This window comes from Afipia sp. GW822-FHT03D08 (genome assembly GCF_058801645.1).
Genome location: NZ_JBXANK010000001.1, coordinates 2,693,383 through 2,748,106, shown reverse-complemented (window position 1 = coordinate 2,748,106; position 54,724 = coordinate 2,693,383). Strand labels below are relative to the sequence as shown.

Annotated in this window: 57 protein-coding genes (2 of these 57 running past the window's edge); 30 read left to right on the top strand and 27 right to left on the bottom strand. The window is 62.4% G+C overall.

Annotated elements, in window-relative coordinates; translation table 11 throughout:
• From AC1RM7_RS13565 to sdhC, 6 genes are all read right to left on the bottom strand, one after another.
• Positions 1-108, bottom strand: partial view of a type II toxin-antitoxin system HipA family toxin gene (locus tag AC1RM7_RS13565; protein ID WP_024921142.1) — the beginning only. Its footprint begins 1,224 nt before the window's first position; only the first 108 of its 1,332 coding nucleotides appear in the window; it begins with the start codon at positions 106-108; its stop codon lies beyond the left edge, outside the window.
• Positions 108-359 carry a helix-turn-helix transcriptional regulator gene (locus AC1RM7_RS13560; RefSeq protein ID WP_024921143.1) on the bottom strand — a complete coding sequence of 84 codons (252 nt, stop codon included), beginning with the start codon at positions 357-359 and terminating at the stop codon, positions 108-110. Before AC1RM7_RS13560 ends, AC1RM7_RS13565 begins: the two co-directional genes overlap by 1 nt.
• A 245-nt stretch (positions 360-604) precedes the next feature.
• Complete coding sequence (locus AC1RM7_RS13555) at positions 605-1,387, bottom strand: succinate dehydrogenase iron-sulfur subunit (RefSeq protein WP_006023450.1); 783 nt, start codon at positions 1,385-1,387, stop codon at positions 605-607.
• 41 nt (positions 1,388-1,428) lie between these two features.
• Entirely contained in the window at positions 1,429-3,252 is a 1,824-nt protein-coding gene (gene sdhA / locus AC1RM7_RS13550) for a succinate dehydrogenase flavoprotein subunit (RefSeq protein ID WP_006023451.1), read from the bottom strand.
• Positions 3,253-3,255: 3 nt separating this feature from the next.
• Positions 3,256-3,660, bottom strand: coding sequence for a succinate dehydrogenase, hydrophobic membrane anchor protein (sdhD, locus tag AC1RM7_RS13545; protein WP_492837609.1), 405 nt, complete (start codon positions 3,658-3,660; stop codon positions 3,256-3,258).
• The gene (gene sdhC / locus AC1RM7_RS13540) at positions 3,657-4,052 is read right to left on the bottom strand and encodes a succinate dehydrogenase, cytochrome b556 subunit (RefSeq protein ID WP_024921145.1); all 396 of its coding nucleotides are present in this window, start codon (positions 4,050-4,052) and stop codon (positions 3,657-3,659) included. Before sdhC ends, sdhD begins: the two co-directional genes overlap by 4 nt.
• Positions 4,053-4,329: 277 nt before the next feature.
• On the opposite strand from sdhC, the gene AC1RM7_RS13535 reads away from it, so the two are divergent.
• Positions 4,330-5,190 (top strand): sulfite exporter TauE/SafE family protein, encoded by an 861-nt coding sequence (locus AC1RM7_RS13535; protein ID WP_492837611.1) that lies wholly within the window; start codon positions 4,330-4,332, stop codon positions 5,188-5,190.
• A 107-nt stretch (positions 5,191-5,297) separates the two neighbouring features.
• On the opposite strand, the gene AC1RM7_RS13530 is transcribed toward AC1RM7_RS13535, so the two are convergent.
• The gene (locus AC1RM7_RS13530) at positions 5,298-5,810 is read right to left on the bottom strand and encodes a GNAT family N-acetyltransferase (RefSeq protein ID WP_492837613.1); all 513 of its coding nucleotides are present in this window, start codon (positions 5,808-5,810) and stop codon (positions 5,298-5,300) included.
• A complete protein-coding gene (locus AC1RM7_RS13525; protein WP_492837615.1) occupies positions 5,807-7,333 on the bottom strand; it encodes a malonate--CoA ligase in 1,527 nt (508 codons plus the stop codon). The genes AC1RM7_RS13530 and AC1RM7_RS13525 overlap by 4 nt, the downstream gene beginning before the upstream one ends.
• 80 nt (positions 7,334-7,413) lie before the next feature.
• Between AC1RM7_RS13525 and AC1RM7_RS13520 the strand changes: the two genes are divergently transcribed.
• From AC1RM7_RS13520 to AC1RM7_RS13485, 8 genes are all read left to right on the top strand, one after another.
• Positions 7,414-8,169, top strand: coding sequence for an SDR family oxidoreductase (locus AC1RM7_RS13520; RefSeq protein WP_492837617.1), 756 nt, complete (start codon positions 7,414-7,416; stop codon positions 8,167-8,169).
• Between the two features lie 336 nt (positions 8,170-8,505).
• Positions 8,506-9,090, top strand: a complete 585-nt coding sequence (locus AC1RM7_RS13515) for a fasciclin domain-containing protein (protein WP_024921149.1) — start codon at positions 8,506-8,508, stop codon at positions 9,088-9,090.
• Positions 9,091-9,419: 329 nt separating this feature from the next.
• A complete protein-coding gene (locus AC1RM7_RS13510; RefSeq protein WP_024921150.1) occupies positions 9,420-9,983 on the top strand; it encodes a fasciclin domain-containing protein in 564 nt (187 codons plus the stop codon).
• 153 nt (positions 9,984-10,136) lie between these two features.
• Positions 10,137-10,391, top strand: a complete 255-nt coding sequence (locus AC1RM7_RS13505) for a hypothetical protein (RefSeq protein ID WP_006023460.1) — start codon at positions 10,137-10,139, stop codon at positions 10,389-10,391.
• Positions 10,392-10,529: 138 nt separating this feature from the next.
• A complete protein-coding gene (locus AC1RM7_RS13500; protein WP_006023461.1) occupies positions 10,530-11,165 on the top strand; it encodes a cytochrome b/b6 domain-containing protein in 636 nt (211 codons plus the stop codon).
• A 218-nt stretch (positions 11,166-11,383) separates the two neighbouring features.
• A complete protein-coding gene (locus AC1RM7_RS13495; protein WP_024921151.1) occupies positions 11,384-12,169 on the top strand; it encodes a molybdopterin-dependent oxidoreductase in 786 nt (261 codons plus the stop codon).
• Positions 12,170-12,519: 350 nt separating this feature from the next.
• On the top strand, positions 12,520-13,722 hold the full coding sequence (locus tag AC1RM7_RS13490) for an efflux RND transporter periplasmic adaptor subunit (protein ID WP_024921152.1): 1,203 nt from the start codon (positions 12,520-12,522) through the stop codon (positions 13,720-13,722).
• Between the two features lie 180 nt (positions 13,723-13,902).
• Complete coding sequence (locus tag AC1RM7_RS13485) at positions 13,903-17,091, top strand: multidrug efflux RND transporter permease subunit (RefSeq protein ID WP_024921153.1); 3,189 nt, start codon at positions 13,903-13,905, stop codon at positions 17,089-17,091.
• A 117-nt stretch (positions 17,092-17,208) separates the two neighbouring features.
• Here the strand turns inward: AC1RM7_RS13485 and AC1RM7_RS13480 are convergent, their stop codons facing one another.
• A complete protein-coding gene (locus tag AC1RM7_RS13480; RefSeq protein WP_024921154.1) occupies positions 17,209-18,390 on the bottom strand; it encodes a YbfB/YjiJ family MFS transporter in 1,182 nt (393 codons plus the stop codon).
• A gap of 150 nt (positions 18,391-18,540) precedes the next feature.
• Between AC1RM7_RS13480 and leuB the strand changes: the two genes are divergently transcribed.
• The gene (gene leuB, locus AC1RM7_RS13475) at positions 18,541-19,653 is read left to right on the top strand and encodes a 3-isopropylmalate dehydrogenase (RefSeq protein WP_024921155.1); all 1,113 of its coding nucleotides are present in this window, start codon (positions 18,541-18,543) and stop codon (positions 19,651-19,653) included.
• Between the two features lie 2 nt (positions 19,654-19,655).
• On the opposite strand, the gene AC1RM7_RS13470 is transcribed toward leuB, so the two are convergent.
• The 4 genes from AC1RM7_RS13470 to AC1RM7_RS13455 all read right to left on the bottom strand — a co-directional run bounded on the left by AC1RM7_RS13470 (position 19,656) and on the right by AC1RM7_RS13455 (position 23,973).
• A complete protein-coding gene (locus tag AC1RM7_RS13470; RefSeq protein WP_244434470.1) occupies positions 19,656-21,623 on the bottom strand; it encodes a caspase family protein in 1,968 nt (655 codons plus the stop codon).
• A 246-nt stretch (positions 21,624-21,869) separates the two neighbouring features.
• Positions 21,870-22,247 carry a hypothetical protein gene (locus tag AC1RM7_RS13465; protein WP_006023468.1) on the bottom strand — a complete coding sequence of 126 codons (378 nt, stop codon included), beginning with the start codon at positions 22,245-22,247 and terminating at the stop codon, positions 21,870-21,872.
• A 136-nt stretch (positions 22,248-22,383) separates the two neighbouring features.
• Positions 22,384-23,118, bottom strand: a complete 735-nt coding sequence (locus AC1RM7_RS13460; RefSeq protein WP_006023469.1) for a hypothetical protein — start codon at positions 23,116-23,118, stop codon at positions 22,384-22,386.
• A 39-nt stretch (positions 23,119-23,157) separates the two neighbouring features.
• A complete protein-coding gene (locus AC1RM7_RS13455) occupies positions 23,158-23,973 on the bottom strand; it encodes a hypothetical protein (protein WP_024921157.1) in 816 nt (271 codons plus the stop codon).
• 207 nt (positions 23,974-24,180) lie between these two features.
• On the opposite strand from AC1RM7_RS13455, the gene AC1RM7_RS13450 reads away from it, so the two are divergent.
• Both AC1RM7_RS13450 and AC1RM7_RS13445 read left to right on the top strand, forming a co-directional pair.
• Complete coding sequence (locus AC1RM7_RS13450) at positions 24,181-25,215, top strand: aspartate-semialdehyde dehydrogenase (RefSeq protein WP_006023471.1); 1,035 nt, start codon at positions 24,181-24,183, stop codon at positions 25,213-25,215.
• A 39-nt stretch (positions 25,216-25,254) separates the two neighbouring features.
• Positions 25,255-25,839 (top strand): TIGR00645 family protein, encoded by a 585-nt coding sequence (locus tag AC1RM7_RS13445; protein ID WP_006023472.1) that lies wholly within the window; start codon positions 25,255-25,257, stop codon positions 25,837-25,839.
• Between the two features lie 17 nt (positions 25,840-25,856).
• Here the strand turns inward: AC1RM7_RS13445 and AC1RM7_RS13440 are convergent, their stop codons facing one another.
• Positions 25,857-26,510, bottom strand: coding sequence for a carbonic anhydrase (locus AC1RM7_RS13440; protein ID WP_006023473.1), 654 nt, complete (start codon positions 26,508-26,510; stop codon positions 25,857-25,859).
• Between the two features lie 263 nt (positions 26,511-26,773).
• On the opposite strand from AC1RM7_RS13440, the gene AC1RM7_RS13435 reads away from it, so the two are divergent.
• A complete protein-coding gene (locus AC1RM7_RS13435) occupies positions 26,774-27,655 on the top strand; it encodes an HpcH/HpaI aldolase/citrate lyase family protein (protein WP_024921158.1) in 882 nt (293 codons plus the stop codon).
• Positions 27,656-27,784: 129 nt separating this feature from the next.
• On the opposite strand, the gene leuD is transcribed toward AC1RM7_RS13435, so the two are convergent.
• Positions 27,785-28,390, bottom strand: a complete 606-nt coding sequence (gene leuD / locus AC1RM7_RS13430; protein WP_006023475.1) for a 3-isopropylmalate dehydratase small subunit — start codon at positions 28,388-28,390, stop codon at positions 27,785-27,787.
• A gap of 86 nt (positions 28,391-28,476) precedes the next feature.
• Here leuD and AC1RM7_RS13425 point away from each other — a divergent pair, with 86 nt between their 5' ends.
• Positions 28,477-28,716, top strand: coding sequence for a hypothetical protein (locus AC1RM7_RS13425; protein WP_024921159.1), 240 nt, complete (start codon positions 28,477-28,479; stop codon positions 28,714-28,716).
• On the opposite strand, the gene AC1RM7_RS13420 is transcribed toward AC1RM7_RS13425, so the two are convergent.
• Positions 28,709-29,107 carry a metallopeptidase family protein gene (locus tag AC1RM7_RS13420; RefSeq protein WP_024921160.1) on the bottom strand — a complete coding sequence of 133 codons (399 nt, stop codon included), beginning with the start codon at positions 29,105-29,107 and terminating at the stop codon, positions 28,709-28,711. The genes AC1RM7_RS13425 and AC1RM7_RS13420 overlap by 8 nt on opposite strands.
• Before the next feature lie 176 nt (positions 29,108-29,283).
• Here AC1RM7_RS13420 and AC1RM7_RS13415 point away from each other — a divergent pair, with 176 nt between their 5' ends.
• The 3 genes from AC1RM7_RS13415 to AC1RM7_RS13405 all read left to right on the top strand — a co-directional run bounded on the left by AC1RM7_RS13415 (position 29,284) and on the right by AC1RM7_RS13405 (position 30,724).
• The gene (locus tag AC1RM7_RS13415) at positions 29,284-29,589 is read left to right on the top strand and encodes a hypothetical protein (protein WP_024921161.1); all 306 of its coding nucleotides are present in this window, start codon (positions 29,284-29,286) and stop codon (positions 29,587-29,589) included.
• Between the two features lie 243 nt (positions 29,590-29,832).
• Entirely contained in the window at positions 29,833-30,102 is a 270-nt protein-coding gene (locus tag AC1RM7_RS13410; RefSeq protein WP_051507380.1) for a hypothetical protein, read from the top strand.
• A 217-nt stretch (positions 30,103-30,319) separates the two neighbouring features.
• Complete coding sequence (locus tag AC1RM7_RS13405) at positions 30,320-30,724, top strand: hypothetical protein (RefSeq protein WP_024921163.1); 405 nt, start codon at positions 30,320-30,322, stop codon at positions 30,722-30,724.
• Between the two features lie 79 nt (positions 30,725-30,803).
• On the opposite strand, the gene leuC is transcribed toward AC1RM7_RS13405, so the two are convergent.
• Positions 30,804-32,216: a 3-isopropylmalate dehydratase large subunit gene (leuC, locus tag AC1RM7_RS13400; RefSeq protein WP_006023481.1), complete on the bottom strand. Its 1,413-nt coding sequence runs from the start codon at positions 32,214-32,216 to the stop codon at positions 30,804-30,806.
• 128 nt (positions 32,217-32,344) lie between these two features.
• Here leuC and AC1RM7_RS13395 point away from each other — a divergent pair, with 128 nt between their 5' ends.
• Positions 32,345-32,758, top strand: a complete 414-nt coding sequence (locus AC1RM7_RS13395) for a VOC family protein (RefSeq protein ID WP_006023482.1) — start codon at positions 32,345-32,347, stop codon at positions 32,756-32,758.
• A gap of 79 nt (positions 32,759-32,837) precedes the next feature.
• On the opposite strand, the gene rplS is transcribed toward AC1RM7_RS13395, so the two are convergent.
• The 5 genes from rplS to ffh all read right to left on the bottom strand — a co-directional run bounded on the left by rplS (position 32,838) and on the right by ffh (position 36,529).
• Positions 32,838-33,221, bottom strand: coding sequence for a 50S ribosomal protein L19 (gene rplS / locus AC1RM7_RS13390; RefSeq protein WP_006023483.1), 384 nt, complete (start codon positions 33,219-33,221; stop codon positions 32,838-32,840).
• 102 nt (positions 33,222-33,323) lie between these two features.
• Positions 33,324-34,064 carry a tRNA (guanosine(37)-N1)-methyltransferase TrmD gene (gene trmD / locus AC1RM7_RS13385; protein ID WP_024921164.1) on the bottom strand — a complete coding sequence of 247 codons (741 nt, stop codon included), beginning with the start codon at positions 34,062-34,064 and terminating at the stop codon, positions 33,324-33,326.
• Between the two features lie 16 nt (positions 34,065-34,080).
• The gene (gene rimM, locus AC1RM7_RS13380) at positions 34,081-34,614 is read right to left on the bottom strand and encodes a ribosome maturation factor RimM (protein ID WP_492837627.1); all 534 of its coding nucleotides are present in this window, start codon (positions 34,612-34,614) and stop codon (positions 34,081-34,083) included.
• A gap of 8 nt (positions 34,615-34,622) precedes the next feature.
• Positions 34,623-34,955, bottom strand: coding sequence for a 30S ribosomal protein S16 (rpsP, locus tag AC1RM7_RS13375; RefSeq protein WP_006023486.1), 333 nt, complete (start codon positions 34,953-34,955; stop codon positions 34,623-34,625).
• Positions 34,956-34,999: 44 nt separating this feature from the next.
• Positions 35,000-36,529: a signal recognition particle protein gene (ffh, locus tag AC1RM7_RS13370; protein ID WP_024921165.1), complete on the bottom strand. Its 1,530-nt coding sequence runs from the start codon at positions 36,527-36,529 to the stop codon at positions 35,000-35,002.
• A gap of 269 nt (positions 36,530-36,798) precedes the next feature.
• On the opposite strand from ffh, the gene AC1RM7_RS13365 reads away from it, so the two are divergent.
• Positions 36,799-37,857, top strand: coding sequence for an MBL fold metallo-hydrolase (locus AC1RM7_RS13365; protein ID WP_024921166.1), 1,059 nt, complete (start codon positions 36,799-36,801; stop codon positions 37,855-37,857).
• 6 nt (positions 37,858-37,863) lie between these two features.
• Here the strand turns inward: AC1RM7_RS13365 and AC1RM7_RS13360 are convergent, their stop codons facing one another.
• Positions 37,864-38,565 (bottom strand): SIMPL domain-containing protein, encoded by a 702-nt coding sequence (locus tag AC1RM7_RS13360; RefSeq protein WP_006023489.1) that lies wholly within the window; start codon positions 38,563-38,565, stop codon positions 37,864-37,866.
• 36 nt (positions 38,566-38,601) lie between these two features.
• Positions 38,602-39,423, bottom strand: a complete 822-nt coding sequence (locus AC1RM7_RS13355; protein ID WP_024921167.1) for a GyrI-like domain-containing protein — start codon at positions 39,421-39,423, stop codon at positions 38,602-38,604.
• A gap of 163 nt (positions 39,424-39,586) precedes the next feature.
• On the opposite strand from AC1RM7_RS13355, the gene dapF reads away from it, so the two are divergent.
• From dapF to AC1RM7_RS13300, 11 genes are all read left to right on the top strand, one after another.
• A complete protein-coding gene (dapF, locus tag AC1RM7_RS13350; RefSeq protein ID WP_024921168.1) occupies positions 39,587-40,459 on the top strand; it encodes a diaminopimelate epimerase in 873 nt (290 codons plus the stop codon).
• Between the two features lie 2 nt (positions 40,460-40,461).
• Entirely contained in the window at positions 40,462-41,712 is a 1,251-nt protein-coding gene (mtaB, locus tag AC1RM7_RS13345; protein ID WP_024921169.1) for a tRNA (N(6)-L-threonylcarbamoyladenosine(37)-C(2))-methylthiotransferase MtaB, read from the top strand.
• A gap of 161 nt (positions 41,713-41,873) precedes the next feature.
• The gene (gene sppA, locus AC1RM7_RS13340; RefSeq protein WP_006023493.1) at positions 41,874-42,851 is read left to right on the top strand and encodes a signal peptide peptidase SppA; all 978 of its coding nucleotides are present in this window, start codon (positions 41,874-41,876) and stop codon (positions 42,849-42,851) included.
• Positions 42,852-43,023: 172 nt separating this feature from the next.
• On the top strand, positions 43,024-43,332 hold the full coding sequence (locus AC1RM7_RS13335; RefSeq protein ID WP_006023494.1) for an integration host factor subunit beta: 309 nt from the start codon (positions 43,024-43,026) through the stop codon (positions 43,330-43,332).
• Positions 43,333-43,485: 153 nt separating this feature from the next.
• Positions 43,486-43,893 carry a LapA family protein gene (locus AC1RM7_RS13330; RefSeq protein ID WP_006023495.1) on the top strand — a complete coding sequence of 136 codons (408 nt, stop codon included), beginning with the start codon at positions 43,486-43,488 and terminating at the stop codon, positions 43,891-43,893.
• Between the two features lie 68 nt (positions 43,894-43,961).
• Positions 43,962-44,642 (top strand): phosphoribosylanthranilate isomerase, encoded by a 681-nt coding sequence (locus AC1RM7_RS13325; RefSeq protein WP_024921170.1) that lies wholly within the window; start codon positions 43,962-43,964, stop codon positions 44,640-44,642.
• Positions 44,639-45,856 (top strand): tryptophan synthase subunit beta, encoded by a 1,218-nt coding sequence (gene trpB / locus AC1RM7_RS13320; RefSeq protein ID WP_024921171.1) that lies wholly within the window; start codon positions 44,639-44,641, stop codon positions 45,854-45,856. Before AC1RM7_RS13325 ends, trpB begins: the two co-directional genes overlap by 4 nt.
• Positions 45,853-46,689, top strand: a complete 837-nt coding sequence (gene trpA / locus AC1RM7_RS13315; protein ID WP_006023498.1) for a tryptophan synthase subunit alpha — start codon at positions 45,853-45,855, stop codon at positions 46,687-46,689. The genes trpB and trpA overlap by 4 nt, the downstream gene beginning before the upstream one ends.
• A 91-nt stretch (positions 46,690-46,780) precedes the next feature.
• Positions 46,781-47,698 carry an acetyl-CoA carboxylase, carboxyltransferase subunit beta gene (gene accD / locus AC1RM7_RS13310; protein ID WP_024921172.1) on the top strand — a complete coding sequence of 306 codons (918 nt, stop codon included), beginning with the start codon at positions 46,781-46,783 and terminating at the stop codon, positions 47,696-47,698.
• Between the two features lie 98 nt (positions 47,699-47,796).
• Positions 47,797-49,041 (top strand): bifunctional folylpolyglutamate synthase/dihydrofolate synthase, encoded by a 1,245-nt coding sequence (locus AC1RM7_RS13305; protein ID WP_244434474.1) that lies wholly within the window; start codon positions 47,797-47,799, stop codon positions 49,039-49,041.
• Positions 49,042-49,056: 15 nt separating this feature from the next.
• Complete coding sequence (locus AC1RM7_RS13300; protein WP_024921174.1) at positions 49,057-49,797, top strand: metallophosphoesterase family protein; 741 nt, start codon at positions 49,057-49,059, stop codon at positions 49,795-49,797.
• A 62-nt stretch (positions 49,798-49,859) separates the two neighbouring features.
• Here AC1RM7_RS13300 and trxA read toward each other — a convergent pair whose 3' ends face one another.
• The 3 genes from trxA to addB all read right to left on the bottom strand — a co-directional run.
• A complete protein-coding gene (trxA, locus tag AC1RM7_RS13295) occupies positions 49,860-50,180 on the bottom strand; it encodes a thioredoxin (RefSeq protein ID WP_006023502.1) in 321 nt (106 codons plus the stop codon).
• Between the two features lie 203 nt (positions 50,181-50,383).
• Positions 50,384-53,899: a double-strand break repair helicase AddA gene (gene addA / locus AC1RM7_RS13290; protein WP_024921175.1), complete on the bottom strand. Its 3,516-nt coding sequence runs from the start codon at positions 53,897-53,899 to the stop codon at positions 50,384-50,386.
• Positions 53,896-54,724: the final stretch of a double-strand break repair protein AddB gene (addB, locus tag AC1RM7_RS13285; protein WP_024921176.1), read on the bottom strand. It continues 2,312 nt past the right edge of the window; only the last 829 of its 3,141 coding nucleotides appear in the window; its start codon lies off the right edge, out of view; its stop codon occupies positions 53,896-53,898. Before addB ends, addA begins: the two co-directional genes overlap by 4 nt.

The window sequence follows — 54,724 nt, the reverse complement described above, 5'->3', positions numbered from 1 at the left end:
TTGGCTGTACTGGAACCTGATTGCACCGCTCGCGTCCTTGCGAAGATCACCGACGAGGCGATTGTTGAGCAGGACGCGCAACGGCTGATGACCGGGACGCCGAGGCATCAGAAAATATCCTCAATGTCCAACTCGCTGTCCTTGCCGCGCGGGGAAACCCGGAATTCGAGATCAAGCGCGGCCAGAATGGACAGCAGGGTTTCCAGCTTGGCCGCGGGATGGCCCATCTCGATCAGCGAAATGGTCTCCTGACGGAGGTCGGCGAGGTCGCCGAGCTGCGACTGGTTCAACCCGCGCTTTCTGCGGGCGCGGCGAATCAGATTGCCAAGCTGACTAGGGGTGCGCGCGACATCGGTCATGATCATCCTCCGCCCAGCATTATGCGCCAAATCCGATAATTCATTAATATGCGAATTAGCACATAAGTATGATTTATGCGTTAATTAGCATAAAATGGAATTATGTGATGTGGCGCATAAACAAGAGAGAAATCCGCGCGGCGCATCCTGACTGGTACTGAATTCCGTGGATTGGTTTCCCAAAAAGCAAGACGCCCGCTTCGGAAAGCGGGCGTTTGTACTTCAGCGCAGAAAGGCTCCAGGCTTCAAACCTGCCGCTCGACCATCTTCGCCTTGAGATCGGCGATGGCTTCCGACGGATTGAGGCCCTTCGGGCACGCCTTGGCGCAGTTCATGATGGTGTGGCAGCGATAGAGCCGGAACGGATCTTCCAGATTGTCGAGGCGTTCGCCGGTGGCCTCGTCGCGCGAATCCTTCACCCAGCGATCGGCGGCGAGCAGCGCGGCCGGGCCGAGGAAGCGGTCGGAATTCCACCAGTAGCTCGGGCACGAGGTCGAGCAGCAGGCGCACAGAATGCACTCGTAGAGACCGTCGAGCTTGGCGCGGTCTTCCGGCGACTGCCGCCATTCCTTCTGCGGGGTCGCGGTCGTGGTGTGCAGCCACGGCTCGATCGAGGCGTACTGCGCATAGAAGTTGGTCAGATCCGGCACGAGATCCTTCACCACCGGCTGATGCGGCAGCGGATTGACCTTGATCGGACCGGCCTCGACCTCGTCCATGGCGCGGGTGCAGGCCAGCGTGTTCTGGCCGTCGATATTCATGGCGCAGGAGCCGCAGACGCCTTCGCGGCAGGAGCGGCGGAAGGTCAGCGTCGGGTCGACGTTGTTCTTGATCCAGATCAGCGCGTCGAGAATCATCGGCCCGCAGTCGTGGGTGTTCACGTAGTAGGTGTCGATGCCCGGGTTTTTGCCGTCATCCGGATTCCAGCGATACACCTTGAACTCGCGCAGCTCGGTTGCGCCGGCCGGCTTCGGCCATTCCTTGCCGCCCGAGATCGTCGAATTCTTCGGCAGTGTGAACTGAACCATGGTCTCGAACCTTCGTTTGTTCGCTTGATTCTATACGGCGGTCAGTAAACGCGCGCTTTCGGCGGAATGTACTGAACGTCGTTGGTCATCGTGTAATCGTGCACCGGGCGGTAATCGAGGGTCGTCTTGCCCTTGTCGCTGCTCCACGACAGCGTGTGCTTCATCCATTCCTTGTCGTCGCGGTTCGGGAAGTCCTCGCGCGCATGGGCGCCGCGGCTCTCGGTGCGGTTCGCAGCCGAGTCCATCGTCACCAGGGCCTGGGAGATCAGGTTGTCGTATTCGAGGGTCTCGATCAGGTCCGAATTCCACACCAGCGAACGGTCGGTGACGGCGATGTCGTCGGTGCCACCGTAAACCTTGTGGATCAGCTCCTGGCCTTCCTTCAGCACGTCGCCGGTGCGGAACACCGCGCAGTTGTTCTGCATCACGCGCTGCATGCTGTCGCGCAGCTTCGCGGTCGGCGTGCCGCCCGAAGCGTTGCGGAAATGATCGAGGCGGCTGAGCGCGAGATCGGCGGAATTCGCCGGCAGTTCAGGCTGCCGTGCGTTCGGCGTCAGCTTCTCGGCGCAGCGCAGAGCAGCAGCGCGGCCGAACACCACGAGGTCGATCAGCGAGTTGGAGCCGAGACGGTTGGCGCCATGCACCGACACGCAGGCCGCTTCCCCCACTGCCATCAGGCCCGGCACGATCGCATTGTCGTCGCCGCCCTTCTTGGTCACGACTTCGGCGTGGAAGTTGGTCGGGATGCCGCCCATGTTGTAGTGCACGGTCGGCAGCACCGGAATCGGTTCGCGCGTCACGTCGACGCCGGCGAAAATCTTCGCCGATTCCGAGATGCCCGGCAGCCGTTCGTGCAGGATCGCCGGATCGAGATGATCCAGATGCAGGAACAGGTGGTCCTTGCCCTTGCCGACGCCGCGGCCTTCGCGGATCTCGATGGTCATCGCGCGCGAGACGACGTCGCGCGAGGCGAGATCCTTTGCCGACGGTGCATAGCGCTCCATGAAGCGCTCGCCTTCCGAGTTCGACAGGTAGCCGCCTTCGCCGCGCGCGCCTTCGGTGATCAGGCAGCCCGCCGGGAAGATGCCGGTCGGATGGAATTGCACGAACTCCATGTCCTGCAAGGGCAGGCCGGCGCGCAGCACCATGCCGCCGCCGTCGCCGGTGCAGGTGTGCGCGGAAGTGCAGGAGAGATAGGCGCGGCCATAGCCGCCGGTGGCGAGAATGGTGGTCTGGCCGCGGAAGCGATGCAGCGTGCCGTCGTCCATCTTCAGCGCGATGACGCCGCGGCAGACGCCCTGATCGTCCATGATCAGGTCGATGGCGAAGTATTCGATGAAGAACTCGGCCTGATGGCGAACCGCCTGACCGTACATGGTGTGCAGCATCGCGTGACCGGTGCGGTCGGATGCGGCGCAGGTGCGTTGCGCCTGGCCCTTGCCGTAATCCAGCGTCATGCCGCCGAACGGGCGCTGATAGATCTTGCCGTCTTCGGTGCGCGAGAACGGCACGCCCCAGTGTTCGAGTTCGTAGACGGCGTCGGGCGCGTTGCGCACCATGTATTCGATGGAGTCCTGGTCGCCCAGCCAGTCCGACCCCTTCACGGTGTCGTACATGTGCCAGCGCCAGTCGTCGGGATGCATGTTGCCGAGCGAAGCGGAGATGCCGCCCTGCGCCGCGACCGTGTGCGAGCGCGTCGGGAAAACCTTGGTGATGCAGGCGGTGCGCAGGCCCGCTTCCGAGCAGCCGACCACCGCGCGCAGACCCGCGCCGCCGGCGCCGACGACGATCACGTCATAGGTATGATCTTCGATCGGATAGGCTTGACCGTTCGCGCCGGGCGCGCTCTTGCCGTTCGCGGCCATGCGTCAGACTCCAGAGGACAGTTTGAAAATAGCGTAGATCGAGGCGAGGCCGACAGCGATGCAGAAGAAGGTGTTGGCGATGATCGCGACCAGCTTGATCTTTTCGTCGGTGACATAGTCTTCCAGCACCACCTGCATGCCGATCTTCATGTGCCAGACGCTGGCGATGATGAAGAGGATCATGATGATCGCGATCAGCGGCGAGCCGAGAATCTGCGCGGCGCCGGCCTGGTTGCGGCCGAGCAGCGACATGATGACCACGATCACAGGGATGATCAGCAGCACCAGTCCGATCGCGCTGACGCGCTGACGGAAGAAGTCGGAGGTTCCGCCCTTGGCGGAGCCGAGACCGCGGACGCGCTTGAGCGCGGTGCGGATCGATGAATTCGAGGGACCGTGTGCGCTCATCGTCCGCCTCCCACGACGTAGGCGATGATCCAGATCAGCACCGTCGCGGCGATGCCGGCGATCAGGGCCGCCCAGGTCAGGGATTCACGCTCGGTCGGCGAGAAGCCGTAGCCGAGATCCCAGACAAGATGACGAATGCCGCTGAACAGGTGGTGCATCAGCGCCCATGTGTATCCGAACACGATGACGCGCCCGATCCAGCTCGAGGTGAAGCCCTGGATATTGGCGTAGGCGCCGGGGCCGGAAGCGGTGGCGATCAGCCACCACGCCATCAGCAGCGTTCCGACATAAAGGCCGATGCCGGTGATGCGGTGAACGATGGACATCGCCATCGTCAGCGTCCAGCGGTAAGTCAGGAAGGGTGAAAGCGGACGGTCGATCCTGGGTGCCATGCGCGACTTTAACGGTTTGCGGCACAAGGAAGTGCCGTCTTTTTATGCGGGGACCGGGTTCTTAGAGGGCTTCTATTTACGGAGAAGGTGGAACGAGCGCAACGCAGAATCGATCAAGCTATGAATCGCAAAACATTGTTTGATATGAGCTTTAGCCCTTCTGGTATACCTGTTTTTCGTATACCAGAGAGATCGGCCGTCATATCTGAAGCATGATTCACCTTCTGTCATGCAGCGGATAGAAGAGCCCTCACATCCCGTCATGAGAGATCGCTGCATGATCGCCGGCCTCAATACCTCCCAACTGCTTGAACTTGTTCTGTTGCTGGTGGTGACCGGTGCGCTTGCCGGGTTCCTCGCCGGAATTTTCGGCATCGGCGGCGGCGCGGTGCTGGTTCCGGTTCTGTACGAATGCTTCCGGATCGCGGGCGTGCCGCTGGATGCACGGATGCCGCTTTGCATCGGCACGTCACTCGCCATCATCATCCCGACGTCGATCCGCTCATGGCAGGCCCACCACAAGCGGGGCAGCGTCGACATGGACATCCTTGTGAAATGGGCGGTGCCGGTCCTGCTCGGCGTCATGCTGGGCAGCGTCATCGCGCGTTATGCGCCGGAGAAGCTGTTCAAGTATGTGTTCGTCGGCGTCGCCTGGTCCGCGGCGGCGCGGCTGCTGCTCGGCAAGGAGAACTGGCGGCTGGGTGAGGAAATGCCGAAGGGCATTTTCATGCGCGCCTACGGATTCTTCATCGGCCTGCTCTCGACGCTGATGGGAATCGGCGGCGGATTGTTTTCGAACCTGCTGATGACGTTCTACGGCCGCCCGATCCATCAGGCGATCGGCACGTCGGCGGGCCTTGCGGTGCTGATCTCGATTCCCGGCGCGATCGGCTACATCTATGCGGGATGGCCCGCCGCAGCGCGCTTTCCCGAAGTGGCGGCGCTGCAACTGCCGTTTGCGATCGGATACATCTCGCTGATCGGCGCATTGCTGGTGATGCCGACAAGCCTTCTGGTCGCGCCGCTCGGCGTGCGCGTGGCGCATTTCATGACCAAGCGAAAACTCGAAGTCGCGTTCGGGATCTATCTGCTGGTGGTCAGTTCGCGCTTCGTGGTCAGCCTCGCGACGGGCTACTGACGGATCGCCGCCAGATCGATTCCATTTTCCGTTCGTCCCCGCGCAGGCGGGGACCCAGGGCAAGGAACTGGATTCCCGCTTTCGCGGGAATGAGCGGAGAGGGAACGTTAAACGCGGCGCGCGTCGTTGAGCTCGCGCTTCATGTAGAACTTCCGGTCATCCTCATCGATGACGCGGAAGCCCAGACGTTCATAGAGTTTCAAGGCGCGATTGCTGCGCACCACGGCGAGCGTCATCGGCTGACGCGCGCGCGTCGCCTGATCGATCAGATCGGTAATCAGCCGGGTGCCGACGCCGCGTCCCCGGAACGGAGCGTCGACGAAAATCTGCTCCAGATGGAGCGTGGAGTCCTGCACCGCGACCTGAATCCAGCCGACGTCACACCCATCGAGCGTGACGACCTGCACCTGATCCGCCTCCCAGAGATGACGCAGGTTTTCCTCCTGCCGCGTCACATCGAGCTTCAAATCCCGGATGATGTTGGCCATCGCGGAGAGATAAAGCTTGACGCAAAAGGCGAAGTCCTCGCTGCGGGCCGGACGAAGCACGATCGGCATGATGGCATCAGCCCTTATGATGTGGCGTGCGGCGGCCCGGACCATGTTCTGTAAACGTGTCATTTTTTGTAGATTTCGGAATAGGTGTCGCGCAGCACGTTCTTCTGCACCTTGCCCATGGTGTTGCGCGGCAGGTCGTCGACGAAGATCACGCGCTTGGGCATCTTGAACTTCGCCAGCCGTCCGTCGAGCGCGTGCAGCACCGTGGCCTCATCAAGTGGCGTTTTCTTGTCGCCGACCACGACCGCGGTGACGCCTTCACCGAAATCGGTATGCGGCACGCCGATCACAGCCGACTCGGTGACGCCGGGAATGGCGTCGATCTCGTTCTCGACTTCCTTCGGATAGACATTGAAGCCGCCGGAGATCACCAGATCCTTGCCGCGTCCGATGATGTGGACGTAGCCGCGATCGTCGATCTTGCCGAGATCGCCGGTGATGAAGAAGCCGTCGGCGCGGAATTCCGCCTTGGTCTTGTCCGGCATCCGCCAGTAGCCCTTGAACACGTTCGGACCCTTGACCTCGATCATGCCGATTTCTTCGCGCGCAAGTTCTTGTCCGGTTTCCGGATTGGTCACGCGCACCGAGACGCCCGGCAGCGGAAAGCCGACTGCACCCGGCACGCGCTCGCCGTCGTAGGGGTTCGATGTGTTCATGTTGGTTTCGGTCATGCCGTAGCGCTCGAGCACCGCATGGCCGGTGCGCGCCGACCATTCGCGATGGGTCTCCGCCAGCAGCGGCGCCGAGCCCGAAATGAACAGCCGCATGTGCGATGTGGAGTCTTTCGTCAGGTTCGGCGATTGCAGCAGCCGTGTGTAGAAGGTCGGCACGCCCATCAGCACGGTGGCGCGCCGCATGAGCTTGATAATCAGTTCGGGATCGAGCTTCGGCAGGAAGATCATCGATGCGCGCGCGAACAGCGTGACATTGCTCGCCACGAACAGGCCATGCGTATGATAGATCGGCAGCGCGTGGATCAGCACGTCGTCCTGCGTGAAGCGCCAGTAGTCGACGAGGCTCTGCGAGTTCGACGCCAGATTGTCGTGGGTCAGCATCGCGCCCTTGGAGCGGCCGGTGGTGCCCGAGGTGTAGAGAATGGCGGCGAGGTCATCGCCGGCGCGCACGACAGTGGCGAAATCGGATGCGGCCTTCGCCGCGCCATCGCTCAACGAGCCCTTGCCGTCGGCATCGAGCGTTTCGACCTTCGCGCCTGATCTGGCGGCAAGCTTGCCGATGCCGTCGGCCTTCGACGGATCGCACACGATCAGCGACGGCTCGGCGTCGCCGATAAAATATTCAAGCTCGTTGAGCGTGTAGGCGGTGTTCAGCGGCAGGAACACCGCACCGGCGCGCACGGTGGCCAGATACAGCACCAGCGCCTCGACCGACTTTTCCGTTTGCGCTGCAACACGGTCGCCGGGCTTCACGCCGCGCGAGACGATGACGTTCGCGACGCGTCCCGCCTGCGCGATCAGATCGGCATAGCTGATACGCGTCCCGTCAGATGTTTCGATGGCAAGCCTGCTGGTGTCTGCTGGCCCGTCGAACAGGCGAGAAAACAGGTTGGCGTTCGCGGCGGCGTTCATGCAACATTTCCATCGAGAGATCGGATTTTCCGGTTTTGAGTACACCAAAACCACAACGCGCAGCAACGGAGACAACCGGCATGAGCAATAACAAGAAACGTGTGGCCTGGATCACGGGAGGCGGAAGCGGCATCGGTCTTGCCGGTGCACAGGAACTCGCCAAGGAGGGATGGACCGTCGTGATCTCGGGACGCCGCAAGGATGTGCTCGATGAGGCTGTCGCAAGCATCGCCAAATCCGGCGGCAAGACCGAGGCGATCGTGCTGGATGTCTCAAGCGCCGCGGACGCCGAGAAGGTGGCGAAAGAGATCGTCGCCAAACATGGCCGGATCGATCTTCTGGTCAACAGCGCCGGCGTCAACGTGCCGAAGCGGAGCTGGGACGACATCACCACCGAAGGCTGGGACAAGCTGGTCGATATCAACCTCAGCGGCGTGATGTACTGCATGCGTGCGGTGCTGCCGGCGATGCGCGCGCAGAAGGACGGCGTCATCATCAACGTCGCCTCATGGGCGGGCCGTCATGTGTCGAAGATGACCGGACCGGCCTACACCACCACCAAGCACGCGGTGCTGGCGCTGACCCATTCGTTCAACATGGACGAATTCAAGAACGGCCTGCGCGCGTGCTGCCTCTCACCCGGCGAAGTCGCGACGCCGATCCTGAAGCTGCGCCCGGTGCCGCCGTCGGCCGAGGACATGGCGAAGATGCTTCAGCCGGAAGATCTCGGCCGCACCATCGCGTTCGTCGCCAGCATGCCCGCGCACGTCTGCATCAACGAGATCCTGATCTCGCCGACGCACAACCGCAGCTTTGTGACGCCAACGATGTTGTGATCGTCGTCGTCATTGCATCCTTCACCTCTCCCCGTTTACGGGGAGAGGCGAAGGATGCGAAGCAATCCGGGTGAGGGGACTGGCAGCAATCGAAATCTGCCCCTCACCCCAACCCTCTCCCCGCAAGCGGGGAGAGGGAGCGCATCGCTTCTGCCACCCCGCCCCACGTATCCCATCCGGAAAAGTTTCAAACTCCCGAAAATTTATTTCCTGAAACGCCTCGTCCCGGCTTCCGTAGCTCGGATAACGGCGGCGCGGTCGATCCTCCATAAGCCTGCGCTGCCGCCATGCCCGGCGGATGTCTGCCGGGATTTCCAATTCACCGGGAGTCCAAACATGTCCAAGCGTATTGCTCTGTTGTCCGCCGCCGCGATCGGCGCGCTGACTTTGACCGCCGTTGTGACCGCGCCAGTCCAGGCGCAGGACAAGATGATGAAGAGCGAAATGTCCGGCGAGAAGACCGTGATGGTCGGCGGCGCGCCGATGTATCCATCGAAGAACATCGTCGAGAACGCCGTGAATTCGAAGGATCACACCACGCTCGTCGCCGCCGTGAAGGCCGCGGGTCTTGTCGATACGCTGTCGAGCAAGGGCCCGTTCACCGTGTTCGCTCCGACCAACGCCGCTTTCGGCAAGCTGCCGGCCGGCACCGTCGACACGCTGGTGAAGCCTGAGAACAAGGCGACCCTGACCAAGATCCTCACCTATCACGTCGTGCCGGGCAAGCTGAACGCCGCCGATCTCAAGGACGGCCAGAAGCTGAAGACCGTGGAAGGTGAAGAACTGACCGTGAAGGCTTCCGGCGGCAAGGTCTCGCTGACCGATGCCAAGGGCGGCACCTCGACCGTGACCATCGCCGACGTCAACCAGTCGAACGGCGTGATTCACGTTATCGACACCGTGCTGATGCCGAAGTCTTAATCGCAGTCGTCATCGAACTCATAACAGACGTTCTCACCGACGTCGCAGTCGATCGCATTTGTCTGTCCCAAGAAACGCGATCGGAAGCGCGACGGGCGAGCCGGAGAAATTCGGCTCGCTTTTTTTTGCGCGCGATGCTCTGCGGTGGTTTGCCGCGCGTCACATCGCAACTTCGTGAAGTCTGAGACGTGCACTGCTGAAACCAAACAACCCACGGCCCGTAAATCGCACACGACGGCGATACGATCTTTTCCTCTGAAGAGATGACGGTCCGTCGGAAATTTCACGCCCGGCCCAGTTGCCGGTTTCACCATCAACGGAGATGATTCATGTCCAACACCTTATCGCGTTCTGCACTGATGTCGGCGGCCGTGTTCGGCGCGCTGATGATGACGGCGACTTTTGTCGCGCCGGTTCAGGCCAAGGAAAAGACCGTCATGGTCGGCGGCGCTGCGATGTATCCGTCCAAGAACATCGTCCAGAATGCGGTGAACTCGAAGGATCACACCACGCTGGTTGCTGCGGTGAAGGCCGCGGGCCTCGTGGATACACTCTCCGGCCCCGGACCGTTCACGGTGTTCGCGCCGACCAACGCGGCGTTCGCCAAGCTGCCCAAGGGCACTGTTGAGACGCTGGTGAAGCCTGAGAACAAGGCGACGCTCACGAAGATCCTCACCTATCACGTGGTGCCGGGCAAGCTTGCGGCTGCCGATCTCACCGACGGAAAGAAGCTGACCACGGTGGAGGGCGAGCAACTGACGGTGCGCAATGTCGGTGGCAAGGTGTCCATCGTCGATGCCAAGGGCGGAACTTCGCGTGTGACGATCTCCAACGTCAATCAGTCGAACGGCGTGATCCACGTCGTGAATTCGGTCCTGATGCCGGCGTCGTAAGGCCAAAGGCCCGCTTCTGCGCCTCTCCCCCGTGCGGGGAGAGGCGGCGGCCCTGATTTGGCAGCCGAACCCGCGGCATAGCCCTTTCGGGCTATGGAACGGGTCCGATCGGCATCGCGTTGATCCTATGGTCACTTCGACGCGAAGCCGCAGATGGGCGAACAGCTGGAGGTTCTCGGTGAGATCCTCGCGCGATTGAACCGGGACAAGGAAAGATTCGAGAAGCTTCTTGAGAATCCGGTTGATGCTCACTCGGACGAGTGTGTCCGCCAGGCGCTGGCCGGCACCGAACTGCTGATCGCAGACGTGCAAGTGCAAATTTACAAGCTATCGGCCGGTGACCGCGAAGCTGTGCCCGGCAGCGAAACGGACAGCGAGCCGGACACCTGGTTCCGTATCATCGAATAGCCGGGCCGCGCGGGCCTGCCTCGCGGTTTTGTGAACGGCCATCGTGGTGTTCGTCGCTGCGAATTTTGCGATGCGGGGCGTAACACGGTCTAGAATGCCCCGTATGGTGTTTGTGACATCGTGAAACCGGAAACGCTCATGTCCAGCATCGCCACCACAGATCGTCCGGCCGAACAGGCCGTGAGGTCGAAAACCATCCAGCCCGCCTGGGTACGGATCGTCCACTGGATCAACGCGGTGGCGATGGTCCTGATGATCATGTCCGGCTGGCAGATCTACAATGCGTCGCCGCTGTTCGGCTTTCTGCGCTTCTCGCATTCGATCACGCTGGGCGGCTGGCTCGGCGGCGCGCTGCAATGGCATTTCGCCGCGATGTGGCTGTTGATGGTCAACGGCCTTGTCTATCTCACCCTCGGCCTTGTCACCGGACGCTTCCGCAGGAAGCTGCTGCCGATCACCGTCGATGGCGTTGTCGGCGATACCAGGGCTGCGCTGACCGGCAAGCTCTCCCACGCCGATCTCACCACCTACAATTACGTGCAGAAGCTGCTCTATGCCGGCATCATCGTGGTCGGCATTGTGATCGTGCTGTCGGGATTGGCGATCTGGAAGCCGGTGCAACTGCAATGGCTGACCGCGTTGTTCGGCGGCTACGACGTGGCGCGTTATGTCCACTTCTTCTGCATGGCGGCGATCGTCGGATTCCTTGTGGTCCACGTCGCGCTGGCGCTGTTGGTGCCTAAGAGCCTGCGCGCCATGATTATCGGCAAGTAGGAACTCAAATCATGACGGGCCTGAACGTGCAGCAAGCACCCCATCACCTCTCCCGTGGGGAGAGGTCGATGCACCATCAGCGCGGTTACGCGCGTCTTCGGCGCGCTATGGTGCATCGGGTGAGGGTGTACGCTTTCTCGATAGATTCTACGCCCTCACCCCAGCCCTCTCCCCACGGGAGAGGGGGTTTGATCGTGCCGGATTGGGAGGAATAGACGATGGGCCGTATGCGCAAACTTCTGATCCCCGGCGTCGACAAGCAATTGCTGGTCAGGGACGCGGCAAAGCTGATGCCCGATCTCACCCGCCGGCGCTTCATTTCGGGCGGCGCCAGCCTCGGCGCGCTGACACTGCTGACCGGCTGCGACGTCACCGACAGCTTCTCGGCTGAATCGATGCTGACGCAGATCTCGAAATTCAACGACGCGGTTCAGGCGAAGCTGTTCAATCCGAACACGCTGGCGCCGACATTTCCCGAGAGCGCGATCACGCGGCCGTTCCCGTTCAATGCCTATTACGCCCTCGCCGATGCGCCTGACGTTGACGGCAGCACCTGGAAGCTCGAGGTGCGCGGCCTTGTCGAGAACAAGAAGCCGTGGACGCTCGATGAGCTTTACCAACTGCCGCAGGAAAAGCAGATCACGCGGCACATCTGCGTGGAAGGCTGGAGCGCGATCGGAAGCTGGACCGGCACGCCGCTGCGTCACTTCCTGCAACTGGTCGGCGCGGACATGCGCGCGAAATATGTCTGGTTCAATTGCGCCGACATGGACGGCTACAATTCACCCCTCGACATGGCGACCGCGCTGCATCCGCAGACCCAGATGACGTTCAAGTTCGACAACGACATTTTGCCGCGCGCCTACGGCTATCCGATGAAAATCCGGGTGCCGACCAAGCTCGGGTTCAAGAACCCGAAGTATGTGATCTCCCTGGAAGTCACCAACGACTACAAGGGCGGTTATTGGGAAGACCAGGGCTACAACTCGTTCAGCGGCAGCTAGGGCGGGGCCAGTTTCCCGCCATGTATCAACCACCTATGCGAAAAACGCGGGCTTGAGTCGCCCTTGCCACGAAAGCGGGCATTTGCCGCCCCTGCATCCTTTTGCCTCAAAGGCAGTCAGGCGCTCACACGCCGCTGACGTAATCGTGAGCAGTCTTAACGGCTGTTAACATCTTTAAAAACAGTGGCTTATGAAGGCCGCGACATCGGGTCACCCCGTCGGGATGTTGCGATGCACACCGGCACAATTCATGCTGAGGACAATCAGCAAGGATCGTGCATCGGGTCGCTTTTCAGCGGTTGGTCCCGGTCGTTCTGGTTTCCGGTTATGCGAAATAAGAAGGATACGATATGCCCCCGCGTCCCAACGCGATGACTTCAATGGCCCTGCTTTTTGGGGCTGCGGTTCTCCTCTCCGGCTGCAACGATCAGAGCGTCGCCTCCGCGCAGCCTCCCGAGCCCCCCGAAGTTAGCGTTGTCACCGTCAAGGCATCGTCGCAGGCGATCATCCGCGAGCTTCCGGGCCGCATCGCGCCGCTGCGGGTCGCGGACGTCCGCCCCCGCGTGTCCGGCATCATCCTGTCCCGCACCTTCGAGCAGGGCCGCGAGGTCAAGGCCGGCGAGCCGCTCTACCAGATCGATCCGAAGCCGTTTGAAGTCGAATTGCAGGCGGCGGAAGCCGCGCTGGCCAAGGCCGAGGCGGCGCTGTTGCAGGCCAGCCAGCATGCCATCCGCATCGAAACCCTGACCAAGAGCAACGCCGCCTCGCAGGCCGCCAATGAAGTCGCGGTCGCCAATCTGGCGCAGGCCAAGGCGGATCTCGCCGCGCGCAACGCCGACCTGTCGCGTGCGCGTCTCAATCTCGACTACGCCACCATCAAGGCACCGATCAACGGCATCATCGGCGCGGCGCTGCTGAGCGAAGGCGTCCTCGTGGTGCAGAACGAGGCTCATGCGCTGGCGACGATTCAGCAGATCGATTCCGTCTACGCCGACTTCACCCAGTCGGTGAACGAGCTCAACAAGCTGCGCCGAGATTTCGACCGCGGCGATCTCGATGCGGTGTCGCCGGATGCCGCCAAGGTGCGCCTCGTGCTCGACGACGGCTCGATCTATCCGCTCGACGGCAAGCTGCTGTTCTCCGACGCCAAGGTCGATGCCGGCACCGGACAGGTGACCCTGCGCGGCGAATTCAAGAATCCGAAGCGCGAACTCCTGCCCGGCATGTTCGTCCGCGTTCAGATCGAGCAGGGCCGCGACCCCGATGCCATCGTGGTGCCGCCGCAAGCGGTCCAGCGCAATTCATCCGGCGCCAGCGAAGTGTTTCTGGTCAAGGATGACAGCCGCATTGTCGCCCAGCCGGTCCGCACCGGTGGCATTGTTGACGGCCAGTGGCTGATTACCGAAGGCCTCAAGCCCGGCCAGCGTGTCGTGGTCGAAGGCTTCCAGAAGTTCGCCGTCGGCGATGCCGTCAAGGCCAGCGACTGGCGCGTCTCCGGTGAAACCGGCCGCCAGTTCGACAAGTCGGCCAGCGCGTCGGACCAGGTGCGCTAGCAGCCTCGATCGTCATTGCGAGAGGCGCGAAGCAATCCAGACACACTGGACGGCTTCGTCGCGGCGCTCGCAATGACGAATCGTGTCCCTCTCCCGGTTGGATGAGGTGAAGTCAATTCACGTTGAATATTTTTGGCGGTCGTCACTCCGCCTCTGAAACCAGACCGAGAGAACCGAACCATGCCCGCCTTTTTTATCGACCGCCCGATTTTCGCTTGGGTGGTGGCGCTGTTCATTTGTTTGATCGGTCTGATCTCGATTCCGTTCCTGGCGATCGCGCAGTATCCGATCATCGCGCCGCCTTCGATTTCGATCTCGACCAGCTATCCCGGCTCGTCGCCCGAAGAACTCTACAACTCGACCACACGCCTGATCGAGGAAGAGCTGAACGGCGCGTCCGGCATTCTCAACTTCGAATCCACCAGTGACTCGCTCGGTCAGGTGGAAATCATCGCCAATTTCGTTCCGGGCACGGATTCCAACCTCGCCTCGGTCGAAGTGCAGAACCGCATCAAGCGCGTCGAGGCACGCCTGCCGCGCGCGGTGATCCAGCAGGGCATCCTTGTCGAGGAAGCCTCCAGCGCGGTGCTGCAGATCATCACGCTGAAATCCACCGACGGCAGCCTGGATGAGGTCGGTCTCGGCGACTTCATGATCCGCAACGTGCTCGGGGAAATCCGCCGCATTCCCGGCGTCGGCCGCGCGACGCTGTATTCGACCGAGCGCTCGCTGCGCATCTGGATCGATCCGGTCAAGCTGATCGGCTACAACCTTACTGCCGACGACGTGACCAAGGCTATCACTGCACAGAACGCGCAGGTGGCATCCGGCAGCGTCGGCGCCGAGCCGAGCCGAAAGGATCAGGCGATCTCCGCGCTCGTTCTGGTGAAGGGCCAGCTCACCTCCGCCGACGAGTTCGGCGCCATCGTGCTGAAGGCCAATCCGGACGGCTCGACCGTGCGCCTGCGCGATGTCGCGCGCATCGAGATCGGCGGCATGGGCTATCAGTTCACCACCCGGCAGGACGGCAAGGCCATTGCCGGCCTCTCGGTGCTGCTCGCGCCGACCGGCAACGCACTGGCAACGGCGAGCGCGGTGCAGGCGAAGATGGATGAACTGTCGAAGTTCTTCCCGTCCAACATCACCTACGACATTCCCTACAACATCACCCCGGTGGTGAAGGCGTCGATCTCCAAGGTGGTGCAGACGCTGATCGAGGCGGTGGTCCTCGTCTTCATCGTGATGTTCTTATTTTTGCAGAACTTCCGCTACACGCTGATCCCGACCATCGTCGTCCCGATCGCGCTGCTCGGCACCTGTACGGCGCTCTACATGTTCGGATACTCCATCAACATGCTGACCATGTTCGGCATGGTGCTGGCGATCGGCATTCTGGTCGATGACGCCATCGTGGTGGTCGAAAACGTCGAGCGCATCATGTCGGAGGAAGGACTGTCGCCGAAGGAGGCGACGCGCAAGGCGATGTCGCAGATCACCAGCGCGATCATCGGCATCACGCTGGTGCTGGTCGCGGTGTTCGTGCCGATGGCGTTCTTCCCCGGCTCGGTCGGCATCATCTATCGCCAGTTCTCGGTGACCATCGTGGCCGCGATCTCGTTCTCCGCATTGATGGCGCTGTCGCTGACGCCCGCCTTGTGTGCGACGCTGCTCAAGCCGGTGGAGGCGGGCCACGGCCATGCGAAGACCGGCGTGTTCGGCTGGTTCAACAAGCGGCTCGATGGCGCGCGGGACGGCTACGGCCGCGTGGTCGGCTGGTCGATCCAGCGCACCGGACGGCTGCTGATCCTGTACGCGGTGCTGCTCGGCGGTCTCGTGTTCGGTTTCTCGCGTCTGCCCGGCGGCTTTTTGCCGGTGGACGATCAGGGCTTCATCACCGTGGACGTGCAGACGCCTTCGGATTCGTCATTCAATCGTACCCAGGCCGCTGTCGAGAAGGTCGAGCAGTATCTGGCGAAGCGTTCCGGCATCGAGGACGTCACCTTCCTCACCGGCTTCAGCTTTTTAGGCCAGGGCCAGAACACGGCGCAGGCGTTCGTGACGCTGAAGGACTGGTCGGAGCGCGGGCCGAATGATTCCGCGGCCGCCATTGTGGCCGACATCAACAATTCGATGAAATCGATCCGTGACGCCAAGGTCTCGGCGCTGCAGCCGCCGCCGATCGACAACCTCGGGAACTCGTCCGGCTTCTCGTTCCGTCTGCAGGATCGCGGACAGAAGGGCTATGCCGCGCTGATGCAGGCGAAGGAGCAGTTGCTCGCCGCTGCGAAGCAGAGCCCGGTGCTGCAGAATGTCTATGCCGAAGGCCTCCCCGAAGCGCCGCAGGTCCAGCTTCTGATCGACCGCGAACAGGCGGCGGCGCAGGGCGTCACCTTCGCCGACATCAACAGCACGATCTCGACCAATCTCGGCTCGGCCTATGTCAACGACTTTCCGAATCGCGGGCGCATGCAGCGCGTCATCGTGCAGGCCGACAGCGTCGGCCGCATGAACGCGCAGGACATCCTGAAATACAACGTCAAGAACAGCCGCGGCGATCTGGTGCCGCTGTCATCGTTCGCGACGATTAAATGGACGGTCGGCCCGACCCAGATCGTCGGCTTCAATTACTATCCATCGGTGCGCATCTCCGGTGAGGCCAAGCCCGGCTACACCTCGGGCGATGCGATTGCGGAGATGGAGCGGCTCACCGCGAAGCTGCCGCGCGGCTTCGGCTTCGAGTGGACCGGGCAGTCGTTGCAGGAAAAGCTGTCGGGCTCGCAGGCGCCGTTCCTGCTCGCGCTCTCGGCGCTGATCGTGTTCCTGTGTCTGGCCGCGCTCTATGAGAGCTGGACCATTCCGCTGGCGGTGCTGATGACGGTGCCGCTCGGCATTCTCGGCGCGGTGGTGGCGGCGATGTCGCGCAGCCTGTCGAACGACGTCTACTTCACGGTGGCGCTGATCACGATCATCGGCCTCGCTGCCAAGGACGCGATTCTCATCATCGAGTTCGCCAAGGATCTGCGCGCGAAAGGCACGCCGCTGATGCAGGCGACCATGGAAGCGTGTCATCTGCGCTTCCGCCCCATTCTGATGACCGGTCTCGCGTTCGTCTGCGGCGTGCTGCCGATGGTGATCGCGTCCGGCGCCGGCGCCAAGAGCCAGCAGGCGCTCGGCACCACGGTGATGGGCGGCATGATCGCGGTCGTGGTGCTGGCGCTCTTGATGGTGCCGGTGTTCTTCGTCGCGGTGACGAAGTTCTTCTCGAAGAACGAACGCGACGGTGAAGTCACGCCTGAGAAGGGATCGAAGCTGGAGCGGCTGCTCGGGATGTTCCGGCGCAGTCGTTCGGCGCAGACCCCGGCTGGATGAGCGCTCGCAACTAACAGTGTCGTTCCGGGTCGCGAGCAACGCGAGCGAGCCCGGAATCCATCTTCGTTATATGTGGATTCCGGATCGGCTCGCTTTGCGAGCCGTCCGGAATGACGGTTACATCGCCTTCACCGGCCGCTGGAATGCGCAGAGGATCGCGCCCAGCGCCAGTGCGGCGGTGGAAACGCGCAGCGCATAGGACAGGCCCATCACGTCGGTGATCGCGCCGGTGACGAACGGGCCGAGCGTCTGGCCGAGGCCGAAGGTGATGGTCATGATGCCGATCACTTTGGCCCATGCGTCCGGCGGATAGTTCAGCCGCGTGAACACGGTGGTGGCAGCCACCACGGGAAAGAACGACAGGCCGAACACGAAGGCCGACGCCATCAGCAGCGGCGGCGACGTGCCCAACTGCGCGATGAATGTCCCGAGACAGGTGACGGCGATCATGATCGCGATGGTCGTGCCGCTGTTGCCCCGCGCCATCACGCCGCGCCACAGCCACGATCCTGCGAACGACATCAATCCGATCAGGCACCAGAGCGCACTCTGCGCCGCCGCTCCGCCGCCGCCATCGCGGACATAGGCGATCATGAAAGTCATGTAGGCGATATAGCCCGCGCCGAACAGAAAATAGCCGGCGAGATAGACCGCGATCGGGCGCAGTGACACCGGTGACGATTCGGCCGATGTTTCGCTGGCCGCGACGTCGATCGGATTGAGCATCAGCGGGATCATCATCAGGGCCGAGATGATGGTCAGCGCTGCCCACACGATCCACCACGAGCCGGGACCGAAATACGCGAGCAGAAACGGAGCGGCGAGGCCCGAGACGATGAGGCCGGTGCCGGGGCCGGTGTAGAACAGGTTGAGCAGCAGCGCGGATTTCATCGGCCGCGATTGCGCGATGGTCGCAGCCAGCGTGCCGCCGCCGACAAAGGTCGTTGCCGCGCCGAGGCCCGACAGCAGGCGTCCGAAGCCGAACACCAGCGCATTGCCCGACAGCGCACAGATTCCGAGCGAGACGACGCAGGCCAGCGCACCGATCCAGACCGACCGGAACACCCCGACGCGGCGGATGAAGGCGGCTGCGCCCAGCGCGCCGGCGAGATAGCCGATGGCGTTGATCGTGTTCATGAAGCCGGCGGTCGAATACGACCAGCCGAGCGAGTCGCGCATGTCCGGCAGCACCAGCGTGTAGCCGAAGCGGGCGATGCCGAGGCCGATGGCCGGCGCCAGCGCGAGGATCAGGATCATGCGCATCGGGCGCGCGAAAGGTGCTGGGTCGGGCGATCTCATGGAAGCTCAGCTCCGGCGGGAGCGGTACATGTGGCAGTTTCCGCCCGGCTTGGCCAATGAGATCGGGGCAATGGTGTCTTGCCAATTCTGCAATGGCGTTTTAGCAAGTCGGCGCAAGGCGCAGACATCAACATTCAAGGCAACTCGATCATGGCATCGCACAAACTCCTCCTTCTCCCCGGCGACGGGATCGGCACCGAAGTGATGGCGGAGGTGAAGCGCATCATCGACTGGCTGAACAAGCACGGGTCCTGCTCGTTCGAGACCGAAAGCGGTCTGGTCGGCGGATCGAGCTTTGATGCCGACAAGGTCGCGATCACCGATGCGACCATGGCGCGCGCGCAGGCCGCGGACGCGGTGATCTTCGGCGCGGTCGGCGGACCGAAGTGGGCGGACGTTCCTTATGAAGCGCGTCCGGAAGCCGGCCTGCTGCGTCTGCGCAAGGACATGGCGCTGTTCGCCAACCTGCGCCCGGCGATCTGCTATCCGGCGCTTGCCGAATCCTCCAGCCTCAAGAAGGAGGTTGTCGAAGGCCTCGACATCATGATCGTGCGCGAGCTGACCGGCGGCGTGTACTTCGGCGAGCCGAAGACCATCACCGATCTCGGCAACGGCCAGAAGCGCGCCATCGATACCCAGGTCTACGACACGTATGAAATCGAGCGCATCGCGCGTGTCGCCTTCGACCTCGCGCGCAAGCGCCGCAACAAGATGACGTCGATGGAAAAGCACAACGTCATGAAGAGCGGCGTGCTCTGGAAGGAAGTCGTGACGCAGGTGCATGCGCGCGAATACAAGGACGTCGAGCTTGAGCATCAGTTGGCTGACGCCGGCGGCATGCAGCTCGTGCGCTGGCCGAAGCAGTTCGACGTGATCGTCACCGACAACCTGTTTGGCGACATGCTGTCCGATATCGCTGCGATGCTGACCGGCTCGCTCGGCATGCTGCCGTCGGCCTCGCTCGGCGAAGTCGATCCGAAAACAAAAAAGCGCAAGGCGCTGTACGAGCCGGTGCATGGTTCGGCGCCGGACATCGCCGGCAAGGGCATGGCCAATCCGATTGCGATGATCGCCTCGTTCGTGATGGCGCTGCGCTACTCGTTCGATTTGCAGAACGAAGCCGACATGATCGACGCGGCGATTGCCGCGACGCTGGCCAAGGGTCTGCGCACCGCGGACCTCAAGTCGGACGGCGCGACGATCGTTTCCACCTCGCAGATGGGCGAGGCGATTGTGAAGGAACTGGACGCGCTGACGGCGTAAGGTCAGCTTCCCCCACGAGCGACGCACGTTTCGATGGCGGCAAAGTTGCCCCCGGATGAGCCGTTGTGCGCACCGTTGTTTGAGCTTGCATACGTTGCCGCGCCATATTTGGCGCGGCAGCGTGCGTAGAGGGCCTCTTTCGAAGCTTCCGGCTTCGCTTCGCGCGGCGGACATGGATTTGATGTGCCCGACAGGGCGGTGAAGCTGGTCCCTGCGGCCATGCTGCAGGGCGGAGTTGAAGACTGTTTTGACTCGGGCTTCTTGCTGGACGCCGGTTGTTCCTCGCGCTTTGCCACCGGCTCCGGCTTCTTCTTCACTTCGATCTTCTCGCAAGTGTTGTCGTCGCCGACTTCATAGCCTACGCGGCAGGTGATCTTGGTGCACTTGTCGCCGTCAGCCTTGTAGCCCCATTCGCAGACCAGCGGACACACGCGGCCCTGCCTCGCCTTCACCGCGTCAAGTGCATCGGCGCTGGCGAGTTTGATATCGAATTTCGTCTTGGCGTTCTTGTTGAACAGGTCGAGTGATTTCTGGGCTGCTGCGGTCCAATTGCCGTCGGTGGCGCCGGCATAGCAGCCGGCGCGCTTCAGTTCGATCTGCAATTGCTTTGGAACGTCGGCGACAATCACCGGCGCATCCGGCTTCGGTGCCGATTGATCCGGCGTCAGCGCGGCGACAGGTCCGATCGGCTTGTCGTCGCTGGCTTTCTGTTCGGTGGTCTTCTGTTCGGCGGCTTTCTTTTCAGCGGCAAGGCGCGCAGCGTCGGCCACCCTGGCATCTTCGGCAGCTTTTTTATCGGCGGCGGCACGCGCCCGTTCCTCTGCCTTTGCAAGCGCCGCAGCCTTGGCCTTCTCCGCTTCGGCCAGTTTGGCTTCCTCCGCCTTCTTCGCGAGCTCAGCCGCGACGCGCTGCTGCTCGGCCTTGCGGGCAAGTTCTGCGGCCTTGTCCTGTTCGGCTTTCTTCGCGCCTTCTATCGCAAGGCGTGTTTGTTCTTCCTGCGCGGTCTTGGCCTTCTCGGTCGCGGCGAGGCGTGCTTCCTCGGCGGCGAGCTTGTTGCGCTGGGCCTGCGCCAGTTTGGCGTAGAAACTGTCCGGGTAGGTCGCGATGAAGTAGTCCCATGCCTCGCGCGTGCCGACCCGTTCTGCAAGCTCGTAATCGCGGCGCAGGGATGAATTCGGATCCGTCTGTTGCGCGACTGGAGCAGCGGCGACGGCAGGCACGAGCGGCACGTCATTGCCGCCGAGCGAGCCATAGACGAACGGCTCCTGCTTGTTGTTCGTCACTTTCAGCACATCGTCGCGCACGAAGCCGAATGCCTTGCGCAGGTCGAGCCCCGGTTTGACGAGATGTTTCACCAGGGCGGTCGCGAACGGACTGTTCTTGCCTTCGCCGTCGGAAGCGGTCGAACCGGCCTTCGCGGCGAACGCGATCAGTGTGTTCGGATTGGCCGGCTCCACTTTCGCAAGTCCGCGGTTGACCGCGCGCGAGCCGATGGTGCGCTTCATCGTCTTGTTGAACGGGTTGTCGCGGCAGGCATCGAGAATGACGAGGCGAAGGTGCTTTGCCGGATCGGCCGCGACGATGAAACGGTCGAGCGGAAACGCTTCGTCGAGAACATCCGTATCGATTTCGAGTTTCGCATCGACGGGGATCAGATAGTTCGTGCCCTCAAGCTCGATGCCATGGCCCGCATAGTAGATCACCGCCACATCCGCATCGCGGACCTTGTTGCCGAACTCGCGTAGCGTGCGCTTCATTTCGATGCCCGACAGATTCGATTTTGCATCGACGGTGTCGAAACCGGCTTTCGTCAGGATGGCCGCGATGGCGGCGGCGTCGTTGGAGGGATTCGTGAGCGGCGCGACGTTCTGATAATCGGAATTGCCGATCACCAGTGCGACGCGCTTCTCGGCAAGCGCCGGTGTCAGCGCGGCTGTCAGGAAAGTCCATACGAGAAGCAAGCGTCGCATGCGCAAGGCGGCCTCGAAAATCAAAGTCCGGCAAACGTTAAAATATGCCGGAACTCTAGACCGGGGTCTGGCGGACGCAAAGTGCAAAAGCGCATCCGCGGGGGGCGGTTCTCCCGGATTGGCCGCAAAACGCCCTGCCACCGTCCCGCCCTTTGGGGCGAGGTTCGTCACCACTTTGCCTTATGCAAATCCGCATAAAAATGCCCGGCTCAGGCCGGGCATTTTGGTGGGGCAAGGTGCCGGAAATCAGTAGAGCGGGAACGGGAACGGTGTGCCGGTGTCCCACTGGTCGCCGAGCGGGCGGCGGCTGGTGTAGAGCCGGTCGATCTGCTGGCCGTAGGAGTAGCCGGGCGGGAAGGCGTAGTCGGTGAACTTGCGCTCGCCGGGCACCACCTCGGTACCGGCATCCAGCCAAGACCGGCGCGTCACGTAAACGCGGGTCCGGCCGCGCTGATAGACGCGGTTCTCCGCCCTGCGCGGTGCGCCGTCATAGGTCGGGTCTTCCACCACGACGCGCTTCCGGGTCTGGGCATCGGCGGCACTAACGCCGAGTCCGGCGGTCGCGATCGCGGCCGTGGCCAGCAAAATCGCCAGTGTTTTGGCGCCCGGGTACTTCAAAGCCATTGAATCCTCGTCACATTCCCAATTGCGTCGCACCATACCCGTTTCCATTGCTCCCCCACAAGGACGAATGGGCCACACTTGCCGGAGGATCGTCACTCCCTTGAGAGATAGGGCGGAAAAGGCGCGATTCCAGCCTTCAGAGCCGGCGGGGCGGGCGCGCCGGGCGGGTGTCGGTGGTTTGCGAGACCGGCTCGGCACTGCAACGTGCCGAACGCTTCATTCCTTCCTCGAAGAAGGTTTGCGCGGCGGCGGTCGGAAGCACACCCTTCAGTGTGATCTTGTCGATCATGCAGGCCAGGGTGTGGAAGTTCGGACGCGCGCCGCTGGCTTCGCAGTACCAGCCCTTGAGATACACGGCGGTGGTGTCGAAGCGGCTGAGATAGGACACGCAGAGCTTGATCTGGCCGTCCGAGTCGATCTGGAAATTCGCGGCGCGGACCGCGCCGAAGCGCGTCTGGAGATCGTAGTAGGTGCTGGAGCCGGTATAGGCCGTGCGCAGCAGCGGCCGCAGGCTCGACATTTCATAAGAATAGTCGCGGACCACCGGCGTATCCGGATTGGCCGGCATGTTCACAACCAGCGTGAAGTCGGTGTTGCGATCGTAAACCTGGCCGTATTGCAGGATTTCCTGCCAGCCCGCGTTGAATCGCGCCGAGTTGGCGGTCGGTGACAGCCTCGTGAGTTCGGGCGAATTGATCTGGAACGATGCCTTGGTGCTCACTCTGGAGGGCTGATCGAAAAAGCTTGTGACGCGGATAACGACCATGCCGATAAGCGCCAGCACGATGGTCCCGACCGCGTAGAAGGAATAGCGTACCATCTTCCCGGCGTAGGTGCCGAAGGTCGAGATATGGTTGTGATCGAAGGACATTTCAAAATTCCCGAGAGGCAATGTTTCCGATTGATCGTCTCAATCCTGTGTGAGCGGGCCGCGTAATTGCGGAGCCTCGCCGGAGACGATCCAGTTTGCGGAAGCAGTGGTCGTCATTGCGTTGCAGGTGTCGCGTTTCAGTTCTGCGCGCGCGAACAGTTCGGCCATCTTCGGATCGTTCCCCGCCGACAGCAGGGTCAGCCGGTTCAGCGTGCAGCCGAGAAATGCCCGCTGCGCGGCCAGCGAATCGGCCTGACAGGACCATCCGCTCACCCTGACGCTTGGGCTGGAAAAGGTTTTCACAAAGCCCAGGCAGTTCTGCCTGGCAGGCAGGGCGGCCCCGCTCAATCGGAGCAGGGAGAGGCGGCCGAATTTGGTGTCCACGAAGCCGGCAGGTTCGACCTCGGCGGCCCGTCCTCCGGCCATCCGGACTGCGACATCGGCATCCGCCGCCGCAAACGCGTCCAGCTCGCCGCCAGGGCGGTAAATCTCGATTTCTGCCGTGGGCGCTTCGCCGGCATGGGCGGCCCAGCGCAGGATGTCCTTGCGGCCGCCTTCGGGGTGCCGCAAAATCTCATAAGCATCTGTTCTGTCGGACAAATCCAGCTTGCTGATGGCAAAAGCCGGATGCGGCCTGCTGGCCTGCGTCCAGCTTGGAAGCACAGGAAGGCCAGCCTCGGCCGCGCCCGGCTCGGTGGACACCAGATCCACGGCAAGGACCGCCAGCACCGCCAGGCCGCAGAAATAGGCCAGGATACGCACCGCGACCGCGCTGCATTCGTCCGCAAAGCTGCGCAGCGCCGGGTGAATTCCTGACATGTTCGGCAGGGGCTGGTCGAGCAGGATCGGGCTCATATCTGACTCGGCGGACGTTCTGTTCCGTTGTGATAACGGGAACGAGCTTCCGCCGTGGTCATGGTCGCGAAGACCGTCCTGCCACTTGACGTCACCTGCCCCCGCAGTTGCTTCTGCGTTGTATTTGGGCCGTTTTTCGCATAGAAGCGCTGCCTCTTCCCTTTCTACAGACAGCGAGGGCGAGCATTTTTCTTCGGAGAGTCAACGATGGGTTACAAGGTTGCGCTAGTTGGAGCGACCGGCAATGTGGGCCGGGAGATGCTCAACATCTTGGACGAACGCAGTTTTCCCGCTGACGAGGTGGTCGCTTTGGCCTCCCGCCGCAGCATGGGCGTCGAAGTGTCCTATGGCGACCGCACCCTGAAATGCAAAGCGCTCGAACATTACGATTTTAGCGATGTCGATATCTGCCTGATGTCGGCCGGCGGCGCGGTGTCCAAGGAATGGTCGCCGAAGATCGCAGCCGCGGGCGCTGTCGTGATCGACAATTCGTCGACGTGGCGGATGGATCCGGACGTTCCGCTGATCGTGCCGGAAGTGAATGCGGATGCGGTCACCGACTTCCGCAAGAAGGGGATCATCGCCAATCCGAACTGTTCGACTGCGCAGCTCGTCGTCGCACTGAAGCCGCTGCATGATGCGGCGAAGATCAGGCGCGTCGTGGTCTCGACCTATCAGTCGGTGTCGGGCGCGGGCAAGGATGCGATGGACGAACTGTTCTCGCAGACCAAGGCCGTCTACACCAACGACGAACTGGTGAACAACAAATTCCCGAAGCGGATCGCCTTCAACGTCATCCCCCAGATCGATGTGTTCATGGAGGATGGCTACACGAAGGAAGAGTGGAAGATGATGGCGGAGACCAAGAAGATTCTTGATCCCAAAATCAAGCTCACCGCCACCTGCGTGCGCGTGCCGGTGTTCGTGGGCCATTCGGAAGCTGTGAACATCGAGTTCGAGAATCCGATCTCCGCCGATGAAGCACGCAACATTCTGCGTACTGCGCCGGGCTGTCTCGTGATCGACAAGCGCGAGCCGGGCGGCTACGTCACGCCGTACGAATCCGCCGGCGAGGACGCCACCTACATCAGCCGCATCCGCGAGGATGCGACGGTGGAGAACGGCCTCGTGCTGTGGTGCGTCTCCGACAACCTGCGCAAGGGCGCCGCGCTGAACGCTGTTCAGATCGCGGAATGCCTGGTCAACCGCAAGCTGTTGCAGCCGAAAAAGAAGGCGGCCTGAGCCGCCTGATGTGAGCAGGAAAACGGGCCGGGCATCAGGATGACAAGCGAGCCATCTGAGCACCGGCCCTCTACTGCGGAATACCGGCCAAATCCAAAGCTGAAGCGTGCGGAGCACGCATTCGAATCCCTGCTGTTCAACAGCCGCTGGCTGATGGCGCCGTTCTATCTCGGCCTCGTCATCAGTCTCCTCGTGCTGCTGTTTAAGTTCGTTGCGCTGCTGGTCGAGTTTATCGCTCACGCCACCCTGGCAAAGGAATCCGACATCATTCTCGGCGTGCTGTCGCTGATCGATGTGTCGCTGACCGGCAATCTGGTTCTGATCGTGGTGTTCTCTGGCTATGAGAATTTCGTCTCGCGGATCGATCCGCGCGGCCATCCCGACTGGCCGGAATGGATGACCAAGGTCGACTTCGCCGGGCTGAAGCAGAAGCTGCTGGCCTCGATCGTCGCGATCTCGGCGATTCAGGTGCTCAAGGCGTTCATGAATATCGATGTGGCATTCGACGCCCAGAAGCTCGCCTGGCTCGCCGGAATCCATCTCGTGTTTGTCGTCTCGACCCTGTTGATCGTGTGGTCGGACAGGCTCGGCGATCACGGGGCGTCGAACAAGGCCGGCCATTAAGCCGGCCTGTGCTCGGCTCAGGACACCAGCGCGCTGTGATAGACGCGGCTGAATTCGTTCGTGCTCTGGTCGACGATGGACAGCGAGCCTTCCGCGACGCCGAAATAGGCGCCGTGAAGCTGCAGCTCGCCGCTCTCGACGCGGTTCTTCACGAACGGAAATGTCATCAGGTTTTCCAGGCTGCGCAGGATCGCCGCCTTTTCAATCCTCGTGACGAATTGCTGCATCGTTTCGTGGTCGCGCTGCGAGACCGTCTCGCCTGGCTTGACGAACATCGACATCCATTTGCCGATGAAGTCGCCGGGGGACAGCGGCGCGCTGTCATCGACAAAAGCGCGAATGCCGCCGCACTGCGCATGCCCCAGCACGACGATGTGCTTTATCTTAAGGACCTGATTGGCATATTCCAGCGCGGCCGAGACGCCGTGGGCGTTGCCGTCAGGCTGGAACACGGGCACGAGATTGGCGACGTTGCGAACGACGAACAGTTCGCCTGGTCCGGCATCGAAAATCACCTCCGGCGAAACGCGGGAATCGCAACAGCCGACCACCATCACCTCGGGGGATTGCCCCTTTTGCGACAATTCACGGTAGCGCGACTGTTCGGTGGGCAGGCGCTGGGTGACAAAAGTCTGGTATCCGGCGAGCAGGTGTTCGGGAAACGGTGACATGGGGAGCCTCGCAAAATCGTCTCAGGTTGGTTCGCTAGTCCGCAACGTTTTCTCGGTCCGCCCGGTCTGTGGACCTGCGAACCAAGCTGGCATCATCATTTTCCAGCGCCCTTTTTGAAATCCAGAGTTCGCCGTGGCGTATGCCGCGAGACCAACTGCGGATTCAGGACACTGGTGGCTAACCTAGGAGAGCAATCCGAACAAGCCTTTCGGGCGCGGGACGGAAATGCTACTCAGGGTGCTTCCCCAATGGAAACCAGACCATGATCCACCCGCGCCGCAGTGTTCTGTTCATGCCCGGCTCGAATGCCCGGGCGCTCGACAAGGCGCGGAACCTTCCCTGCGATGGGGTCATCCTCGACCTTGAGGACTCGGTGGCGCCCGACGCCAAACCGATGGCGCGCGATCAGATCGCGCAAGCTGTCGCCGCGGGAGGCTTCGGCAAGCGTGAGATCATTATCCGCATCAATAATCTCGAGTCGCCATGGTGGGAAGACGATCTGACCATGGCTGCTCATGCCAAGCCTGACGGGATTCTGGTCCCGAAGATTTCCCGTCCGGCAGACATCAAGAGACTGGAGGAGCGCCTTCGCACGCTCAAGGCCGATCCCGGCATCGTGCTGTGGGCGATGATCGAGTCCCCGCTTGGCGTTCTGTCGGCGCAGGAGATTGCCGCAACCGCGCGTGACGGCGACAAGCGTCTTGCCGGATTTGTCATGGGACCGAACGACATCGCGCGCGAGACGCGGATGCGGATGCTGCCGGGCCGCGTCGCCATGCTGCCGCTGTTCGCGCATTGCATTCTCGCGGCGCGGGCCTATGGCCTTGAGATTCTCGACGGTCCCTACAACGACATCAGCGACGTGGCCGGTTTCGCGAAGGAGTGCGCGCAGGGCCGCGACATGGGCTTCGACGGAAAAACGCTGATCCATCCCGGCCAGATCGATGCCGCCAATGCCGCCTACACACCGCCGGCGGAAGAGATTGCCCGCGCGCGCAAGATCATGGGTGTGTTCGATCTACCGGAGAACGCGAACAAGGGCGTGGTTCAGCTTGATGGCCAGATGGTCGAGCGTCTGCACGTCGAGATGGCCAAGCGCACCATTGCGATTGCGGATGCGATTGCCGCGCTGAAGGCGAGCTGAAGTCAGGAACATTGAGATCGTCATGCCCGGGCTTGTCCCGGGCATCCACGTCTTACCTGTCCGAGAAGCCCAAAACGTAGATGGCCGGGACAAGCCCGGCCATGACTTAGTCTATCAATTCGTTTTGAATTACAGCCACGGGCGCTCGGCCTTTTCCTTCGCCTCGAACATGTCGATCGACTTGCCCTTTTCCATGGTCAGGCCGATGTCGTCGAGCCCGTTCAGCATGCAGTGCTTGCGGAAGGGATCGATCTCGAACTTGATCGTGCCGCCGTCGGGGCCGCGGATTTCCTGCTTCTCAAGATCGACCGTCAGCGTGGCGTTGGAGCCGCGGTCGGCGTCGTCGAACAGCTTGTCGAGTTCTTCGTGGCTGACGCGGATCGGCAGGATGCCGTTCTTGAAACAGTTGTTGTAGAAAATGTCGCCGAACGAGGTCGAGATGATGCAGCGGATGCCGAAATCGCCGAGCGCCCATGGCGCGTGCTCGCGGCTCGAGCCGCAACCGAAGTTGTCGCCGGCCACCAGGATCTTCGCCTTACGGTAAGACGGTTTGTTGAGCACGAAATCGGGGTTCTCGCTGCCGTCGTCTTTGTAGCGCTGCTCGGAGAACAGTCCCTTGCCGAGGCCGGTGCGCTTGATGGTCTTGAGATACTGCTTCGGGATGATCATGTCGGTGTCGACGTTGATGATCTTCAGGGGCGCCGCGACGCCTTCGAGTGTCGTAAACTTGTCCATGATGTTCCCGTGAACCGGATGCAATTTGAGCTGTTCTAAATATACCATCATCGCCGTCAAGGCTATGCGCTGAGGGAGGACACATCATGAACGCCATGCGCTGCGGCCGCCTGCCGGAGCTGGTTTTTCTGGCGGGAATGATGGTTTTGCTGATGCCTCTGGGCGACGCTCATGCTGAGATGTGGTGCATACGCGATTTCGGCAGCGACAGGCCCGTCTGCATATTCGCCACGGCGCGGGATTGCACGTCGGCTGCGGTGATCCGGGGCGGCATCTGTGAACGCGAGCCGCTCGTGTCCCGAAAACCGGCGCCACGGATCAGGTGACGGCCGCCTCGATCGCTTCCATGTCGTCATCTGAGAGGCCGAAATGGTGGCCGATCTCATGCACCAGAACATGTGTCACGACATGACCCAGAGTTTCGTCGTGTTCGGCCCAGTAATCGAGGATGGGACGGCGGTAGAGCCAGATCATGTTCGGCATGGGCGCAATATCGCCGCTTGAGCGAAATGGCAGCCCGACCCCCTGGAAGAGACCGAGCAGATCGAATTCGCTCTCGGCCCCCATCTCCTTGAGAACGTCCTCCGTTGGGAAGTCATCGATCTGGATAATCAATCCCTCGCAGAGATCGCGAAAGTGTTTTGGCAGCCGCGCGAAGGCGTCATGCGCGATCGCTTCCATGTCTTCAAGGGTGGGGGATTTTGCAGTTGGCCACATCGCTCCTGTTTAAAGTGCTTGTCCACCGGGGCCAAGGGTTTCGAAGAGCGCTTCAAAGGGGGGTGGCATGACGCTGAACTCCCCCTCAATTTGCGTGTTCATGGTGTTGACGGGCGCGCCTCAATCGGAGACGTTGCCGCCCATAGATTGAACTTATGGATACGGGACGGCGCTTCATGACGCGGGCAAGGATTTCGGCCATTCTGATGGGCCTCTTTGCAGGCCTGATTGTTTGGGCGTTGCCGGGTATGGCGCAGGCTCAATCTGCTTCGACGGCTGTCCATCATGGGCTGACCGCCGAGGAATTTTCCGCGCAGAGCCGTGAGGTCATTCGCCGCACGCCGCGCCGCATCCGGATTTATCGCGGCTCGAACTATCCCGGTCCGAACTCCAAGCGCGTCTGCAATGCGCACTACGAGCAGGAGTATCGCCCGAGCGGAACGGTGATCGTGCCGCGCATGAACTGCTATTGGAGCGGCTGACTTTCGGCGAGCGGTTCAGTTTTTTCTGAATGTGCCGATCGTCGTCGGCGAATACCGTCGCACACAATCCGTCGATACCAGTTGTCATCGTCGCCTGCGGCGCGATGCCGCGAGCAAATCTGTTCATCAATGCGGCGCAGACATTCAGCACGCATTCACATCCTCCTTCTTAGCCTGATGCAAACGAACTTCGGACAGAAACACGCGCCGGAATTCGTTCCAGCTCATGAGGAGAGAGTGTTCATGAAGATGAATGTCAGAACGATTTTTGGTCTCGCAGCCGTCGCCGGGCTGCTTGCGGTTGCGGTGCCCACGGGCGGCGCGCAGGCGCTGTCGCTGATGAATCCGGCTGCGAGTTCATCCGCCAGGCAGGCATCCGAGCCCATGACGATGCAAGTTCATTGGCGTCGGCATCATCACCACCGCTGGCATCGTCACCACGGTTGGCGCCGCCATCACGGCTGGCACCATCACCATGGCTGGCGGCATCATCGTCGCCATCACTGGTATTAAGTTAAAGCTTCGATCACCATGCGGTTTGACCGGAATTGATCAAATCCGCGCGTCATGATCTTGCTCCAAACTCGACGTCATCCTTATTTAGACAGGGCCACCGCTACGGCCCCGTCTGGTTCGCAGGGCCAACGCAGGCCATTGGCGGATGGATGAACGTAAATCGGTGATGCGCGTTATCTTTAACGTGTCGAGCAACGATTGGAGGAGAACTGCAATGAGAAAGCTTGTGGGAGCCGCGGCGGTTGCTGCCGCTCTTTCGATTGCCGGCTGGATGTCGCTTGCACCTGCGAGCGCCGCATCACCGGCCACAACGGCATCGCGTGACGCGCGTCCGGCGGAAGCCCAGCCGACGGATGTCAGCGCGCGCCGCCGCTATTATCGGCGCTATGGCTATTACGGCCCGCGTTACTACAGACCGTACTATCGACCATATTACCGGCCCTACTACAGGCCGTATTACGGCTATGGTTACGGCTATCGTCCGTACTATCGCCCCTATTATTATCGGCCGGCCTATTACCGGCCTTACGGCTACGGCTATCCGTACGGCGGCTATGGATACGGCTATGGCGGTCCCCGTTTCTATGGACCTGGCCTCAGCATCGGCTTCGGCTGGTAAATCCGGTGCCAGCAAAACAAAACAGGCGCTCGAAAGAGCGCCTGTTTTTATTTGACCGGTCGATAGCGATGCGAACGGTTCAGGTCGAATGCCATTCGCGGATATCGACGAAGTGTCCGGCGATCGCAGCGGCCGCGGCCATCGCGGGCGACACCAGATGGGTGCGGCCCTTGAAGCCTTGGCGGCCTTCGAAGTTGCGGTTCGAGGTCGAGGCGCAGCGCTCTTCCGGTGCGAGCTTGTCGGGGTTCATCGCAAGGCACATCGAGCAGCCTGGCTCACGCCACTCAAAACCGGCCTTGATGAAGATCTTGTCGAGACCTTCGGCTTCGGCCTGCTCCTTCACAAGGCCCGAGCCCGGCACGATCATCGCATTGAGGTTGCCGTTGACGGTGTGACCGGCGACGACCTTCGCGGCGGCGCGCAGATCCTCGATGCGTCCGTTGGTGCATGAGCCGATGAAGATGCGGTCGAGCTTGATGTCGGTGATCTTGGTGCCGGGCTTCAGCCCCATGTAGTCGAGCGCGCGCTGCTTGGACAAACGCTTGGCTTCGTCCTCGATCTTGGCAGGATCCGGCACAAAGCCTGAAATCGACACGACGTCCTCAGGCGAGGTGCCCCAGGTCACGATCGGCGGCAGCTTGGCCGCGTCGAGACGAATCTCGTGATCGAAGTGTGCGCCCTCATCGGTGCGCAGCGTATCCCAGTAGCGAAGCCCGGCTTCCCATGCAGCGCCGGTCGGCGCCATCGGACGGCCCTTGAGGAATTCGTAAGCCTTTTCGTCGGGCGCGATGAGGCCGGCGCGCGCGCCGCCTTCGATCGACATGTTGCAGACCGTCATGCGGCCTTCCATCGACAGCGAGCGGATCGCGTCGCCGGCGTATTCCAGCACGTAACCGGTGCCACCCGCGGTGCCGATCTCGCCGATGATGGCAAGGATGATGTCCTTTGCGGTCACGCCGTCCGGCAGCTTGCCGTCGACGGTGGCGCGCATGTTCTTCGCCTTCTTCTGGATCAGCGTCTGGGTGGCGAGCACATGCTCGACCTCGGACGTGCCGATACCATGCGCAAGTGCGCCGAACGCGCCATGCGTCGAGGTATGGCTGTCGCCGCAGACAATCGTCGTGCCGGGCAGCGTGAAGCCCTGCTCCGGACCGATCACGTGCACGATGCCCTGACGCTTGTCGTATTCGTTGAAATATTCGACGCCGAACTCGCGTGCGTTCTCGGCGAGCGTCGCGATCTGTTCGGCGCTTTCCGGATCGGGATTGGGCTTCGAGCGATCGGTGGTCGGAACGTTGTGATCGACCACGGCCAGCGTCTTCTGCGGCGCGCGAACCTTGCGGCCGGTATTGCGCAATCCTTCAAACGCCTGCGGCGATGTGACCTCGTGGACAAGATGGCGGTCGATGTAGAGCAGACAGGTGCCGTCGGGCTGCTCATCAACCAGATGGTCATTCCAGATCTTGTCGTAGAGAGTGGTCGCTTTGGCCATTTTGGGTTGTCCGAATTGGTGTTTGCAGGCCTTTGGGGCCGCTGGTAATCGCCTTCCGCCCTTTTTACTCGCTTAACAGGACAGGGGAAAGTATCCTGACCACATAATAGCCTATGCAGGATCGCACAATGACCGCACGCCCGCCGGTAGCACCCTATCTCACCGTCTCACCTGCCGCCGGAGCGATCGCTTTTTACACTGCGGCGTTCGATGCCAAGCAGAAGGCGCTGATGCCTGCGATGGACGGCCTGCGCATCCTGCACTGCGAACTCGAGATCAACGGCGGCGCGCTGTTTCTCTCCGACGCGTTTCCCGAATTCGGCACCGCGCGCATGCCGCTGCCCGGCGAGCCGGTGACGATGTCGGTCAGTCTCGAATTCGCGACCGCCGACGAAGTCGACGAAGTCTTCTCGCGTGCCACCAAGCTCGGTGCGAAAGGCGAGGTGACACCGACCTATTCGTTCTGGGGCACGCGAACCGCGATCCTGCGCGATCCGTTCGGCCATCGCTGGATCATGAACGGGCCGCTGACGCAGAAGTAGGCGCCGCCGGCTCCGTTACCGAAAATAAAAAAGCGCGGTGATGCACCGCGCTTTTTTTAAATCATCGAAAGTTGCGCGATTACTCGCCCGAAGCAGCCTGACGGTTGTCCTGCTTCTCGACAATGCGCGCCGACTTGCCGCGCAGACCGCGCAGGTAATACAGCTTGGCGCGACGCACCTTGCCGCGGCGCACGAGCTTGATCGAGTCGATCATCGGCGAGTAGATCGGGAACACGCGCTCCACGCCTTCGCCGTACGAAATCTTGCGGACGGTGAAGCTCTCGTGAATGCCGCCGCCGTTGCGGCCGATGCAGACGCCTTCATAGGCCTGCACGCGCGAACGCTCGCCTTCGACAACCTTGACGTTGACGATCACGGTGTCACCCGGTCCGAAATCCGGAATCGTCTTTCCGGCGGAAAGCTTTTCAAGCTGCTCCTTGTCGAGCTCCTGAATGATGTTCATCGCAAAACTCCATCGGCGGCGCGCCCGGAAGGGGCTGCGCGGAAATTCGTATCCAGCATCTGCACGGATTGGCCGGTGCTATACGCCAAAGCCGTCCGGTTGTCACCCTTTTGTCGTGTCTTTTCGTACGCCGGGTGCGATGTTTTGAGTGGCCGTTTGAACGGTCTTGGTCGCCCAAAGGTCCGGCCGCCGGGTTCGGGTCAGGGCTTCGGCCTGCGCCCGCCGCCAGGCCTCGACCTTGGCGTGATCGCCGGACACCAGCACGTCCGGGATGGTCCGGCCCTCAAATTCCTGCGGCCGGGTATACTGGGGGTATTCCAGTAGTCCGTCCGAGAAACTCTCGTCGGTTCCAGAGCTTAGCTTCCCCATCACCCCCGGCAGAAGGCGCACGCAGGCGTCTATGAGGGCCAGGGCAGCGATTTCTCCCCCGGAGAGGACATAGTCCCCCAGAGAGATTTCCTCGAGCCCACGGGCCTCGATGACCCGCTGATCAATCCCCTCGAAGCGCCCGCAGACGATCAGCGGGCCGGGCCCGGAAGCGAGTTCCATGACCGTTTTCTGGGTCAGGGGGGTGCCGCGGGGGCTCATCAGCAGGCGCGGGCGTTCGGGGGCAATCTGGGCAGCATCGATCGCCGCTGCCAGCACATCGGCGCGCAGCACCATGCCGGGGCCGCCCCCGGCCGGGGTGTCATCGACGCTGCGATGCTTGTCGGTGGCGGCGTCGCGAATGTCGCGGGCCTCCAGTGCCCAGACGCCCGATGCCAGCGCCTTGCCCGCAAGGCTGACGCCGAGCGGGCCGGGAAACATTTCCGGAAACAGCGTGAGCACGGTGGCGCGCCACATGGTCGGGTATCCCGGTTCAGATGTCCGCGTCGGACGGAGAATCGCCTTCAATCTCTTGCGGCATCACGATCACCACATGGCCGCCGGCGAGATCCACCGTCGGTACCACCGCAACGGTAAACGGCAGCAGCAATGTCGGCCCCTGCGGCGGCGCGATTTCGATGATGTCGCCGGCGCCGAAATTATGGATCGCGAGCACCTTGCCGATCGCGGTGCCTGCCGGATCGAGCGCGCGCAGTCCGATCAGGTCGGCGTGATAGTATTCGCCTTCGTCCGTCTCGGGCAGCTTGTCGCGGGAAATATAAAGCTCAAGGCCATTGATGCGCTCGGCATCTTCGCGGGTTGTGATGCCCTTGAGCACTGCAACCAGATGGTCCTTGGCAATCCGGGCGCGCACCACTTCAAACTGACGCACGCCGTCTTTGGTCGAGAGCGGCCCGTAATCGATCACCGCCATCGGATCTTCGGTGAACGGCCACAGCCGCACCTCGCCGCGCACACCGTGCGCGGCGCCGATTCTTGCAACGCAGATTTGCGCTGCTTTTGTCATGAGAACGCTTATGCCTTGGCGGCGGCTTCAGCGTTGGCCTTGCGCTCCTTGCGCGGCACGGCCTTCTCGGGGTTCTTGCGCGGCTCACGCTTCTTCACGCCGGCGGCGTCGAGGAAGCGCATCACGCGGTCCGACGGCTGCGCGCCCTTGGCGAGCCAGGCCTTGACCTTGTCCATGTCGAGCTTGAGGCGGGTCTCGTTGTCCTTCGGCAGCAGCGGGTTGAAGTGGCCGAGACGCTCGATGAAGCGGCCATCGCGCGGAAAGCGCGAGTCGGCGACGACGACGTGATAGACCGGACGCTTCTTGGTGCCTGCGCGTGCGAGGCGGATAACGACTGACATTTAGTTCTCCGTTGGTGTGTTTGAATGTCGTGAAAACTGTTCGGCTATTTCTTCTTGCCGATCCCCGGAAATCCGCCGAGGCCCGGCAGTGTTGGTTTTCCAAGAGCCGGCAGGCCTGATGCTGGAAGATTTGGAAAATCTTTCGGCAGCGATGGCACGCCTTGCGGAATTCCGCCCGGCATCTTCGCAGCCAATTCCTTCATCGCGTCGGCTGACGGCATTCCGTTGCCGCCAAAGCCCATCGCCTGCGCCATGCCCGCGAGCGGGCCGCGCTTGCCCTGACCCATGGCCTTCATCATGTCGGCCATGTTCCGGTGCATCTTGAGCAGCTTGTTGACTTCCTCGACCTTGAGGCCAGCGCCGGCGGCAATGCGCTTCTTGCGGCTGGCCTTGAGGATGTCGGGATTTTTGCGCTCTTCGCGCGTCATGGAATCGATCACCGCCATCTGACGCTTCACGACCTTGTCGTCGAGGTTCGCGGCGGCGATCTGGTTCTTCATCTTGGCGATGCCGGGCATCATGCCCATCAGGCCGCCGAGGCCGCCCATGGTCTGCATCTGCTGCAATTGGTCGCGCAGGTCGGCAAGGTCGAACTTGCCCTTGCGCATCTTCTCGGCGACACGCGCGGCCTTCTCGGCGTCGATATGCGCCGCTGCTTTTTCAACGAGCGAGACGACGTCGCCCATGCCGAGAATGCGGCCCGCGATACGCGAGGGATAGAAGTCTTCCAGCGCGTCGGTCTTTTCGCCGGTGCCGATCAGCTTGATCGGCTTGCCGGTGACGGCGCGCATCGAAAGCGCAGCGCCGCCGCGTCCGTCGCCGTCGACGCGGGTCAGCGCAATGCCCGTGAGTCCGACACGCTGATCGAATGCGCGCGCCAGATTGACGGCGTCCTGACCGGTGAGAGAATCGGCGACGAGCAGGATTTCATGCGGTTTCGCGGCGGCTTTCACCTCCGCGGCTTCCGTCATCATCTCTTCGTCGAGGGTGGTGCGGCCCGCGGTGTCGAGCAGCACGATGTCGTAGCCGCCGAGCTTGCCGGCCTGCAACGCACGCTGCGCGATCTGCACCGGCTTCTGGCCTGCCACGATGGGCAGCGTCTCGATGGACAGATCGCGGCCGAGCACGGCGAGCTGTTCCTGCGCGGCGGGGCGATAGACGTCGAGCGACGCCATCAGAACTTTTTTCTTGTCGCGCTGGGTGAATCGGCGCGCCAGCTTCGCGGTGGTGGTGGTTTTGCCGGAGCCCTGCAGGCCGACCATCATGATTGCGACGGGCGCGGGCGCATTGAGGTCGATGAGCTGGTCTTCGGAGCCGAGGGTTGCGACCAGTTCGTCGTGAACGATCTTCACGACCATCTGGCCCGGCGTCACCGACTTGACGACGGTGGCGCCGATCGCCTGCTCGCGCACCCGCTCGGTAAAGGAGCGCACCACTTCGAGCGCGACGTCGGCCTCAAGCAGGGCGCGGCGGATTTCGCGCATGGCGGCATCGACATCGGCCTCCGAAAGCGCGCCGCGCCCCGTCAACCGGTCGAGTATGCCTCCAAGTCGTTCCGACAGATTGTCGAACATCGCGGCCTTACCTGTTGCTCCCGAAGGAGATGAAATTCCAAACACGACTGCGCCCGAGGGCGCACAGCGCTGTCGGGCGTTGGCCTCCGGCATCCGGTGCCGGGCGGCTGGTCGAAAAGAAGATCTTTCCGAGAAGTGCCGGGGTTAAACCGCCCAAAGGCCGAAAAGTCAAGAAAAGACCGAAAAATGCTGATTCTGGGGCGGGTTGCGCTGTACCTTCCGGGAACCTAATTGTTGCCCGGCAGGCCATTTCCGGCCTTTTGGACCCCATGAACGTCACCCGTCGCCGCCTTTTTGGCCTGCTTGCCGGTGCCGCGGTCGCGGTGGGCCTCCCGTCCGTCTGGATTTCCCGCATGAAAACCTATGCCGGCCCGCCCTCCGATCATTTCGACGGAACCTATTTCTTCGACCCCGACGGCTCGCCGCCGAAGAAGCTCTGGGAGGTGCTGCGCTGGCAGATCACCAAGCAGGCGGCAAAATGGCCCGAGCGCGCCCCGTCGCCCTATGCCGATACGCCGCCGCAGCAGGTCAACGGCAGCAAGGTGCGGTTCTCCTATATCGGCCACGCAAGCTGGTTGATCCAGACCGCAGGCCTCAACATTCTGGTCGATCCGGTGTGGTCGGAGCGCGCATCGCCGGTCGCGTTCGCGGGTCCCAAACGCGTCAACGATCCCGGCATCGATTTCGACAAGCTGCCGCCGATCGACGTGGTGCTGGTGTCGCACGGACATTACGATCATCTCGATGCGCGAACCTTGTCACGGCTCGCCGCCAAATTCTCGCCGCGTGTGATCACGCCGCTCGGCAACGATGTGACGATGATGTCGAACGACAGCGCCATCCGCGCCGAAGCGTTCGACTGGAACGAGCGGGTTGAGATCGGCAACGGTGTCGCTGTCACCCTGGTGGCGACACGCCACTGGACCGCGCGCGGACTGTTCGATCGCAACAAGGCGCTGTGGGCGAGTTTCGTGCTGGAGACACCGGCCGGGAAACTCTACCTCGTCGGCGACTCCGGCTACGGCACTGGCACGCACTTTCGCCGCGTTCGCGACGCGCACGGGCCGCTGCGCGCGGCGATCCTGCCGATCGGCGCCTACGAGCCGCGCTGGTTCATGCGCGATCAGCACATGAACCCCGAGGATGCCGTGAAGGCGCTCGCCGATTGCGGAGCCGAGATGGCGCTGGCGCATCATCACGGCACGTTTCAGCTCACGGACGAAGCCATCGACGCGCCGGTCAATGATCTGGCGACGGCGCTCGATGCAGCCGGCGTTGCGCGCGACAGGTTTGTCGCGCTCAAGCCCGGTCAGGTGTTCGAGATTTAGCCGGTTTTACTGGGCTTTCGGTTTGAGCTCGTAAGACACGCTCACCGAGACACGCAGCGTTTCCTGGCCCTGCGCCACTGGCGCGGACGCGGCCATATCTGCCGCCATCTTGCGATACGGCACAGGACCCGGCGCGGTTTCTTCCGAGATGCTGATCGGCGCGCCGAGCGAGATGTTGGCGGCCTTTGCATAGATTTCAGCCTTGCGCCGTGCGTCCGCGATGGCCTCGGAGCGCGCGTCGTCCAGCAGTTTCGACGCCTTCGACACCATGAAGCTGATGCCGCTGATCTCGTTGGCGCCGGAGCCTACCAGCACGTCGATAGTATCCGCGACCTTGGCGATGTCGCGAATGGTCACGGTGACGCGATTGCTGGCGCGATAACCGGTGATCTGGAATGGCGCGTTGGGATTGCGGCCCGGTGTGCTCTGCGGCGACAGCGACAGGCGCGAGGTTTGAATGTCCTTTTCGGCGATGCCAGCGTTTTTCAGCGCCTGCAGGACGCCGCCCATCGCCTTGTTGTTCGCCTCAGAAGCCTCGCGCGCGGTCTTGGCTTCGGTGGTCACGCCGCTGTCGATCTGCGCCAGATCCGGCGGCACGGAGATCGAGGCTTCGCCGGTGACGGAGACCGTCGGCGGCAGAGACTGTCCGAACGCGGACGATGCCATGGTGGCGATGGCGATCGCGGCGATAACGGTGCGGGCACGCATTTATGAAACTCCAGTTTTTTATTTGAGCGGCAAGTTTTACTTGAGCGGGACGTAGACGTTGATGACAAGGTTGTCTTCGGTCGTCGTCAATGGATCGATGACGTACTCCTCGATGAACGTGTCCTTGGCCTCCAGTTTCTTTTCGTCGAGGTGGTTGGTGATCGCCTCATAGGTATTGTCCATGTTGTCGTACGAACCGCGATGGACAAATTTCAGCGTCGGGCCTTCGGGCGACGTGCCGATGCTCATGCCCTTGGCGAGGTTCTTCGGATCCTGTTCGACCGGAATTTCGGCCTGATAGGTGAAGCCCGCATCGTCGGTCGAGGTGTAGACGATCAGCGACGATCCCGCGGGCTTGATGCCCTGCTTGTCCAAAAAGCCCGATAGCGTTTTCAGGGACCCGACCAGCGTCTCGAACGCATTGTCCCAGGTCGCGCTGCCTCGCAGGATCACGACTTTCTTCGCGGTCAAAGTCTGCTGCTCGCCGAAAGGATCGGCAGTTTTCACATTCGGCACGGCGGGTGCCGCGGGAGCCTCTGCCGCGGGAGGCGGAGGCGTTGCCGGCGCAGCGGGTGTTTGCGCAGTCGCCGGCGGAGTGTCTGCGGCTGGCGCTGGCGGAGATGCCGGGGTTGCCGTTGAGGCGGGCGCCGCAGGCGCGGCCGGAGCTGTTGTCTCAGGCGCTGCCGGTGCAGCCGACGGCGCTGGAGCCGGGGACGCCGGAGGGACCGCCGTGGCCGCGGTGTTGGACGGGGGTGACTGGACCGGACCCGTAACCGACCCCATCGGCAGCTTGAACCAGACTGCTGCCGCGACGACCAGCGCCATGGCGACCAAAACGGTTACGCGGGTATTCGTCATTCATGGTCTCCGAAGCGTCAGCGGGGTAAATGTTGTCCGGCGGCGAAGCGGACACAGGTTACCACGAACCGCTCGGAACTGGCATGCGTTCCAAACTGGGCAATCGCGAGGCAGCACCGATGCTCTGGTCAAGTCGCCTGTCATTCGCCATATAGCGGGGATCATGAGCACGCTCGCCAACCATAGCTTTGCCAAGATGAACGGCATCGGCAACGAGATCGTCGTTGTCGATCTGCGCGATTCTGCCGCGACCATTACCCCCGATGAGGCGCGGGCCGTCGCGTCACCCGCGGGCGTGCCCTACGACCAGTTGATGGTGCTGCATGCGCCGCGCGTTCAGGGCACCAGTGCTTTCATCCGTATTTACAACAATGACGGCTCGGAAGCCGCGGCCTGCGGCAACGGCATGCGCTGCGTCGCGCGGCAGGTGTTCGAGGAAACCGGCAAGAACGCACTGACCTTTGAGACCCGCGCGGGCTTGTTGAATTGCTGGCAGGGTCCGTCGCCCGATCTTTATACCGTCGACATGGGTGTGCCGAAGTTCGGCTGGCAGGACATTCCGCTGGCCGAGGAATTCCGCGACACCCGCTACATCGAATTGCAGATCGGGCCGATCGACGCGCCGATCCTGCATTCGCCGTCCGTGGTCAGCATGGGCAATCCTCACGCAATCTTCTGGGTCGAGGATATCCATGCCTACGACCTCGAACGGTTCGGACCGCTGCTCGAAAATCACCCGATCTTTCCGGATCGCGCCAACATCACGCTCGCGCACATTGTCGACCGCGATCATATCGTGATGCGGACATGGGAGCGCGGCGCGGGCCTGACCAAGGCCTGCGGCTCAGCGGCTTGCGCAACGGCGGTGGCTGCGGCGCGGCTTAAGCGGACCGGGCGCACCGTTCACATGACGCTGCCCGGCGGCGACCTCACCATCGAATGGCGTGCGCAGGACGATCACGTCCTGATGACCGGCCCCGCTGCGTTCGAGTTCGAAGGCCGCTTCGATCCGGCGCTGTTCGCCAACGTTGCTTAAAGATGGCCGTCGATGTCGTCACCTTCGGCTGCCGGCTGAACGCATTCGAGTCGGAGGTGATGCGGCGCGAGGCGGAGAGCGCGGGACTTCAGGACACCGTCGTCGTCAACACCTGCGCCGTGACCAACGAAGCCGTCGCGCAGGCGCGCCAAACCATCCGCAAACTCCGGCGTGAGCGGCCCGATGCGCGCATCGTCGTCACCGGCTGCGCGGCGCAGACCCAGACCGCGATGTTTGCGGAGATGGACGAAGTCGACCGGGTGCTGGGCAACGACGACAAGATGCACGCAGCGGCATGGCGCGATACCCGCATGGCATTCGAGGGTGGCGGCAAGAAAATCGCCGTCTCGGACATCATGGCGGTTACCGAAATGGCCCCGCATCTGGTTGCCGGGTTTCAGGCAGGATTGCCGCGCGTGTTCGTGCAGGTACAGAACGGCTGCGATCATCGCTGCACCTTCTGCATCATCCCCTACGGCCGCGGCAATTCGCGGTCGGTTGCCATGGGCGTGGTGGTCGATCAGGTCCGCGCGTTGACGGAGGCCGGGCATGCCGAGGTCGTGCTGACCGGCGTCGATCTCACGAGCTATGGCGCGGATCTGCCGGGCGCTCCGAAACTCGGGACGCTGACGAAGCAGATCCTGAAGCATGTGCCGGACGTGAAGCGGCTGCGCATTTCGTCGATCGATTCCATCGAGGCGGATCGCGATCTGCTCGACGTTATCGCAACGGACGAGCGGCTGATGCCGCATCTGCATCTGTCATTGCAGGCCGGCGACGATCTCATTCTTAAGCGCATGAAAAGGCGGCACACGCGCGCCGATGCCATTGCGTTCTGCGAGCAGGTGCGGCGATTGCGGCCGGACATCGCTTTCGGCGCGGATATCATCGCGGGCTTTCCGACCGAAACCGATGAGATGTTTGCGCGGTCGCAGGCGCTTGTCGACGAATGCGGGCTTACCTTCCTGCATGTGTTTCCGTATTCGCCGCGTCCCGGTACGCCGGCGGCGCGGATGCCGCAGGTCAATGGCCGTGTCATCAAGGATCGCGCCGCGCGTCTGCGGGCGAGCGGGGAGACTGCGCTGCGGCGCAGGCTTGCGTCGGAGGTGGGAGCCACCCGCCATGTACTGATCGAGAGCGCGACTCAGGGGCGCACCGAGCATTTCGTGCCGGTCGCGATTGCAGACGGCGTGCAGGGTCATGTGCAGGCACTCAGGATCGCCGGTCACGACGGCGAGCGGCTGCTCACATAATGTCCGCGCGCAACCGCGCGCTTGTTGGCTTCAATTTACATCGCAATTGATGTAATGAAGTAACCACGTCTCAAGGCTGCACTCGCAAAAGCGCGGGATAACTTTCCTGCTGGCCGCCTTCGTGGTCTTTGCAAAATACGGTTTGCCCGAGGAGAAATTCCATGTCGCTCGATTCCGATGTGATCGTTGATCGCCGCCGCATTCGCCGCAAGCTGACGTTCTGGCGTGTGGTGGCTGCGCTGGGCGTGATTGCCGCGGTGGTTGCCGTCGGTGTGCTGGCCTCGCCGGCGAGCCGTGCGATTACCGGATCGAGCGCGATCGCGCGCGTGAAGATCGACGGACTGATTCGCAGCGATCAGACCCGCGTCGAGGCGCTCGAGCGGCTGGAAAAATCATCGGCCGCCGCTGTCATTGTGCATATCAATTCGCCGGGCGGCACGACGGCGGGCTCCGAGCAGCTTTTCGATGCGCTGATGCGCCTGAAGGCGAAGAAGCCGATGGTTGTGGTGGTGGAGGGGCTCGCTGCATCGGGCGGATACATCGCCGCACTGGCGTCGGACCAGATCATTGCTCAGCAGACGTCGCTGGTCGGCTCGATCGGCGTGCTGTTTCAGATTCCGAATGTGTCCGATCTTCTCAAGACCGTCGGCGTGAAGGTTGAAGAGGTGAAGTCGTCGCCGCTCAAGGCCGCGCCGAATGGTTATGAGCCGACCAGTCCGGAGGCGCGTGCTGCGCTCGATGCGCTCGTGAAGGATTCCTACGCCTGGTTCCGCGGACTGGTGAAGGATCGGCGCAATATGGATGACGCGACATTGCAGACCGTGGCCGATGGCCGTGTGTTCACGGGCCGTCAGGCGGTCGATCTGAAGCTAGTGGATCAGCTCGGCGATGAGAAAACCGCGGTGGCATGGCTCGTCGCACAAAAGAAGGTCGGCGCGGATGTTCCCGTGAAGGATTTCAAGCTCGCGCCGCGCTTTGGCGACATGACATTCCTGCGGGCAACTGCGGCTGTCGCGCTCGATGCGGTCGGGCTTGGAGCGATTTCGCGCCAGCTTGAGCAATCCGGCGTGACCCAGGCGGTCGACCGCTTCGGTCTCGATGGCATGCTGGCGCTGTGGCAGCCGTCATCGTCGAATTGACTGTCATGAATCCGGTTTCAGCCGTTCTTCGCCGCATTGCGGTTGCCGCTGAAACAACGAAACTGGACGTTTGTCACGCGATTTAGCCTTGTCACACTTTGAATTAGCGACTTGACAGTTCAAGGCTTTTTCACGGAAATGTCTATCCGCACGTTACGGGCACAGCATCATAATGATCAAATCAGAACTCGTTCAGCGCATCGCCGAGCATAACCCGCACCTCTATCAGCGGGATGTCGAGAACATCGTGAACGCAATTCTCGACGAAATCGTTGCAGCGCTCGCACGCGGTGACCGCGTCGAACTGCGCGGTTTTGGGGCTTTTTCGGTCAAGCATCGCCCTGCGCGCGCGGGCCGCAATCCGCGTACCGGCGCGCACGTTCCCGTCGAGCAGAAGAGCGTGCCGTTCTTCAAGACCGGCAAGGAAATGCGTGAGCGGCTGAACCGCGATAACGCAGGGGATCCGGCGGCGGCGACCTGAGCCGGCCGGTCCGTACAATCGTTCTAAGGCGGTTGCTTCCGTTTCTTCGAACCGCCGGGATGTTCCGCGTCTGTATTTCCGTTCGCAATTGCGCAACCGACCGGCAGCGGGAATGATGCAGACTTGCGAACGGCCACTCTGGGAGAGCCCACCATGCTCCGCAAGATTTTCAACGCCCTGGTGATCCTGCCGCTTGCGATCCTGTTTGTTGTGTTCGCCGTCGCCAATCGCCACGTCGTCACCCTCTCATTCGACCCCTTCAATTCCAGCGATCCGGCGCTGGGCGTCTCGCTGCCGCTGTTCGTCGTCATCATCGCCGTTGCTATTTTTGGGGTGATCGCCGGAGGCATCGCGACCTGGTTCGGTCAGCATCGCTGGCGCCGGGCGGCCCGGCAGCATGAGGCAGATGCGCGCCATGCCCGCGCCGAACTGGCTGAAATGCGCGAGCGGCTGCTGGCCTCGTCGCGAAACGGCGAAAGCCAGGTTCCGGTCGGCGCCAGCCCCGGCCTGACCCCCTCTTACCTGGTCATCGGGCGAGACAAGCAGGGCGCGGCGTTGTAGAACCCGCCCGACTGTTCCAAAGCCTGTTTTCCGGCCGCCGATCTGCGGCCCAACCACGTCATGAGACCATGTCATTCGCGGTAAAGATTTGCGGCCTGTCCACGCGCGAGACCCTTGAGGTCGCGCTGGACGCTGGCGCGGACATGGTGGGCTTCGTGTTCTTCGAGGCGTCGCCCCGTCACATCAGCCTCGGCACCGCACGCGAGCTCGCCCGGCTGGCGAAGGGCCGCGCCGTCAAGGCGGCGCTGACCGTGGATGCGGACGACGCGTCGCTGGAAAACTGCATCGAGGCATTGCAGCCGGGACTGCTGCAGCTTCACGGTTCCGAGAGCATCGCGCGGGTCCGGGACATCAAGCAGAAATTCGGACTGCCCGTGATGAAGGTGCTGCCGGTGGCGACGGCCGCCGATCTCGCGGAGCTTCCGGGCTATGCGGCGGTGGCCGACCGCATCCTGTTTGATGCGCGTGCGCCGAAGGATGCCACCCGCCCTGGCGGCCTTGGCGTGCCGTTCGACTGGCATCTGCTTGAAAACATCAAGCTGGCAATTCCGTTCATGGTCGGCGGCGGGCTCAATGCCGGCAATGTTGCCGAGGCTGTTCGTGTTACCCACGCGAATGGCGTCGATGTATCGTCCGGCGTCGAAAGCGCGCCGGGCATCAAGGACCCCGATATGATCCGTGCCTTCATCCGCGCCGCGCGTAAGGCGGAGCGTGCGATGACATCTTCCAGGATTGCGAGCAGCGTATGAGCGTTCAACTTCCCAATTCCTTCCGTTCCGGCCCCGACGACCGCGGGCATTTCGGCATTTTCGGCGGACGCTATGTCGCCGAGACGCTGATGCCGTTGATCCTCGATCTGGAAAAGGCGTATGCGGACGCCAAGGCCGACCCGTTGTTTCAGAAGGAAATGAATGGCTATCTGAAGGACTATGTGGGCCGTCCGTCGCCGCTGTATTTTGCGCAACGCCTGACCGAGCATCTCGGCGGCGCGAAGATTTACTTCAAGCGCGAAGAGCTGAATCACACCGGCTCGCACAAGGTCAACAACGTGCTCGGCCAGATCATGGTCGCGCGGCGCATGGGCAAGAAGCGCATCATCGCGGAAACCGGTGCGGGCCAGCACGGCGTCGCCACCGCGACGCTCTGCGCGCGCTTTGGACTTGAATGCATCGTTTATATGGGCGCGGTCGACGTCGAGCGGCAGCAGCCGAACGTGATCCGCATGGAAATGCTCGGCGCCAAGGTGGTGCCGGTGCAGTCCGGTTCGCGCACGCTGAAGGATGCGATGAACGATGCCTTGAGAGATTGGGTGACCAATGTCGCGGACACGTTCTATTGCATCGGCACGGTAGCGGGTCCGCATCCGTATCCGATGATGGTGCGTGACTTCCAGTCGATCATCGGCACCGAGACGCGGGCGCAGATGATGGAGGCCGAAGGCCGCCTGCCGGATTCGCTGGTCGCCTGCATCGGCGGTGGCTCCAATGCGATGGGGCTGTTTCATCCGTTCCTCGACGATCCCGGAATCGAGATTTTCGGCGTCGAGGCCGCGGGTCATGGCCTGACGCAGCTCCATGCGGCGTCGATTGCGGGCGGGCGTCCCGGTGTGCTGCACGGCAATCGCACCTACTTGCTGATGGACGACGACGGCCAGATCCAGGACGCGCATTCGATTTCGGCAGGTCTCGATTATCCCGGCATCGGCCCGGAGCATTCCTGGCTTCATGAGACCGGCCGCGTGACGTACCTGTCGGCGACCGACGATGAAGCGTTGGAGGCATTTCAGTTGCTGTCGCGGCTCGAGGGAATCATCCCGGCGCTGGAGCCGGCGCATGCCATTGCGAAAGTGATGGACCTCGCGCCGAAGCGGCCGAAGGATCATCTTATGGTGGTCAATATGTCGGGCCGCGGGGACAAGGACGTGCCGCAGGTCGGCGATATTCTGAAGGGCAAGAAGAAGTGACCACGCGCATCGACACACGTTTCGCCGAACTGAAGAAGGAAGGCCGCGCGGCCTTCGTCACCTTTGTGATGTGCGGCGACCCGGATCTGGCCACCTCGCTCGAGATCGTCAAGGCACTGCCGAAGGCCGGCGCCGACATCATCGAGATCGGCATGCCGTTCACCGATCCGATGGCCGATGGTCCCGCGATTCAGGCGGCGGGTCTGCGTGCGTTGAAGGCTGGCACCACGCTGAAGAAAACGCTCGGCGTTGTTCGCGATTTCCGTGCGGGCGACAACACCACACCGATCGTGCTGATGGGTTACTACAACCCGATCTACATCTACGGCGTCGACAAGTTTCTTGCGGATGCAAAGTCCGCCGGTGTCGATGGCTTGATCATCGTCGATCTTCCCCCGGAAGAAGATACCGAGCTTTGTATCCCCGCGATGAAGGCCGGGCTGAATTTTATTCGCCTTGCCACGCCGACCACCGACGACAAGCGGCTGCCGGCCGTGCTCGCGAACACCTCGGGCTTCGTTTATTACGTCTCGATCACCGGCATCACTGGCTCGGCGAGCGCGGACACCGCACAGGTCTCGGCCGCTGTGGCCCGCATCAAGCGTCATACACAGTTGCCGGTGTGTGTCGGCTTTGGCATCCGCACAGCGGACGCCGCGCGCGGCATCGCGCAGGCGGCGAATGGTGCCGTGGTAGGCTCGGCATTGATCGACGCCCTGCGTGCGACGCTGGATTCGGAGGGCCGCGCCACGCCAAAGACAGTTCCGGCAGTGGCAGACCTTGCAGCGGCGCTGGCGCAGGGCGTGCGCGGCGCAAAACAGGCGGCGGAATAGCGAGCTTGCCAAGAGCTATATTTGGGCAAAGCCGGGTTGCTGGTTATGGCCCGGACGTCCATATATCCATTTCACCGAGACGGAGCCCGTCATGAACTGGTTGACCAATGTTGTCCGGCCGAAGATTCGCAGCATTCTCAAGCGCGAGACGCCGGAGAATCTCTGGATCAAGTGTCCGGATTCCGGACAGCTCGTGTTCTACAAGGATGTCGAGCAGAACCAGTTCGTGATTCCCGGCTCGAACTATCACATGCGCATGGGCGCGACCGCGCGGCTGAAATCGATCTTCGACAACGAGACCTGGTACGATGTCGCGCTTCCTGAAGTGACGCCCGATCCGCTGAAGTTTCGCGACGAGCGGAAATATGCCGACCGCATCAAGGATGCCCGCGCCAAAACCGGCATGAACGATGCGGTGAAGGTCGGCTACGGCAAGCTTGAAGGCAACGCCGTCGTGGTCGCCGTGCAGGATTTCGACTTCATGGGCGGTTCGCTCGGCATGGCTGCGGGCGAAGCCGTCGTGAAGGGCCTCGAACTCGCGGTCGAGAAGAAGTCGCCCTTCATCATCTTTGCCGCTTCCGGCGGCGCGCGGATGCAGGAAGGCATTCTCTCGCTGATGCAGATGCCGCGCACGACTGTCGCGATTCAGATGCTGCGTGAAATAGGTCAGCCTTACATCGTGGTGCTGACTAATCCGACCACCGGCGGCGTCACCGCGTCCTATGCGATGCTGGGTGACGTGCAGATCGCCGAGCCGGGTGCGCTTATCGGCTTTGCCGGCGCCCGCGTCATCGAGCAGACCATCCGCGAGAAGCTCCCCGAAGGCTTCCAGCGTGCCGAGTATCTGAAAGAACACGGCATGGTGGACATGGTGGTGCATCGCCATGAGCTGCGCGCGACACTGGCGCGGCTCTGCCGCCTGCTGACCAAGGCGCCGGCTGCCGAAGGGTTTGAATCGCGCACCGCGCCGCTGCCTGTCGATCTGCCTGCGTCTGCGTCGCCCGCGTGACATCACCTGCGGCCAGGGAACCATCGCGCTCCTACGACGACATTCTTGCGCGTCTGGTGTCGCTGCATCCCAAACGCATCGATCTTACGCTCGACCGGATGTGGCGCATCCTCGATCGCCTTGATCATCCCGAGCGGCGTATTCCGGCTGTCATTCATGTCGCCGGCACCAACGGCAAGGGATCGACGGTGGCGTTCCTGCGCGCCATCCTTGAAGCGGCGGGCCTGCGCGTTCATGTCTACACCTCTCCGCATCTGGTGCGTTTCAACGAGCGCTTTCGCCTCGGCAGGGTGGGCGGCGGGGTCCTTGTGACCGACGATCAGTTCCGCGACGCGCTGGATCACTGCGAGCGTGTCAATGGCGGCGAGCCGATCACCATTTTCGAGATCGAGACCGCCGCGGCATTCCATCTGTTCGCAGAACATCCCGCTGACGTTGTGCTGCTGGAGGTCGGTCTCGGCGGACGACTTGACGCCACCAATGTGATCGATGCGCCGCTGGCCAGCGTCATCACTCCGATCGGCATGGACCATATCGAGTTTCTCGGCGATACGCTGATCAAGATCGCCACCGAGAAGGCGGGCATCATCAAGAAAAACGTTCCGGTGGTCTGCGCGGAGCAGACGGCGGAAGCAACCGCCGTGATCGAGCAGGCCGCGAAGCGCGCCCGTGCGCCGTTGCATGCGGCGACCCAGGACTGGCATGTCAACGTCGAGCACGGACGGCTGGTGTATTCCGACGAGCGCGGTCTGCTGGACTTGTCGGCCCCGCGGCTGTTCGGGCGGCATCAGTTCGATAATGCCGGTCTCGCGATTGCAACGCTGCGCGCCATCGAGTCCCTGAAGCTTGAACCTTCGGCCTTTGAGCAAGGTATCGCTCGCGCCGAGTGGCCGGCGCGGATGCAGCGGCTGACCTCGGGAAGGCTGGTCGACGCCGGACCGAAGGACGCCGAGGTGTGGCTCGACGGCGGTCACAATCCCGATGGCGGGCGCGTGGCGGCTGCCGCGCTCGGCGATCTCGAGGAGCGGGTGTCGCGTCCGCTGGTGGTGATCGCGGGCATGATGGGCAACAAGGACGCCGGAGGCTTTCTCGCCAACTTCGCCGGGCAGACCCGTCATATCATCGCGGTCAGGATTCCCGATCAGGACAATGCCATGCCGCCGGATGTGCTGGCCGACAGCGCGCGGCAACTCGGCATGCGGGTCGAGACGGCGTCAAGCGTCGAGGCGGCGCTGCGCGCCATCGCCAAACTCGCCTATGACGTGCCGCCGCGCATCCTCATCACCGGCTCTCTGTATCTGGCTGGCCACGTGCTGGCGGAGAACGGGACGTTGCCGCAATAGCTGGAAACCCTCAGAATGCGCTTCGCAGCCATTGCGGATGTTCACGGCAATTTTCTCGCGCTTGAGGCTGTGATTGCTGACATCCGTACGCAAGTGATCGACAGGATTGTCAATCTCGGCGACATGGCGAGCGGGCCGCTCGATGGGCGGCGGACAATGGACATGCTGATGGCGCTCGATGCCGTCCATGTCCTCGGCAATCATGATCGCTATCTGATCGATAGAGCGCCGGAGGAGATGGGATCGTGGGATCGGCCTGTTCACGCACAACTGGATGCGGGTCATCTCGCATGGCTGCGGAATATTCCGTCAACGCAGGTGGTCGAGGATACGGTTTACCTTTGCCACGCGACGCCGTCGAACGATGAAATCTACTGGCTCGAAACTGTCCGGCCGGACGGGACGGTCTGCATGTCGGCCATCGCGGATATTGAGCGAGCTGCCGCAGGGATTCCGCAGTCGCTGATCCTGTGCGGGCATACGCATGTCGCGCGGGCAGTGCGCCTTGGCGATGGACGTATGATCGTCAATCCCGGCAGCGTGGGATCCCCCGGTTATCGCGACATCGTGCCGTTTCGCCATATGATGGAGGCAGGGTCGCCCGATGCGCGCTATGCGATCCTCGAACAGCGTGGAGGCCGATGGCATGTGACATTCCGCCATGTGCCGTATGACCACGAGGCGATGGCGTCATTGGCGCGGCAGAACGGCCATCCCGACCTTGCGAACGCGCTGGCGACCGGCTGGATCAGATAGGATGACGCATAGGAAAACGGCCTGCTTGCACAGGCCGTTTGTCAAACCTCAAAGAGAAACGATCAGACCGCAGCGGTGATCCACTGCTGCAGCTTGGCCTTCGGCGCGGCGCCGACCTGACGCGAAGCCATCTCACCGCCCTTGAAGATCATCAGGGTCGGGATCGACATCACGCCGTACTTCGAAGCGGTCTTCGGGCTCTCGTCGACATTGAGCTTCACGATCTTGACCTTGTCGCCCATGGCGCCAGCGATCTCGTCGAGTGCGGGCGCGATCATGCGGCACGGGCCGCACCATTCCGCCCAGAAATCGACGACCACGGGGCCGTCCGCCTTGAGAACTTCCGCATCGAAATCGGTGTCCGAAACCTTACCCACACTCATGTGATCTGCCTCGTTGGATGAAAGGCGCGAGATCTGAGAATCGCGCCCTGAAAACGTAGGATCAACCTATGAATGCACCCTTGCGCGGTCAAGGCTGGTCACCGGGACGTGTTCCATCGGCTGCGAAGCGGGGGCCCCGGGAATCGGTCCCGATTCAAGGGGTTAGCTCCTGACCACGACGAAGGTTGGATGGCAGGTGACGCTCAGGAAACAAGCGATTGCAGCTCTGCGTCCAGCGCGGAGGCCGGAATCTCCATCAAGGCGGCCGTCTCTGTCCACAGCAATGCACAGCGAACCGGCCGGCCGGGGTAGAGCCGCTGCAAAACGTCGCGATAAAGCGCGAGCTGCCGGACATAGGCCTGCGGTGCCTCGGCGGCGTCCTGCGGCGGAGCGTGGTTGGTCTTGTAGTCGACGATCAGCACTTCATCCGGCGTCACCACCAGACGGTCGATCTGCCCCGACACCAGTGCGGGCGGCCGTCCGCGCCTCGCCACGCGGCCCGCGATCGAGACTTCGGCGCGGCTGCCCTCGGCAAACAGCGGCGCGAATGCGGGCGTTGCGATCAGCGCCGTGACCTGCCGCGCCAGCGCGGTGCGCTCGTCGTCCGTGAACCATTGCTGCGCATTGCGCTGGAGAAAATCGCGCGCCGCACCTTCGCGTCGCTCAGTGGCGACGTCCGGCAGCGATTGCAGCAGCCGGTGGATCAGCGTTCCGCGCTTAAGCGCTCGCTCGCGCGCAAGGCGCGTTTCGTCGGTTACGGTTGCATGTCCTTCGGTATCGTTCTCTGCGGCATCGGATGGACGGAGCAGGATATCCGCAGGCGTTTCCCTCGGTGCATCGGTTCTCAGCCAGCCAGGGAAGTGTTCCAGCGCAAGCATTTCCTGGATTGGCGCTGCGGTGTCCGCAGGCGGCTGCACATCCTGTGGCCGCGAATAGCGCTTCACCGGTCCGAAGCCCGTTTCGATGGTTTCGCATTGCAGGCCGAGGTCAGGATGGGTCAGGCCTTTCTGAATCAGGTCGTACCAGGACAGTTGCCGCACCGCCCGCATGTTACCCGGCAGCACACCGCCGACGATCAGGCGATCCGCCGCTCGTGTCATGGCGACATACAGCAGCCGCCGGTATTCATCCTCGGTATCGTCCTTCATGGCGGCGCGCGCGGCCGCGACCGCGGGAAGATCATTCGCCTTCTTGCCGGCCCAGAGCACGACCGCAGGCGCGTTCGGTGCGGCGTTGCCCTGCGGCATGCGAATGAGGTTCATGCGCTGGGTGTCCGCGGGCGAGGTGGTGGTATCGACAAGGAACACCACGGGGGCTTCCAATCCTTTCGCGCCGTGAACTGTCATCACGCGGATTTCGTCGCGCGCGATTTCCATGTCGCGTTTGACCTCGGTGTCGGCGGCGCGCAGCCATGCCATGAAGCCCTGCAACGAGGCGGGCGCTTTGCGCTCATAGGTCAGCGCGAGTTCGAGGAATTCGTCGAGCGCGTCGTCGGCTTCGGGCCCCATTCGCGCGAGAATGCGCGCGCGGCCGCGATCGCCGCCCAGCAGCCACGCATAGAAGGTGAACGGTGTCTCATGAGCGAAGCGCTGCTCGCAATCTTCCAGCCGCCTCATTGCAGCCGAGAGCTTCTCGCTGGTCCTGGCATGCTCGGTCAGAGCATCGCGCAATGTGCCTTTGCGATGAGGTGCGATGATCTGAAGGTCGTCATCATCGAGACCAAACAACGGGCTCTTCAGTGCGGTCGCCAGCGCGAGGTCGTCGCGCGGAAGCAGCAGGGCATCCGCCAGATTCATCAGGTCGATGACCGCGATATGCTCGGTGAGTTTCAGCCTGTCGGCGCCGGCGACCGGGAGGCCCGCATGCTTGAGCGCCTGAATGATGGCGTCAAAGGCTCTGCCACGCCGCCGCACCAGCACCAGCATGTCGCCATAACGCAGCAGCCGGCGCTTGCCGTGCGGACCGGTCATGGTCCGGGCTGCGATCAGCGATTTGATTTCGGCCTGAATGCGTCGCGCCAGCCGCACCTCGGGACTTGTCTCGGAGATGTGGTCGAATGCGGCGCTCCAGCCTTCGATGTCGTCGCGCGTGTCGGGATATTCGATGTCCCACAGGTCGACCAGCGCGGGTGCGGCATCGCTGAGAGCGTCGTGAATGGGATGTGCGTTCTCGATTGCGTGAATACTCTTGTAAATTGCCGGGTCGCGAAACACGAAATCGACGGACTGGAGGATCGTCCAGCCCGACCGGAACGAATGCTTGAACGAGACCGGCTCGAAGGCGAGCCCGGCGCCCTTGAACCGCTTCTCGATATCGCGCTTGCGGCTGTCGAATTCGCGCGGCGCTGCGCCCTGGAACGAGAAGATCGACTGCTTCTCGTCGCCGACCGCGAAGATCGTGCGCTTGATGCCGTCGCGCGCGCCTGCGCCGGACGTGAATTCGGATGTGAGACGCTCGATGATGTCCCACTGCCGGGGGCTGGTGTCCTGCGCCTCGTCGATCAGCACATGGTCGATGCCGCGGTCGAGTTTGAAATGCACCCAGCCGGACGAGACGTTGGTCAGCATCTCGTAGGTCTTGTCGATCAGGTCGTTGTAGTCGAGCAGGCCGCGCTCGCGCTTTTCCCGCCGGTAGTTTGCAGCGACTGCGCTGGCGATGACAAGAAGCGCATAGGCGCGGTCACGCTGCATGACCGCGCGGCGCTTTTCATCCAGAGCGACGATTCTTGTCTGCTCCGTATCCAGCCGTGCGGCGAAGACTGATTGCAGCTTGGCGAGCGCTTTGGTCATCAGCGTCTTGCGTGGGCCGATGACACCCTTTGTCTCGGTGAGAAAAACATCGAGATAGGCTTCGACCTGCGCGCGATCGGTCAGGCCGTCGGCGATCCGGAAGCGCTCGGCCTGGGAAATATCGGCAGGACTGCCGCCATCGAACGCCGCGGCTATCGCAGGCCAGTCGCGGCGCGGCAGATTCGGTCCATCGACGATCTCGCGCTCGATGTCCTCAATTCGCTCATTGGCGCTGACCCCGAGCACGGCCGTGATCTGGGCCATTGCCGCGTCAAGGCTGCCAGTGCTGTCGGACCACGCCATGAAGTGGTCGCGGCTGAGACAGGCCTCGCGCACCACGTCCTTGAACGTGACATCGGCGGCTGCCGACATCGCAATGTTGAGGGCGCGTCCAGTCTCGCTGCCCGGCGCGCGGGCGGCTTCAAGCAGCACCGCAAGATTGGCGCGCTCCATCATGTCGTTCTGGTCGCGGTCGTCGAGCACCGAAAAGCGCGCCGGCACATTGGCCTCGAACGGAAATTGCTGAAGCAGCCGGGTGCAGAGCGCGTGAATGGTCTGAACCTTCAGACCGCCGGGGGTCTCCAGCGCGCTGGCAAACAGCTTTCGCGCGCGCAGGCGGGTGCCGGCATTGAGAGGCGCGCCCACGGTGCGGATTGCTTCATCAAGCTGCCGGTCCGGCAGCGTCACCCAGCGGCCCAGCGTTTCGAACACGCGCTGCGCCATATTGGCAGCGGCCGCCTTGGTGAAAGTGATGCAGAGAATTTTCTCCGGCGGCACGCCGTTGAGCAGCAGACGGATGACGCGATTGACCAGCACATGGGTCTTGCCCGATCCGGCATTGGCCGCGACGAAGGCTGACGCTTCTGGATTCGAGGCGCGCGCCTGCGCATCGCGCACGGCCTCGGGAATGTCGGGGCGCGGCGAACTCATTCGATGTCCTCTTGGCCATCGCCGATGGCCGACCATTCCTTGATGCGCGCCAGGTCGTCGTAGTTGCCGTAGCGGTTTTCCCACATCGGCAGCACGACCGAGCGATAGGGCGTATCCTTGTTCTCGAAGGTGCGGATCAAACCTTCGAGCTGTTGCAGCGCTTGATCGGCTGCGTCATCGGGCGGCTGCGGCGGATCGCTCTTGTTGACCTTCAGCTCCAGAACAGTCGCCTTGCCGGGCGGATTGTTGCCGCTGAGCCGGACATAGACCAGTTCGCTGACCGAGGAGCCCGCAGGAATGGTTTCAAATCCGCCCTTGCGCAGGATTGCGCCTTCCAGCGTCAATTGAGGCGACAGGCCGAGGCGCACCTGCTTGGCGCTGGGCGGCTGGCCGGTCTTGTAGTCGAGGATGGCGTAGGTGTGATCGGTGCGATGCTCGATGCGGTCGGCGCGGGCCGAGAGAACGAACGTGCGTCCGTTGCCAAGCTGAATGGGAATCTCGCCGCGGATTTCAGCATCGACGCGGGAGACATCCAGCCGCCGCCGCGCTTCCCAGCCGGAAAACCAGTCGGCAATGCGCAGAAATCGCGGCCACCACAGCGCGCGCGCTTCCGGTCGCTCCATCAGGGGCGCGAAGTGCTTGTGGCCGATCTTCCGCAGGGCGTCGGCAATGTCGTCCGGCAATTCGGTTGCGAACCGACCCGTGAATTCGCCAAGCGCTTCGTGGATCGCGGAGCCGCGATCAGCCGCAGTCAGCGGCATGTCCACCGGGTCGAGAGGCGTCAGTCTGAGAATCCGCTTTGCGTAGATGGTGTAGGGATCGCGC

Bases quoted from the DNA above. Each gene is read 5' to 3' on its own strand.
- AC1RM7_RS13560 (WP_024921143.1), bottom strand. From the start codon at position 359: ATGACCGATGTCGCGCGCACCCCTAGTCAGCTTGGCAATCTGATTCGC.
- AC1RM7_RS13555 (WP_006023450.1), bottom strand. From the start codon at position 1,387: ATGGTTCAGTTCACACTGCCGAAGAATTCGACGATCTCGGGCGGCAAG.
- sdhA (WP_006023451.1), bottom strand. From the start codon at position 3,252: ATGGCCGCGAACGGCAAGAGCGCGCCCGGCGCGAACGGTCAAGCCTAT.
- sdhD (WP_492837609.1), bottom strand. From the start codon at position 3,660: ATGAGCGCACACGGTCCCTCGAATTCATCGATCCGCACCGCGCTCAAG.
- sdhC (WP_024921145.1), bottom strand. From the start codon at position 4,052: ATGGCACCCAGGATCGACCGTCCGCTTTCACCCTTCCTGACTTACCGC.
- AC1RM7_RS13535 (WP_492837611.1), top strand. From the start codon at position 4,330: ATGATCGCCGGCCTCAATACCTCCCAACTGCTTGAACTTGTTCTGTTG.
- AC1RM7_RS13530 (WP_492837613.1), bottom strand. From the start codon at position 5,810: ATGACACGTTTACAGAACATGGTCCGGGCCGCCGCACGCCACATCATA.
- AC1RM7_RS13525 (WP_492837615.1), bottom strand. From the start codon at position 7,333: ATGAACGCCGCCGCGAACGCCAACCTGTTTTCTCGCCTGTTCGACGGG.
- AC1RM7_RS13520 (WP_492837617.1), top strand. From the start codon at position 7,414: ATGAGCAATAACAAGAAACGTGTGGCCTGGATCACGGGAGGCGGAAGC.
- AC1RM7_RS13515 (WP_024921149.1), top strand. From the start codon at position 8,506: ATGTCCAAGCGTATTGCTCTGTTGTCCGCCGCCGCGATCGGCGCGCTG.
- AC1RM7_RS13510 (WP_024921150.1), top strand. From the start codon at position 9,420: ATGTCCAACACCTTATCGCGTTCTGCACTGATGTCGGCGGCCGTGTTC.
- AC1RM7_RS13505 (WP_006023460.1), top strand. From the start codon at position 10,137: ATGGGCGAACAGCTGGAGGTTCTCGGTGAGATCCTCGCGCGATTGAAC.
- AC1RM7_RS13500 (WP_006023461.1), top strand. From the start codon at position 10,530: ATGTCCAGCATCGCCACCACAGATCGTCCGGCCGAACAGGCCGTGAGG.
- AC1RM7_RS13495 (WP_024921151.1), top strand. From the start codon at position 11,384: ATGGGCCGTATGCGCAAACTTCTGATCCCCGGCGTCGACAAGCAATTG.
- AC1RM7_RS13490 (WP_024921152.1), top strand. From the start codon at position 12,520: ATGCCCCCGCGTCCCAACGCGATGACTTCAATGGCCCTGCTTTTTGGG.
- AC1RM7_RS13485 (WP_024921153.1), top strand. From the start codon at position 13,903: ATGCCCGCCTTTTTTATCGACCGCCCGATTTTCGCTTGGGTGGTGGCG.
- AC1RM7_RS13480 (WP_024921154.1), bottom strand. From the start codon at position 18,390: ATGAGATCGCCCGACCCAGCACCTTTCGCGCGCCCGATGCGCATGATC.
- leuB (WP_024921155.1), top strand. From the start codon at position 18,541: ATGGCATCGCACAAACTCCTCCTTCTCCCCGGCGACGGGATCGGCACC.
- AC1RM7_RS13470 (WP_244434470.1), bottom strand. From the start codon at position 21,623: ATGCGACGCTTGCTTCTCGTATGGACTTTCCTGACAGCCGCGCTGACA.
- AC1RM7_RS13465 (WP_006023468.1), bottom strand. From the start codon at position 22,247: ATGGCTTTGAAGTACCCGGGCGCCAAAACACTGGCGATTTTGCTGGCC.
- AC1RM7_RS13460 (WP_006023469.1), bottom strand. From the start codon at position 23,118: ATGTCCTTCGATCACAACCATATCTCGACCTTCGGCACCTACGCCGGG.
- AC1RM7_RS13455 (WP_024921157.1), bottom strand. From the start codon at position 23,973: ATGAGCCCGATCCTGCTCGACCAGCCCCTGCCGAACATGTCAGGAATT.
- AC1RM7_RS13450 (WP_006023471.1), top strand. From the start codon at position 24,181: ATGGGTTACAAGGTTGCGCTAGTTGGAGCGACCGGCAATGTGGGCCGG.
- AC1RM7_RS13445 (WP_006023472.1), top strand. From the start codon at position 25,255: ATGACAAGCGAGCCATCTGAGCACCGGCCCTCTACTGCGGAATACCGG.
- AC1RM7_RS13440 (WP_006023473.1), bottom strand. From the start codon at position 26,510: ATGTCACCGTTTCCCGAACACCTGCTCGCCGGATACCAGACTTTTGTC.
- AC1RM7_RS13435 (WP_024921158.1), top strand. From the start codon at position 26,774: ATGATCCACCCGCGCCGCAGTGTTCTGTTCATGCCCGGCTCGAATGCC.
- leuD (WP_006023475.1), bottom strand. From the start codon at position 28,390: ATGGACAAGTTTACGACACTCGAAGGCGTCGCGGCGCCCCTGAAGATC.
- AC1RM7_RS13425 (WP_024921159.1), top strand. From the start codon at position 28,477: ATGAACGCCATGCGCTGCGGCCGCCTGCCGGAGCTGGTTTTTCTGGCG.
- AC1RM7_RS13420 (WP_024921160.1), bottom strand. From the start codon at position 29,107: ATGTGGCCAACTGCAAAATCCCCCACCCTTGAAGACATGGAAGCGATC.
- AC1RM7_RS13415 (WP_024921161.1), top strand. From the start codon at position 29,284: ATGACGCGGGCAAGGATTTCGGCCATTCTGATGGGCCTCTTTGCAGGC.
- AC1RM7_RS13410 (WP_051507380.1), top strand. From the start codon at position 29,833: ATGAAGATGAATGTCAGAACGATTTTTGGTCTCGCAGCCGTCGCCGGG.
- AC1RM7_RS13405 (WP_024921163.1), top strand. From the start codon at position 30,320: ATGAGAAAGCTTGTGGGAGCCGCGGCGGTTGCTGCCGCTCTTTCGATT.
- leuC (WP_006023481.1), bottom strand. From the start codon at position 32,216: ATGGCCAAAGCGACCACTCTCTACGACAAGATCTGGAATGACCATCTG.
- AC1RM7_RS13395 (WP_006023482.1), top strand. From the start codon at position 32,345: ATGACCGCACGCCCGCCGGTAGCACCCTATCTCACCGTCTCACCTGCC.
- rplS (WP_006023483.1), bottom strand. From the start codon at position 33,221: ATGAACATCATTCAGGAGCTCGACAAGGAGCAGCTTGAAAAGCTTTCC.
- trmD (WP_024921164.1), bottom strand. From the start codon at position 34,064: ATGTGGCGCGCCACCGTGCTCACGCTGTTTCCGGAAATGTTTCCCGGC.
- rimM (WP_492837627.1), bottom strand. From the start codon at position 34,614: ATGACAAAAGCAGCGCAAATCTGCGTTGCAAGAATCGGCGCCGCGCAC.
- rpsP (WP_006023486.1), bottom strand. From the start codon at position 34,955: ATGTCAGTCGTTATCCGCCTCGCACGCGCAGGCACCAAGAAGCGTCCG.
- ffh (WP_024921165.1), bottom strand. From the start codon at position 36,529: ATGTTCGACAATCTGTCGGAACGACTTGGAGGCATACTCGACCGGTTG.
- AC1RM7_RS13365 (WP_024921166.1), top strand. From the start codon at position 36,799: ATGAACGTCACCCGTCGCCGCCTTTTTGGCCTGCTTGCCGGTGCCGCG.
- AC1RM7_RS13360 (WP_006023489.1), bottom strand. From the start codon at position 38,565: ATGCGTGCCCGCACCGTTATCGCCGCGATCGCCATCGCCACCATGGCA.
- AC1RM7_RS13355 (WP_024921167.1), bottom strand. From the start codon at position 39,423: ATGACGAATACCCGCGTAACCGTTTTGGTCGCCATGGCGCTGGTCGTC.
- dapF (WP_024921168.1), top strand. From the start codon at position 39,587: ATGAGCACGCTCGCCAACCATAGCTTTGCCAAGATGAACGGCATCGGC.
- mtaB (WP_024921169.1), top strand. From the start codon at position 40,462: ATGGCCGTCGATGTCGTCACCTTCGGCTGCCGGCTGAACGCATTCGAG.
- sppA (WP_006023493.1), top strand. From the start codon at position 41,874: ATGTCGCTCGATTCCGATGTGATCGTTGATCGCCGCCGCATTCGCCGC.
- AC1RM7_RS13335 (WP_006023494.1), top strand. From the start codon at position 43,024: ATGATCAAATCAGAACTCGTTCAGCGCATCGCCGAGCATAACCCGCAC.
- AC1RM7_RS13330 (WP_006023495.1), top strand. From the start codon at position 43,486: ATGCTCCGCAAGATTTTCAACGCCCTGGTGATCCTGCCGCTTGCGATC.
- AC1RM7_RS13325 (WP_024921170.1), top strand. From the start codon at position 43,962: ATGTCATTCGCGGTAAAGATTTGCGGCCTGTCCACGCGCGAGACCCTT.
- trpB (WP_024921171.1), top strand. From the start codon at position 44,639: ATGAGCGTTCAACTTCCCAATTCCTTCCGTTCCGGCCCCGACGACCGC.
- accD (WP_024921172.1), top strand. From the start codon at position 46,781: ATGAACTGGTTGACCAATGTTGTCCGGCCGAAGATTCGCAGCATTCTC.
- AC1RM7_RS13305 (WP_244434474.1), top strand. From the start codon at position 47,797: ATGTGGCGCATCCTCGATCGCCTTGATCATCCCGAGCGGCGTATTCCG.
- AC1RM7_RS13300 (WP_024921174.1), top strand. From the start codon at position 49,057: ATGCGCTTCGCAGCCATTGCGGATGTTCACGGCAATTTTCTCGCGCTT.
- trxA (WP_006023502.1), bottom strand. From the start codon at position 50,180: ATGAGTGTGGGTAAGGTTTCGGACACCGATTTCGATGCGGAAGTTCTC.
- addA (WP_024921175.1), bottom strand. From the start codon at position 53,899: ATGAGTTCGCCGCGCCCCGACATTCCCGAGGCCGTGCGCGATGCGCAG.